Origin of the sequence: Nonomuraea turkmeniaca, assembly GCF_005889735.1 — a bacterium.
In the GTDB taxonomy this organism is placed as follows: domain Bacteria; phylum Actinomycetota; class Actinomycetes; order Streptosporangiales; family Streptosporangiaceae; genus Nonomuraea; species Nonomuraea turkmeniaca.
In genome coordinates, this window is the sequence record NZ_VCKY01000083.1 from 1 (window position 1) to 40,478 (window position 40,478).

Annotated in this window: 42 protein-coding genes and 1 tRNA gene; 13 read left to right on the forward strand and 30 right to left on the reverse strand. The window is 70.6% G+C overall.

Annotated features, from left to right (window positions below):
• Positions 1-34: 34 nt before the first annotated feature.
• The 9 genes from ETD86_RS23895 to ETD86_RS23935 all read right to left on the reverse strand — a co-directional run bounded on the left by ETD86_RS23895 (position 35) and on the right by ETD86_RS23935 (position 9,670).
• On the reverse strand, positions 35-1,387 hold the full coding sequence (locus ETD86_RS23895) for an MCE family protein (protein ID WP_138668396.1): 1,353 nt from the start codon (positions 1,385-1,387) through the stop codon (positions 35-37).
• Positions 1,384-2,382 carry an MCE family protein gene (locus ETD86_RS23900; protein WP_138668397.1) on the reverse strand — a complete coding sequence of 333 codons (999 nt, stop codon included), beginning with the start codon at positions 2,380-2,382 and terminating at the stop codon, positions 1,384-1,386. Before ETD86_RS23900 ends, ETD86_RS23895 begins: the two co-directional genes overlap by 4 nt.
• Positions 2,379-3,404 (reverse strand): MCE family protein, encoded by a 1,026-nt coding sequence (locus ETD86_RS23905; RefSeq protein WP_138668398.1) that lies wholly within the window; start codon positions 3,402-3,404, stop codon positions 2,379-2,381. The genes ETD86_RS23900 and ETD86_RS23905 overlap by 4 nt, the downstream gene beginning before the upstream one ends.
• Positions 3,401-4,426 (reverse strand): MlaD family protein, encoded by a 1,026-nt coding sequence (locus ETD86_RS23910; protein WP_138668399.1) that lies wholly within the window; start codon positions 4,424-4,426, stop codon positions 3,401-3,403. The genes ETD86_RS23905 and ETD86_RS23910 overlap by 4 nt, the downstream gene beginning before the upstream one ends.
• Entirely contained in the window at positions 4,426-5,466 is a 1,041-nt protein-coding gene (locus tag ETD86_RS23915) for an MCE family protein (protein ID WP_138668400.1), read from the reverse strand. The genes ETD86_RS23910 and ETD86_RS23915 overlap by 1 nt, the downstream gene beginning before the upstream one ends.
• Before the next feature lies 1 nt (position 5,467).
• Positions 5,468-6,487, reverse strand: coding sequence for an MCE family protein (locus ETD86_RS23920; RefSeq protein ID WP_138668401.1), 1,020 nt, complete (start codon positions 6,485-6,487; stop codon positions 5,468-5,470).
• A gap of 4 nt (positions 6,488-6,491) precedes the next feature.
• Positions 6,492-7,346 (reverse strand): ABC transporter permease, encoded by an 855-nt coding sequence (locus ETD86_RS23925; RefSeq protein WP_138668402.1) that lies wholly within the window; start codon positions 7,344-7,346, stop codon positions 6,492-6,494.
• Positions 7,346-8,137 (reverse strand): MlaE family ABC transporter permease, encoded by a 792-nt coding sequence (locus tag ETD86_RS23930; protein ID WP_138668403.1) that lies wholly within the window; start codon positions 8,135-8,137, stop codon positions 7,346-7,348. Before ETD86_RS23930 ends, ETD86_RS23925 begins: the two co-directional genes overlap by 1 nt.
• A gap of 141 nt (positions 8,138-8,278) precedes the next feature.
• The gene (locus ETD86_RS23935) at positions 8,279-9,670 is read right to left on the reverse strand and encodes an aminopeptidase P family protein (RefSeq protein ID WP_138668404.1); all 1,392 of its coding nucleotides are present in this window, start codon (positions 9,668-9,670) and stop codon (positions 8,279-8,281) included.
• A gap of 123 nt (positions 9,671-9,793) precedes the next feature.
• Between ETD86_RS23935 and ETD86_RS23940 the strand changes: the two genes are divergently transcribed.
• From ETD86_RS23940 to ETD86_RS23955, 4 genes are all read left to right on the forward strand, one after another.
• A complete protein-coding gene (locus ETD86_RS23940) occupies positions 9,794-10,222 on the forward strand; it encodes a CBS domain-containing protein (RefSeq protein ID WP_138668405.1) in 429 nt (142 codons plus the stop codon).
• A 25-nt stretch (positions 10,223-10,247) separates the two neighbouring features.
• Positions 10,248-10,865, forward strand: a complete 618-nt coding sequence (locus ETD86_RS23945) for an Rv1352/Rv1906c domain-containing protein (RefSeq protein ID WP_484213960.1) — start codon at positions 10,248-10,250, stop codon at positions 10,863-10,865.
• Between the two features lie 90 nt (positions 10,866-10,955).
• Positions 10,956-11,729 (forward strand): cyclase family protein, encoded by a 774-nt coding sequence (locus tag ETD86_RS23950; protein ID WP_138668407.1) that lies wholly within the window; start codon positions 10,956-10,958, stop codon positions 11,727-11,729.
• On the forward strand, positions 11,726-13,432 hold the full coding sequence (locus ETD86_RS23955) for a thiamine pyrophosphate-binding protein (RefSeq protein WP_138668408.1): 1,707 nt from the start codon (positions 11,726-11,728) through the stop codon (positions 13,430-13,432). Before ETD86_RS23950 ends, ETD86_RS23955 begins: the two co-directional genes overlap by 4 nt.
• A gap of 34 nt (positions 13,433-13,466) precedes the next feature.
• On the opposite strand, the gene dhaM is transcribed toward ETD86_RS23955, so the two are convergent.
• The 3 genes from dhaM to dhaK form a co-directional block, all read right to left on the reverse strand.
• Positions 13,467-13,841 (reverse strand): dihydroxyacetone kinase phosphoryl donor subunit DhaM, encoded by a 375-nt coding sequence (gene dhaM / locus ETD86_RS23960; protein WP_138668431.1) that lies wholly within the window; start codon positions 13,839-13,841, stop codon positions 13,467-13,469.
• Between the two features lie 171 nt (positions 13,842-14,012).
• Positions 14,013-14,648, reverse strand: a complete 636-nt coding sequence (gene dhaL / locus ETD86_RS23965; protein ID WP_246148103.1) for a dihydroxyacetone kinase subunit DhaL — start codon at positions 14,646-14,648, stop codon at positions 14,013-14,015.
• The gene (gene dhaK, locus ETD86_RS23970) at positions 14,648-15,628 is read right to left on the reverse strand and encodes a dihydroxyacetone kinase subunit DhaK (protein ID WP_138668409.1); all 981 of its coding nucleotides are present in this window, start codon (positions 15,626-15,628) and stop codon (positions 14,648-14,650) included. The genes dhaL and dhaK overlap by 1 nt, the downstream gene beginning before the upstream one ends.
• Positions 15,629-15,673: 45 nt before the next feature.
• Between dhaK and ETD86_RS23975 the strand changes: the two genes are divergently transcribed.
• Both ETD86_RS23975 and ETD86_RS23980 read left to right on the forward strand, forming a co-directional pair.
• Positions 15,674-16,849 (forward strand): cytochrome P450, encoded by a 1,176-nt coding sequence (locus ETD86_RS23975; protein ID WP_138668410.1) that lies wholly within the window; start codon positions 15,674-15,676, stop codon positions 16,847-16,849.
• Between the two features lie 21 nt (positions 16,850-16,870).
• Positions 16,871-17,617 (forward strand): lysophospholipid acyltransferase family protein, encoded by a 747-nt coding sequence (locus tag ETD86_RS23980; protein WP_138668411.1) that lies wholly within the window; start codon positions 16,871-16,873, stop codon positions 17,615-17,617.
• Positions 17,618-17,757: 140 nt separating this feature from the next.
• Here ETD86_RS23980 and ETD86_RS23985 read toward each other — a convergent pair whose 3' ends face one another.
• A complete protein-coding gene (locus tag ETD86_RS23985) occupies positions 17,758-18,564 on the reverse strand; it encodes a serine/threonine-protein kinase (protein ID WP_127932159.1) in 807 nt (268 codons plus the stop codon).
• A gap of 56 nt (positions 18,565-18,620) precedes the next feature.
• Complete coding sequence (locus ETD86_RS23990; protein ID WP_138668412.1) at positions 18,621-19,871, reverse strand: MFS transporter; 1,251 nt, start codon at positions 19,869-19,871, stop codon at positions 18,621-18,623.
• A gap of 100 nt (positions 19,872-19,971) precedes the next feature.
• Here ETD86_RS23990 and ETD86_RS23995 point away from each other — a divergent pair, with 100 nt between their 5' ends.
• A complete protein-coding gene (locus ETD86_RS23995) occupies positions 19,972-20,178 on the forward strand; it encodes a hypothetical protein (protein WP_138668413.1) in 207 nt (68 codons plus the stop codon).
• On the opposite strand, the gene ETD86_RS24000 is transcribed toward ETD86_RS23995, so the two are convergent.
• Positions 20,175-22,334 carry a WD40 repeat domain-containing serine/threonine protein kinase gene (locus ETD86_RS24000; RefSeq protein WP_138668414.1) on the reverse strand — a complete coding sequence of 720 codons (2,160 nt, stop codon included), beginning with the start codon at positions 22,332-22,334 and terminating at the stop codon, positions 20,175-20,177. The two genes, ETD86_RS23995 and ETD86_RS24000, sit on opposite strands and share 4 nt — an antisense overlap.
• 200 nt (positions 22,335-22,534) lie before the next feature.
• Here ETD86_RS24000 and ETD86_RS24005 point away from each other — a divergent pair, with 200 nt between their 5' ends.
• Positions 22,535-23,143, forward strand: a complete 609-nt coding sequence (locus ETD86_RS24005; protein WP_138668415.1) for an ArsR/SmtB family transcription factor — start codon at positions 22,535-22,537, stop codon at positions 23,141-23,143.
• 96 nt (positions 23,144-23,239) lie between these two features.
• Here ETD86_RS24005 and ETD86_RS24010 read toward each other — a convergent pair whose 3' ends face one another.
• The 4 genes from ETD86_RS24010 to ETD86_RS24025 all read right to left on the reverse strand — a co-directional run bounded on the left by ETD86_RS24010 (position 23,240) and on the right by ETD86_RS24025 (position 27,626).
• Positions 23,240-23,866, reverse strand: a complete 627-nt coding sequence (locus tag ETD86_RS24010; protein WP_138668433.1) for a DJ-1/PfpI family protein — start codon at positions 23,864-23,866, stop codon at positions 23,240-23,242.
• A gap of 5 nt (positions 23,867-23,871) precedes the next feature.
• Positions 23,872-24,834, reverse strand: coding sequence for a GlxA family transcriptional regulator (locus tag ETD86_RS24015; protein WP_138668416.1), 963 nt, complete (start codon positions 24,832-24,834; stop codon positions 23,872-23,874).
• A 249-nt stretch (positions 24,835-25,083) separates the two neighbouring features.
• The gene (gene pruA / locus ETD86_RS24020) at positions 25,084-26,709 is read right to left on the reverse strand and encodes an L-glutamate gamma-semialdehyde dehydrogenase (RefSeq protein WP_138668417.1); all 1,626 of its coding nucleotides are present in this window, start codon (positions 26,707-26,709) and stop codon (positions 25,084-25,086) included.
• Positions 26,709-27,626 carry a proline dehydrogenase family protein gene (locus ETD86_RS24025; RefSeq protein ID WP_138668418.1) on the reverse strand — a complete coding sequence of 306 codons (918 nt, stop codon included), beginning with the start codon at positions 27,624-27,626 and terminating at the stop codon, positions 26,709-26,711. Before ETD86_RS24025 ends, pruA begins: the two co-directional genes overlap by 1 nt.
• 75 nt (positions 27,627-27,701) lie before the next feature.
• Here ETD86_RS24025 and ETD86_RS24030 point away from each other — a divergent pair, with 75 nt between their 5' ends.
• Positions 27,702-28,769 carry a PucR family transcriptional regulator gene (locus ETD86_RS24030; protein WP_138668419.1) on the forward strand — a complete coding sequence of 356 codons (1,068 nt, stop codon included), beginning with the start codon at positions 27,702-27,704 and terminating at the stop codon, positions 28,767-28,769.
• Here the strand turns inward: ETD86_RS24030 and ETD86_RS24035 are convergent.
• The 3 genes from ETD86_RS24035 to ETD86_RS24045 form a co-directional block, all read right to left on the reverse strand.
• Positions 28,754-29,467 (reverse strand): glycoside hydrolase family 16 protein, encoded by a 714-nt coding sequence (locus tag ETD86_RS24035; protein ID WP_170223236.1) that lies wholly within the window; start codon positions 29,465-29,467, stop codon positions 28,754-28,756. The two genes, ETD86_RS24030 and ETD86_RS24035, sit on opposite strands and share 16 nt — an antisense overlap.
• A gap of 99 nt (positions 29,468-29,566) precedes the next feature.
• Complete coding sequence (locus ETD86_RS24040) at positions 29,567-30,670, reverse strand: glycosyltransferase (RefSeq protein ID WP_138668421.1); 1,104 nt, start codon at positions 30,668-30,670, stop codon at positions 29,567-29,569.
• Positions 30,671-30,779: 109 nt separating this feature from the next.
• Complete coding sequence (locus ETD86_RS24045) at positions 30,780-32,612, reverse strand: SpoIIE family protein phosphatase (RefSeq protein ID WP_246148104.1); 1,833 nt, start codon at positions 32,610-32,612, stop codon at positions 30,780-30,782.
• A 58-nt stretch (positions 32,613-32,670) separates the two neighbouring features.
• Between ETD86_RS24045 and ETD86_RS24050 the strand changes: the two genes are divergently transcribed.
• Complete coding sequence (locus ETD86_RS24050) at positions 32,671-33,390, forward strand: ANTAR domain-containing response regulator (RefSeq protein WP_138668422.1); 720 nt, start codon at positions 32,671-32,673, stop codon at positions 33,388-33,390.
• Between the two features lie 74 nt (positions 33,391-33,464).
• On the opposite strand, the gene ETD86_RS24055 is transcribed toward ETD86_RS24050, so the two are convergent.
• A complete protein-coding gene (locus ETD86_RS24055) occupies positions 33,465-33,821 on the reverse strand; it encodes an STAS domain-containing protein (protein WP_138668435.1) in 357 nt (118 codons plus the stop codon).
• A 174-nt stretch (positions 33,822-33,995) separates the two neighbouring features.
• On the opposite strand from ETD86_RS24055, the gene ETD86_RS24060 reads away from it, so the two are divergent.
• Positions 33,996-34,766: a SigB/SigF/SigG family RNA polymerase sigma factor gene (locus tag ETD86_RS24060; protein ID WP_138668423.1), complete on the forward strand. Its 771-nt coding sequence runs from the start codon at positions 33,996-33,998 to the stop codon at positions 34,764-34,766.
• A 16-nt stretch (positions 34,767-34,782) separates the two neighbouring features.
• Positions 34,783-35,199: an ATP-binding protein gene (locus ETD86_RS24065; RefSeq protein ID WP_138668424.1), complete on the forward strand. Its 417-nt coding sequence runs from the start codon at positions 34,783-34,785 to the stop codon at positions 35,197-35,199.
• Between the two features lie 52 nt (positions 35,200-35,251).
• On the opposite strand, the gene ETD86_RS24070 is transcribed toward ETD86_RS24065, so the two are convergent.
• The 4 genes from ETD86_RS24070 to ETD86_RS24085 all read right to left on the reverse strand — a co-directional run bounded on the left by ETD86_RS24070 (position 35,252) and on the right by ETD86_RS24085 (position 37,461).
• Complete coding sequence (locus tag ETD86_RS24070; protein WP_138668425.1) at positions 35,252-35,449, reverse strand: hypothetical protein; 198 nt, start codon at positions 35,447-35,449, stop codon at positions 35,252-35,254.
• Between the two features lie 6 nt (positions 35,450-35,455).
• Positions 35,456-36,292, reverse strand: a complete 837-nt coding sequence (locus ETD86_RS24075; RefSeq protein WP_138668426.1) for a hypothetical protein — start codon at positions 36,290-36,292, stop codon at positions 35,456-35,458.
• Positions 36,293-36,397: 105 nt separating this feature from the next.
• Entirely contained in the window at positions 36,398-36,946 is a 549-nt protein-coding gene (locus ETD86_RS24080) for a hypothetical protein (protein WP_138668427.1), read from the reverse strand.
• A gap of 89 nt (positions 36,947-37,035) precedes the next feature.
• Positions 37,036-37,461: a helix-turn-helix domain-containing protein gene (locus ETD86_RS24085; RefSeq protein ID WP_138668428.1), complete on the reverse strand. Its 426-nt coding sequence runs from the start codon at positions 37,459-37,461 to the stop codon at positions 37,036-37,038.
• 95 nt (positions 37,462-37,556) lie between these two features.
• Here ETD86_RS24085 and ETD86_RS24090 point away from each other — a divergent pair.
• A tRNA-Pro gene (locus ETD86_RS24090) sits at positions 37,557-37,633 on the forward strand.
• A gap of 75 nt (positions 37,634-37,708) precedes the next feature.
• Here the strand turns inward: ETD86_RS24090 and ETD86_RS24095 are convergent.
• Genes ETD86_RS24095 through ETD86_RS24105 form a run of 3 tightly spaced genes read right to left on the reverse strand, consistent with a single transcriptional unit; the run spans position 37,709 to position 40,382 of the window.
• Positions 37,709-38,854: a tyrosine-type recombinase/integrase gene (locus ETD86_RS24095; protein ID WP_138668429.1), complete on the reverse strand. Its 1,146-nt coding sequence runs from the start codon at positions 38,852-38,854 to the stop codon at positions 37,709-37,711.
• On the reverse strand, positions 38,851-39,051 hold the full coding sequence (locus ETD86_RS24100) for a helix-turn-helix domain-containing protein (RefSeq protein WP_138668430.1): 201 nt from the start codon (positions 39,049-39,051) through the stop codon (positions 38,851-38,853). Before ETD86_RS24100 ends, ETD86_RS24095 begins: the two co-directional genes overlap by 4 nt.
• Positions 39,048-40,382, reverse strand: coding sequence for a replication initiator (locus tag ETD86_RS24105; RefSeq protein ID WP_246148105.1), 1,335 nt, complete (start codon positions 40,380-40,382; stop codon positions 39,048-39,050). Before ETD86_RS24105 ends, ETD86_RS24100 begins: the two co-directional genes overlap by 4 nt.
• Positions 40,383-40,478: the final 96 nt, after the last annotated feature.

Here is a 40,478-nt window from a genome sequence, read left to right on the forward strand (position 1 = left end):
GTGCGGGGCGCGTCGGCGAGGTCCTGCTCGGGGGTCAAGGCGACTCCTCACGGCGGCGGGCGGCCCGGCCCGCCGCGATCCAGCCCACGATGCCACCACATGCCACAACGGCGAGGAATATCGCGACAATCAGCGGGACGGGGTTCGGTGTGGTGCGGGACGACGCGGCACCGGTGGCGGCCACGCCGCTGGGCGACGTCTTGGCGACGTGCTTGCTCTCCTTCGGCTCCTGGGTCTTCGGCTCCTCGGTCTTCTTCAGCGCCGGCTGCGGGGAGGCGGCGGCGTTCTGGCGGCGGTCGGTCCCGCGATCGTCGGCGGAGCCGGCGGGATCGGGGACGGGCGCACGATCGGGACAGGCACGCAGGCGGGGCACCGTAGGCGGCCCCACCGGGCCCGCGTACTCCTCGGCAGGCGTCGGCCCGCCCGGCACACTGAACACGAACGCCGCCTTCGCGTAGACGGTGTCGGCGCGCCGGTCACTGACGTCGTCGGTCAGGCTCAGCGCGGTGGGGACGATGCTGAGCAGATGGTGCACGTTACGCCCGGTCTCGGCCGAGAACGCCGGCCGGTGCGGCAGCCCGGCCGCCGTCAGCAGGCACGAGAACCCCGGCCTGGACGTCCTGATCGCCGCGTCGAGCTGCCCGAACACCCCGGGCCCGTGGTCGAGGAAGGCGTTCAGGTCGGTACGTGACGCGCGCAGCGCCGCCGTCACCGTGCTCAGGTCCGTGATCCCGGAGGCCAGCTGGTCCTTCCTCCCCGCCAGCGTGTGCGTGAGCCGGGTGAGCTGCACGGACAGGTCGTCGAGCACGTCGGCGTTGTCGGCGAGGGTGTCGGTCAGCGAGTGGGCGTCGTCGATGAGGTTCCTGATCGCCGGCGCCCGGCCGTCCAGCGCGACCGCCAGCTCATGGGTGATCGTCTTGGCGTCCCGCGGCGGCACGGCGTTCAGGAGCTTGCCGACGCCCTCGAACAACTTCTTGTAGTCGAGCGGGACGGAGGTCTTGGCGAGCGGGATCGTGTCCCCGGCCGCGAGCGTCGGTCCCTTGACGCCGGTGGCGGGCGGCGAGAGCTCCACGTACGGCTCCCCGATGGCGGACTTGCGCCGGACCTCGGCGCTCACGCCCTTCGGCAGGCTGATCTCCTTGTCGATGTCCAGGCCTACCACGATCTTGCCGGGCGCCAGCCCCACGTCGCCGATCTTGCCGACCCGTACCCCCAGATAGGCCACGTCGAAGCCGCGTACGAGACCGGGGGAGGAGATGAACTCGGCCGACACCCGGTACGGCCGCTCGATCGCGTCGAGCCGGATGATCGTGCTGAACGCCCAGACCGTCATCACGATCCCCAGCACCACGAAGAACCCCAGGTTCAGATAGATCCGGTTTCTCATCGCGGCGGCTCCAGCAGCAGGCGGAAGTCCTCGAGCCGGTTCGGCTTCGGCCCGCTGTCCGACCTCTGGGGCAGCAGCACACCCTTCAGCCACACGTAGATCAGCACCTGGCCGTTGGCCGTGATCGGCGGCGCGTCGAGGAACGTCTGGACCTTGGCCACCAGCGCCTTCAGATCCTCCTTGCCCCGCTGGATCGACGACGAGATGGCCTGCAGCTCGCGCAGCAGCGTACGCAGCCGCGCCGCGTGCCGCGGGTACACGGTCAGGTTGGCCTCCCTGGCCAGATCCGTCAGCGCGACGATGGTCTTCTTGATGTGCTTGCGCCCGTGCGCGACCCGCGAGGTGGCCGCGGCGAGCGTGCCCGGCAGCCGGTCCAGCTCGGCGCTGCCCTTGGCGAGGTCGTCGCCCAGCCTCGCCAGCGCGTCGATGCTGGTGGCCAGGTCGGCGCGGGCCGCGGAGTAGGCGTCGGTGACCTCGGCCGTCTGCTTGATCAGCTTGTTGACGTCGTCGCCCTGCCCGGCGAACGCGGTCGACGCGGCGTCCAGGATGGCGTTGACGTCCTGCGCGCCGAGCGCCTCGATGAGCGGTCCCGCCTTGGCCGTGACCTGCTCGATGTCCGGCTCGACCGAGGTGTCGGCGATGGTGGCCCCGCTCGCCAGGTACGGCCCCGTGGACAGGTCCTTGCCCTTCGGCGGGGTGAGCAGCACGTAGTTCTCGCCCAGGACCGACGTCTTGGCCACGGTCGCCGTGCTGCCCTGGGGCACCCGGTGCTCGGATCGGATCGACATCGTCACTCTGGCCCGGTAGCCCTGCAGCCGGATCCCGGTGACCGTGCCCACCCGCACGTCCGCGATCTGCACGCTGTGCCCGGCCACCAGGCTCTGCACGTCGTCGAAGACCGCGTGCAACGTGAGGTCGCCGGTGGTCGCGCCGAGCGTCTGCAGCGAGCACGACGCGGTGACGGCCAGCGCGAGCGCCGCGGCCACGGCCCTCATGGCCGCCTCCCCTGCCGTTCGAAAGGACAGTTGCTCAGCCCGCCGGGCAGGCACGGCACCCGCCCCAGGTTCAGCGCGTCGAACAGCGGCGTCAGCCACGCCCTCGTCATCGCGTTCAGTACGACCCGGATCTTCAGCACGTGCTGCTTCTTGTCCCACGCGTCGATGATCACGTCGGCGAAGTCGGCCGCGCCCTTGACGGCCTGTGCCATGGACGCGCTGTTGGCCCGGACCGTCAGCACCACCTCGGCCAGCGTGCCCGCGGCCTGGGGCAGCCGTTCCGCGTACTGCTCGATGATGACATCGCCGCGCTGCACGAACGTGGCCATGCTGGACAGGAAGCCGCGCAATCGCCGCCGCTCCTCGGCCAGGATCGCGCTGGCCTCGGAGAAGGCGTCGATCGCGCCGGTCACCTGGGTCTCGCGCTCGTTGAGCGTGGTGGCCAGCCGGTTCAGCCCTTTGGCGAGGTCGATGAGCTGCTGGTCCTGCTTGGCGAGGGTGCCGGTGAGCTCGGCGGTGTCGGCGATCGCGTTGTTGATCGTCTTGCCGCGGCCCCTGACCCCGTCGGCCAGGTCCCCGGCCACGTCGCCCAGCTTGTCGTCGTCGAGCGCGTCGGTCAGCTTGGTGAACGCGTCGAGCGCGTCGTCGATCTCCACCGGCAGGTCGGTGCGCTCCAGCGGGATGGTGGCGCCGGGCGCGATCTTCGCGTCGCCGGGCTTCCACGGGGGGTAGAGGACGACGTTGCGCTCGCCGAGGGTGTTCTGCGGCGCGACGACGGCCTTCACATCGGCCGGCAGCGGCACGTCGCGGTCCAGCCGCAGCCCGACCCGCACCTTGTCGCCGTCGATGCGGATGCTGTCCACGTATCCGGCATCGAGGCCCATCACCTTGATCCGCGCCTCCTCGTACAGGGATGGCGCCTTGCTGAAGATCGCCACCAGCCGGTACGGCTCCGCCCCCAGAACGGAACACCCGGACGTCAGGAACACCCCGGCGACCAGCACCGCCACGAACCGCCTCATCGGTCGTTCCTCCTGTCCTTGGCGATGGCGGCGAGCACCTCCGGGTTGATGGGGCCGAGGCCCGTGGCTATGGCCTCGAGCCACGGGCCTTGACCGCCCATCGTGGACAGGCCGGTGAACGTCGGGCCCGCCCAGGCCAGGAGCGAATTGAGCTGCTGGTTGCCGTCGCTGAGCCGGGTGGTGATGGCCGCGTTGTCGTCGAGGACCTGGATCAGCGAGCGCTCGTGCTCGTTGATCAGCCGGGTGGTGCTCTGCACCAGGTCGCTGCCGTCCCCGAGCAGGACCCGCAGCTCGTTCCTGCGCTTGCGCAGCTCGCTCAGCATGACCTCGATGCCGTCGATGAGCCGGACGAGCTGCTTGTCCTTCTTCTCCAGCACATCCATGATCTTGGTGCCGTGGTCGAGGAGCCGCTGCAGCTGCGGCTCGCTCTTGCTGATGGTGTCCGACAGGTCGCCGATGTTCTTCATCAGCCGGGTGATCCGGCCGCGCTTGGCGAGGTCGACCTTGCCGAGCTCGGTGAGCAGGTCGTCCACCGCCTCGGTGTCCAGGCGCTCGACCAGGCGGGTCGCGTCCTTGATGGCGTCGTTGATCAGCGTGGGCACGCCGGTCCTGTCCATGGGGATGCGCCGCCGGGCCTCGGGCAGCTGGTCCATGTACGGGGACGACACGGCGCCGGTGAGCTTGACGTAGCGGCCGCCGAGCAGGTTCGACAGGGCGATGTCCGCGCGGGTGCCACGGCCGAGCCGCACGCCGTCGTCGACCCGCCAGGTGACGAGCACGTGCCCCTGCGCGTAGTCGGGCCGCACCTCGGTGACCTCGCCGACGCGTACCCCGGCGACCCTGACGTCGTTGCCGGTGCGCACGCCGCCGGAGTCGGCGAACACGCCCGACATCGTGTACCCGCCCTCCAGCAGGCCGAGGCTCCCGACCAGGAACGTGGCGGCGAGGATCATGGCGAGCGTGGCCATCGACACCAGGCCGACGGCGTACTTGTTGCGATCCCTGAAGGACTTGAGCGCCATCACCGGCCCCCCACCATGAGCTTCTGGAGGTCCTCGGTGCTCTGCACCCGGGTGTTGCGCAGCGGCGGCGGGGTCTGCATCCCGTACGGGCACGGCGCCGGGCCAAGGGCCAGGCACGGGACCGCCGTGATGAAGTAGTGGCCGCGGTTGACGGTGGTGTAGCCGCGGGCGAGCGACGGCTGCAGCGTGGTGACCGCCTTGTCGATCTTGCCGATGTTCCTGCGGATGCCGCCGGTCAGCCCGGTCAGGTTGTCGACCAGCGCGCCGAGCTCGTCGGCGTTCTTGCCGAGCACCTCGTTCTGGGTGTGGATCGTGGTGGACAGCTCCACCAGCGAGTCGTCGATCAGCTTGCGGTTGCGGGCGAAGGCGTCCGACAGCGTGACCAGGTTGTCGACGAGCTGCTCGATCTGCTTGTCCCGCCGCGCGACCACGCCGGTCACGGTGGCGTAGTCCTCCAGCAGCTGCTCGATCGTCTTCTTGCGCTCGTTGACGGTCGTGGTGATGGCGTTGACGTTGTCGAGCAGCCGCGGGATGTTCTGCTGGTTGCCCTTCAGCGACTTGGCGGCGGCGGTGAGCAGCTGGTTGATCTGCTCGGGGTCCAGGCTGCGGGTCAGCGGGCCGAGGTCGCTGACCAGCTCGCCGATGTCCACCACGGACGAGGTGCGGGCGATGCGGCCGCCGGGCGGCAGCCGGTCGGGGGCGGTGCCGGGCAGCAGGTAGACCACGCGCTGGCCGACGGCGTTGCGCCAGCGGATGGCGGCCTCGGTGTCGGCGGGCACCTTGACCGCGTCCTGCACCTCCATGGTCACCTCGGCCCGCCCGTCGACGACCCTGATGCCGGAGACCTGCCCGACGGGCGCCCCGGCGATCTTGACCTGGTCGCCCTCGGTCAGCCCCGACACGTCGTCGAACGTGGCGACCAGCCGGTAGCCGCCTCCCGTGCCGATCCGCTCGATCTGCACGCTGATCAGCACGATCAGCGTCACCGTCAGCCCGATGAAGAGCGCGAACCTGAGGAACAACCATCTCCGGCGGGCCACGTCAGCGCCTCCCGTCGGTGGGTCCGCAGGCGCCGACGATCAGCTCGCAGACGTCGGTCGCGATGAACGCCTCGACCTGGAGCTGGCGGGTGTTGCCCGGGCCCTGGGCCTCGATCAGCTCGTTGAGCAGGTCGAGGAGACGGTTGAGCCCGCGCGCGCCGTCGCCGGCCAGGCCGAGCTGGGCATAGATGAGCCCGGCCACCCGCTCGCCCGAGTGCACCCCGGCCCGCAGGTTCTGCCGGTGCTTGCGCAGGCCGTGCGCCGTCTGGCCGGAGATCGAGGTGATCTCGTCGAGCAGGACGCGGACCTTGTCGGCTCGCTTGAGCAGGTCAGGGGTGATGACGTTGACGTCGGAGGAGATGGAGACGAGCTCGTCGCCCTTGTCCGACAACGCCGTGCCGAGCGCGGCGGTGTCGCGCAGGAACTGCCTGGCCCGTCCGCGGTGCCGGTGCGCGACGTCGATCACGGTGCCGGCGTCGCCGATCAGCTCGCGCAGGTGCTTGCCCTTGCCGTCCAGCCCCTTGGCGATGGTGTGCACGATCACGGTGACCTCGCGCGGGTCGACCGCGTCCAGGCCGCGGTAGGCGGCGCCGAGGGTGTCCGACAGGTCCAGCGGGCCCTTGGTGTCGGTGATGACGGCGCCACTGGCGAGGAAGGGGCCGGTGGTCTCGCCCGTGCCGGGCGTGAGCGCGACGAACTTCGGGCCGAACACCGACGACGGTTCGATGGAGGCGACCGCCGTCCGGGGCACCTTGACGCCGGGCTCGACGTGCATGGTCACCACGGCCCGGCCCTTGGCGTCGAGCGACACGGCCGTCACGTCACCGACCGTGATGCCGCGGATCTTGACCGGCGAGTTCGTGTCCAGGCCCTGCCCGGACCGGACGAACACCGCGTCGATGCGGGTCCCGCTGATCTGGGTGGCGGTGCGGACGACGTACACCGTGGCCGCCGCCAGCACGGCGAGCATGGCGAAGGCGATGCCCACCCGGGCGGCGAGGGAGAGTTCGAATCGGGCCACCGGCTCACCCCGTCAGCGGTATGTTGCCGCCGCCGCCCCAGAACAGGTACGACAACAGCAGGTTGAGCAGCACGATCGTGACGATCGACTGGCGGATGGCGCGGCCCGCCGCCACCCCTACGCCCACCGGGCCGCCGGTGGCATAGAAGCCGTGGTAGCAGTGGATCACGACGACCGCGAAGGCGAACACGCCCACCTTGGCGACGCTGAACACGATGTCGCTGACCGGCAGGTACAGGTAGAAGTAGTAGTCGTAGACCCCGGGCGCCAGCCCGAACAACACCGTGCACATCAGCCGCGTGGCGAAGAAGCTGGCGAACAACGCGATCAGGTAGATCGGCATGAGCGCCAGCAGCGCCGCCACGACCCGGGTGCAGATCAGGTAGGTGAAGGCGTTGATGCCCATGACCTCCAGCGCGTCGATCTCCTCCGAGATCCGCATCGCGCCCAGTTCCGCCGTGAACGACGAGCCCACCTGCGCGGCCAGCGCCGTCGCCGCGATGATCGGGGTGATCTCGCGGACGTTGGCGAAGCTGCCCACCAGGCCCATGAACGACTCCGCGCCGATCGCCTGCAACCCCTGGTAACCCTGCAGGCCGACGGTCGCGCCCACGACGAACGCCATCGTGAACACCACGAAGATCATGCCGCCGCCGATGACGGTCGCGCCGACGCCCACCACGACGTCGCTGACCTGCCGTAAGACGACCTTGAAGTACCGCAGCCGCAGTACGACGTCGCGTACGGCGTAGAACAGGACCTTCCACACGAACAACGGCCAGTCGGCCAGCGTCGCGAACCGCTCGGCGAGATCCCGCCCCCGGAGGGCGAGCCTGAGACCGGCCGTCCGCGTCACCATCAGAGCGACCTCGGGGGGTAGGCCAGGAAGTACACCGCGGAGATCACGTAGTTGAACGTGAACACCAGCATGAACGTCACCACGGTCGCCTGGTTGACGGCCCGGCCCACGCCGACCGGGCTGGTCGCGCACGTCATGCCCTTGTAACAGGCGACCGCGGCCGCGATGAACCCGAAGATCCACGCCTTGAACAGCGTGACGTACAGGTCGGAGGCGACCACCAGGGACAGCGCGCCGTCGAAGTACGCGCCCGGGGTGACGCCCTGCACGACCACGTTGAAGAAGTAGCCGCCGCTCGCGCCGGCCAGGATGACCAGCGGGCACAGGCACACCGCGATCGTGCTGGCCGCCCACATGCGCGGGGTGACCAGGCGATGGATCGGGTTGACCGACATGACCTCCATCGCGGACAGTTCGTCGCGGATGTGGCGCGCGCCGATGTCGGAGGTCATCGCGCTGCCGCCGGCCCCGGAGATCAGCAGCGCGCTGGCCAGCGGCGCCACCTCACGGATCAGGCCGACGAAGACCGCGCTGCCGGTGGCCGAGCCGGCGCCGAGCTGCCAGGCCAGCTCGCCCACCTGTAATGCCACGGTGGCGCCCAGCGGCAGGGAGACGAGCAGGACGGGCACGCTGGTGACCCGGGCCAGGAACCAGCACTGGTCGACGAACTCCCACCACCAGCTCTTGACGTCCCAGCTGCGGCGCAGCCCCTCCAGGGCGATGACGAACAGGTCGCCGACCTGCCCGAGCACCGACCCGGCCTTTCGTCCGACATATCCGGACAAGGCCATGAGCTGACCACCTCCGCCGCCTACGGATCAGTCACCCTACTGACGGGTTGTCCAGTAGTCGACGCTTTCCGGCGAATTTGAAGAAAAGGTATGAGACCCAGCTCACACCTTGTCAGCCCAGCACGAAACGTGACCGCTTCGTTACGACAGGACACCCATCCAGGACTCGATCTCGTCCGCGCGCCGCGGCAGCCCCGACGACATCAGGGTCGCGCCGTCCGCGGTGACGACCAGGTCGTCCTCGATGCGGATGCCCATGCCGCGCAGCTCCTCGGGCAGCGTCAGATCGTCCGGCTGGAAGTACAGGCCGGGCTCCACGGTGAGCACGTGGCCCTCCTCCAGGACGCCGTCCAGGTAGACCTCCGCCCGCGACTTCGCGCAGTCGTGCACGTCCAGGCCCAGCATGTGGCCGCTGCTGCAGAGCGTGTAGCGCCGGTAGAGCCCGGTCTCCATGAGCTCGTCGGCCGAGCCCTTCAGCAGGCCCCAGTCCCGCAGGCCCTCGCAGATGACCCGCATGGCCGCCAGGTGGAAGTCACGGAAGCGGGCGCCGGGGCGCAGCGTGGCGATGGCCGCCGTCTGGGCCTCGTACACCAGCTCGTACGCCTGCCGCTGCACCGCGCTGAACCGCCCCGACAGCGGGAACGTGCGGGTGACGTCGGAGGTGTAGAGCGTGTCCGACTCGACGCCCGCGTCGAGCAGCAGGAGGTTCCCGGCGTCCAGCGCGCCGTCGTTGCGGATCCAGTGCAGCACGCACGCGTGCGCCCCGGAGGCCACGATGCTCTCGTAGCCGACCGCGTTGCCTTCGAGGCGTGCCCGCAGCCCGAACACACCCTCCAGGTACCGCTCGCCGCGCGGGTGCCCGAGCGCCTGGGGGAGTGCGCGCACCACGTCCTCGAAGCCGCGCACGGTGGCGTCCACGGCCGACTGCAACTCGCCGACCTCCCACTCGTCCTTGACCAGCCGCATCTCCGACAGGAACGCCTCGAACGCGCCGTCGCCCTCGCCACGCGGCGCCCGCGCGTCCACCGAGGCGTCCACGCCGCGCAGCACCCGGGCGGCCCTTCCGAGCTCCAGGTCGCGGATGTGCCGGCACTCCAGCTGGTACAACTCGGCCGCCTCCGCCAGGTCCGGCCGGCGGCCGGCCCAGAACTCGCCGTAGCGGCGGTCGCGGTAGAACTCCTGGCCCTCCTCGCGCGGCGAGCGCGGCCGCACGTACAGGACACTCTCCCCGGACGGCTCGATCACCAGCACGTCGTCCGGCTCGCTCGCGCCGGTCAGGTACGAGTACGCGCTGTGCGGCCGGAACCGGTAGTCGCTGTCGTTGCTGCGGACCTTGAGCGTGCCCGCCGGGACCACCAGCCGCTCACCGGGGAAACGCGCGGCCAGCGCGGCGCGGCGCTTGGCCGCCCACCGCGCGACCGGCAGCGCCGCCACATCGACCCGCCGGGTGTCCGCCCAGCCGGTGCGCATGAACGCGGCCAGTTCCTCGGTGATGGGTAGGTCATGGCTTCCGATGTTGAGCGGCTCGGTCATCTATGGTGTGTCCTTATATCGGATTTAGTACGGCAAGCAGCCTACGTGACGCCTTGACGCGGCACCCACGTCGTTGTTTGCCTGGACCCAGGATTTGGAACACTGAGGGCAGAGGTGGTGCACATGCTCATCGGGACGATCCTTCGCGGCAAGGGCAGCGACGTGACGACCGTGGCACCTGAGGCGTCCGTCCGTGACCTGCTCGCCAAGCTGGCCGAGCACAACATCGGCGCCGTCGTCGTCTCCACCGACGGCGTCACGATCCAGGGGATCGTCTCCGAGCGCGACGTCGTACGCCATCTGAACGACCGTGGCGCGGCGGTTCTCGGCGAGCCGGTCTCTGCGATCATGACGACCGACGTGCGCACGGTCGGGCCCGGCGACAACGTCGACGCGCTGCGGCGGATCATGACCACACATCGGTTCCGGCACATGCCCGTCGTCCAGAACGGCCGCCTGGTCGGCATCGTCAGCATCGGCGACGTGGTGAAGAGCGCCATCGAGGAGCTGGAGACGGAGAAGGCGTCGCTCGTCGATTATCTCCACCGTTGACAGGGGTGGCACGCTTAGGTCCGTGATGTACGGGCCTCCGGAGTACCCTCCTCCCTACCCGCGGGCGACGAGCAGTCCGACGATCATTCTGCTCGTTTCCGGGCTCGCCGCGCTCCTGGGCTTCCTCCTGGGGGTCTTCGTGGGGTTCGGCGCGGGGACGGTACCGGAAGGGGCCACGCCCACGATCACGATCACGGCGAAGGACACCGCCCCGCCCGCCGACCAGCCGACCACGGGACCGACCGAGAACGCGCCGCCGTCGAGCGCGCCCCAGCAGAGCGCACCGACCCAGCCCGGTGCCACGCAGCCCGGTGCCACGCAGCCCGGTGCGACCCAGCCCGGCGCTACCCAGCCCGGCGCTACCCAGAATGCGCCGCCCGGCGGGGGGACCACCGCTCCGGCGATCAACCCCGCCTCGTTGCGTACGCTCGTGGTCGGCAGGGACATCCAGGCGGGCACCTACCGCACGGCCGGGCCGACCACGGGTTTCTCCATGTGCTTCTGGGCCCGGATGAAGAGCACGTCCGCCAACCCGGCCGACGTCATCACCTCCGACATGCCGACCGGTCCAGCCACCGTCACCATCGAGCCCACCGACAAGGCGTTCCAGACCGGCGGCTGCGCTGAGTGGGCCCGCGCGTGATCCTTCCGGAGGGCGCGCCCGGCACGGCATGGCGCTTGAAGGGCTGAACGTGGCATAGGAGGATGCGCACAGCCCATCAAGGAGGATGCCATGTCGGTGTTGCAGAGCTTCGTGGACCATGTGCGTAGCGGTGCGATCGAGGTGATCGACCTGACGGCGCCGCTGTCGTCCGAGACGCCGATCCTCCAGTTGCCCGAGCCGTTCGGCAACACGATCCCGTTCCGGCTGGAGGAGATCAGCCGGTACGACGACCGCGGCCCCGCCTGGTACTGGAACGACATCCACACGGGCGAGCACGCCGGCACCCACTTCGACGCCCCCATCCATTGGATCACCGCCCGCGACGGCCAGGACGTCTCCCAGGTGCCGGCCGGCAAGCTGATCGCGCCCGCCGTCGTTCTCGACTTCTCCGCCGAGGCGTCCAAGGACCCCGACTTCCTCCTCCAGATCGACCACGTCAAGGAGTGGGAGCGCGCCAACGGACCGCTGCCCGAGGGCGGCTGGCTGCTCTACCGAACAGGCTGGGACACCCGCGCCGCCGACCAGGCCGCCTTCCTGAACGCCAACGAGACCGGCCCGCACACGCCCGGCGTCTCCGTCGAATGCGCCTCCTGGCTCGCGTCCGGCACGCCGATCATCGGGCTCGGCGTCGAGACCGTCGGCACCGACGCCGGCACCGCCCACTCCTTCGACCCCGCCTTCCCCTGCCACTCGTTCCTGCTCGGCGCCGGCAAATACGGCCTGACCCAGCTGCGCAACCTCGACCGCCTGCCCGCGACCGGCGCCGTCGTGGTCGCGCCACCCCTGCCCATCGTGGGCGGCTCGGGCAGCCCCGTCCGCGTGCTCGCCCTGGTGGAACGTTGATCGTCGCCGAAGCCGTGGGCCGCGCCCTGGCCGCCTGCGGCGCAGGCACCGTCTTCGGCGTGGTCGGCAGCGGCAATTTCCACGTCACGAACGCCCTCGTCGCCGCCGGCGCGCGCTTCGTCGCGGCCCGGCACGAGGGCGGGGCCGCCACGATGGCCGACGCGTACGCCCGGATGAGCGGCCGCGTCGGCATCGTGTCGGTGCACCAAGGGCCCGGCCTCACCAACGCCCTGACCGGCATCGCCGAGGCCGCCAAGAGCCGCACCCCGCTGATCGTTCTCGCCGGCGAGGCCACCGATCGCCGCTCCAACTTCCACATCGACCAGGACGCGCTCGTGGTCGCGGTGGAGGCGTACCGGGTGGCCGTGGAGGAACGGCGCACGGTCCTGCTGAACCTCCCGCTCGACGTCCAAGCCCGGCCCTGCGACCCGGCCCCTGGGACGCCTTCGCCGGTGAGCGGCAGCGAGCCCGGTGTGGTCGACGCGAGCGGCGGTTCGGTGGCGGAGCTGGCACGCCTGCTCGGCCGGTCCCGGCGGCCGGTGTTCATCGCCGGGCGCGGCGCCAGGCACGCTCGCCGGGAGCTGGAGACCCTGGCCGACCTGGTGGGCGCCCTGCTCGCCACCTCGGCCGTGGCCAAGGGGCTGTTCCGCGGCAGCCCGTGGGACCTGGACGTGAGTGGCGGCTTCGCGACGCCGCTGGCCGCCGAGCTGATCCAAGGAGCGGACCTGGTCGTGGGGTGGGGGTGCGCGCTCAACATGTGGACCACCCGCCACGGTTCCCTCGTCCCGTCGGAAGGGAAGGTGGCCCAGGTCGATCTCGACCGGTCGGCGCTCGGCGCACACGTGCCCGTGGACCTGGGCGTCGTCGGCGACGTGGCGGCCGTCGCCACCGCCCTGGCCGAGCATCTCACCAGTCCCGCCGCCGGGCCGGCCACGCCCGCCGCCGGGCCGGCCACGCCCGCGGCCGGCGCGGCCACGCCCGCCGCCGGGACCGGGGCCGGGACCGGGGCGCCCGGCAGTCGAGCGGCCGAGCCGCCCGACGCCCGGGGTTACCGCTCGCCCGAGATCGCGCGCCGCGTCCAGGCCGAGGGCCGTTGGCGGGACGTGCCGTACGAGGACGAGAGCGGCGGCGGCCGGATCGATCCGAGGACGCTCACCATCGGTCTGGACGACCTCCTGCCGAGCGAGCGCATCCTCTCCATCGATTCCGGAAATTTCATGGGATACCCGTCGATGTTCCTCGACGTCCCGGATGAGAACGGGTTCTGCTTTACGCAGGCGTTCCAGTCGATCGGACTGGGCCTGGCGACGGCGATCGGCGCCGCCCTGGCCCAGCCGGACCGTCTGCCGGTGGCCGCGCTCGGCGACGGCGGCGCACTCATGAGCGCCGCCGAGCTGGAGACGGTCGTCCGCCTGGGCCTGCCGATGGTGATCGTGGTCTACGACGACGAGGCGTATGGGGCCGAAGTACACCACTTCAGCCCGCACGGCCATCCGCTGGACACGGTCACGTTCCCGCCCGCCGACCTCGCCGCCATCGCCCGAGGCCACGGCTTCGCCGCCGTGACCGTCACGACACCGGCCGACCTGGCCGGCGTGGCCGACTGGCTCAAGGGCGGCCGCGACCGCCCGCTGCTGGTCCACGCCAAGGTCACGAGGGACCGCGGCTCGTGGTGGCTGGAGGAGGCGTTCAAGGGTCACTGATCCACGGGCGCCGGAGCCCGGCTGAGCGCGTTCCCTAGAGTTTGCGGAAGGCGCGGGCCTCCTCGGCGGCGGCCAGCACGTCGGCCAGCGAAGCGCCGGTGCCCGCGGTCACCGCCGCCGCGATCGCCCCCTCCACGAACGGCACGTCCGCCACCACGACCCGGCCCGGCTCCTCCACCAGGCGGCAGGTCAGCACCGAGCTGCCGAGATCGGGCACCAGGACCACCCCGTCGCCCTGATCGACCGCCCGCACCGCGGCCTCGATGAGATCCAGGCTCGTGCCCAGCCTGCCGTCGTCCGTCCCGCCGGCCGCCGCCACCGGCGGGTCCCTGCCGGCGATCCCCAGGACCAGCGCCACCGCCTCCGTGGCCAGCCCCGCGCTGTGCGACACCAGCACCAGGCCCACCATCACCCGGCCTCCGTCAGCACGCGAAACTGTCGCATGGCCATCACCCGGCCTCCGTCAGCACACGGAACTGTCGCATGGCCGTCACCCGGCCCCCGGCGGCACGCGGATACGCCCTCCCGCCGAGGCGCCCGCGGCGGGGCGATCGTTCCGGGCCCGTGCCGGGATCGGCCATCACACCGCCACGGTGGCCAAGGCCGCCATGAACAACGCCGCCGAGGCCGCGCCCGGGTCCTCATGCCCGATGCTGCGCTCACCCAGATAACTGGCCCGGCCTTTGCGGGCCTGCAGGGGGATCGTCGCCTGAGCGCCCTCCGCCGCCGCCCGCGCCGCCTGCTCGAACGCCTCCCGAACCCCCACCCCATCCCGTACGGCCAACGCCAGCGCACGAGAGGCGGGCGCCAGCGCGTCCACCATGGTCTTGTCACCCAGAGCCGCCTTGCCCAGCCGCTCCAGCGCCACGACCCCCTCCTCGAACGCCGCTGAGAAGCCCGCCAGCGTCACCGGCGCCCGCAACGCCTTGCCCATCTGCCGGAACACCGACCCGTACAGCGGCCCCGAAGCCCCGCCCACGCGCCGGATCAGCGTCGCGCCGGCCGACGTCAGCACCTGCACCGGCGTGTCCGGCGGCGACTCGGCCAGTGCCTTGATCACCTCGGTGAGCCCGCGGTCGAGGTTCGTGCCGTGGTCGGCGTCGCCGATCGCGGCGTCCAGCTCCGTCAGCCGGTCACGATCCCGGCGCACCAGCCTGGCCGCCTCCTCGAACCACGCCACGAAGCAGGCGGTGTCCAGCGTGTCCATGGTGTCCATCAACGCCCCCAGCGCAGCCCCGGCGTCTCGACCGGCGCGTCCCACAGGCGCGTCAGCGCGTCGTCCAGCAGACAGATCGTCACGGAGAAGCCCTGCATGTCCAGGCTCGTCACGTAGTTGCCGACCAGCGAGCGCGAGACCCGCGCCCCCTTGCCCTTGACGAACGCCGCCACCTCCGCGAACACCACGTACAACTCCATGAGCGGCGTCCCGCCCATGCCGTTCACCATGACCAGCAGATCACCGTGGAGCGGCATGTCGCCGTGGATCGCCTCCATCGCGATCCCGGCCAGCTCACGGGCCGAGACCATCGGCGCCCGCCTGCGCCCGGGCTCGCCGTGGATGCCGATGCCCAGCTCCACGTCGGTCTCCGGCAGGTCGAACGTCGGCTTGCCGGCGTGCGGCGTCGTACACGAGGTCAGCGCGATCCCGAACGACCGGCTGCGCTCGTCCACCTCGCCCGCCACCCTGGCCACCTCGCCCAGGGGCGCGCCCTCCTCTGCCAGCGCGCCCGCGATCTTCTCCACGAACAGCGTCGCGCCGGTGCCGCGGCGGCCCGCCGTGTAGAGCGAGTCCTGTACGGCCACGTCGTCGTCGACCAGCACGCTCGCCACCTCGACGTCCTCGACGAGCTCGGCGGCCATCTCGAAGTTGAGCACGTCGCCGGTGTAGTTCTTGACGATGTGCAGGACGCCCGCGCCGCCGTCCACCGCCTTCGTCGCGTCGATGATCTGATCGGGCACCGGCGAGGTGAAGATCTCGCCGGGGCAGGCCGCGTCGAGCATGCCGTATCCGACGAAACCGGCATGCAGCGGCTCGTGCCCCGAGCCGCCGCCCGAGACCAGACCGACCTTGCCGGGGCGCGGGCCCTCGGCCCGGTAGACCACCTGGTCGCGGATCCGCAGCGAGGGGTGGGCCGCGGCCATGCCGTTCAGCGCGTCTTCAACGACGGAGTCGGCCGTGTTGATGAGCTTCTTCATGGTCAAAACATCTGCCCGTTCTCACGAACGCGCAAGCGTCGTAGCGTGGGCGGAGTGGATGTCGTCTACACCCCTTACGATCCGTCGATCAACGACGACCCGTACCCCGTCTACGCGCGGCTACGCCAGGAAGCGCCGATCTATCACCATCCGGACCTCGACTTCTGGGCGCTGTCCCGGCATGCCGACGTCTCGGCGGCGTTGACCGACAGTGCCCGCTACTCCAGCGACCACGGCCCCATGCTCGATCGCGGCGCGTGGGGACCGCATGCGCGGACGTTCCTGTCGTTCGTGGCCATGGACCCGCCCGAGCACACCCGGATGCGGTCGATCGTGTCGCGCGCGTTCACGCCGCGCCGGGTCGCCGCGCTCGAACCCATGATCCGGGAGATCGCGCGAGGCTACATCCGGGAGGGCGTCGAGCGGGGCACGTTCGACTTCGCCCGTGACCTGTCCGCCAAGCTGCCGCTCGACGTGATCTCCGAGCTGATGGGCGTGCCGCCGTCCGACCGGGCCGAGGTCCGCCGCAACTCCGACCTCCTCGTCAGGTACGACCCGCAGGGCCAGATGGCCGACGCTGGGCTCAAGAGCATCATGTCGCTCGGCGACTACTACGCCTCGATCATCGCCGACCGCAAGAGCACGCCTCGCGACGACCTCGTCTCGGCGCTGGTGTCCGACGGCGGGCTGACCGACGAGGAGATCTCCGCGTTCGTCTTCCTGCTGATCGGAGCCGGCTCGGAGACCACGACGCACCTGCTCAGCGCCGCCTGGTACTGGGCGTGGCGCAACCCGGACCAGCGCGCCGCCGCCTTCGGAGGGGCTATCACGCCGTGGGTCGAGGAGTCGTTGCGGTACGACACCCCGGCGCACGGGCTGGCGCGTCGCCTCACCGAGCCCACCGAGCTGCACGGCACGCTCGTCCCCAAGGACGCCAAGATCTGGATCCTCATCGGCGCCGCGAACCGGGACGAGTCGGTCTTCCCCGACGCCGACGTCTACGACCTGACCCGCGACACCTCCCGGGCCATCAGCTTCGGCGCCGGCCGCCACTACTGCCTCGGCGGCCCGCTGGCGCGGTTGGAGGCGCGGGTGACGCTGGAAGAGCTGACGAAAGCCGTCTCGCCCGGCTACGAGGTTCACGAGGAAGGCATCAAGCGCACCGCGCACGGCAACGTGCGGGGCATGGTCCGTCTCCCCACCACCGTCAGAGCGGCTTGAAGAGACTGCTACCTTCTGGTCATGGCTGAGATCGTGTACCCGCCGGTTATCGCCGCCGCGCGGACCCTGTTCCGCGCGCTCGACATCCGTTTCCACCTGGAGGGAACCGAGCACGTCCCGCAGTCAGGGGGAGCCGTGCTGGTGAGCAATCACATCAGCTACCTCGACTTCATCTTCGCCGGCTTCGCCGCGTTGCCGGCGAAGCGGCTGGTGCGGTTCATGGCCAAGCAGGACGTGTTCGAGCACCGCATCTCGGGGCCGCTGATGCGCGGCATGCACCACATTCCCGTCGATCGGGGGGCGGGCGCGGGGTCGTACGCGACGGCGCTGCGGATGTTGAAGGCCGGTGAGGTGGTGGGCGTCTTCGCCGAGGCCACGATCAGCCGGTCGTTCACCGTCAAGGAGATCAAGAACGGCGCCATCCGGATGGCCCAGGCCACCAATACGCCGATCATCCCGGTGGCGCTGTGGGGCAGCCACCGGCTCTGGACCAAGGGCCGGCCGCGCAAGCTGCTGCAGCGGCACGTGCCCCTCACCATCCTGGTGGGGGAGCCGATGCACCCGAAGCGGGGCGAGGACGTGAACCAGCACACCACCGACCTGCACGCCCGCATGTCGGAGCTGGTGGACCGGGCGCAGCGCACCTATCCGGAGATTCCGCCGGGGGTGTGGTGGCAGCCCGCCCACCTGGGCGGCACCGCCCCGACCCCAGAAGAGGCGGCGGCCATGGACGCCGCCGAGGCCGAGGCCAGAGCCAAGAAGGCGTAACCCCGGTCCCGGCCCGTGCGTCGGCGGGTTCGGGAGCGGCCGCAGGTGGGAGGCCGGCGGTGCTGCGGGTGGGGACCGCGGCACGGGCGTGTGACGGAGTCCGGTGGCCTGGGGCCCCTGACGGGAAGCCCGCGGGTGGGTCAGATGGCGGCCTGGAAGCTGCTGGCGCGCATGCCGGCCAATAAGCCCGCCGTCTGCTCCGGCGTGAAGCGCCGCACCGGGTCGTGGTGGAGCAGACCTTCGATCAGCGGCCGCATCACCCCGGCCCGGCGGGGCGGCGGGTAGGGGCCGCTCCTGGCCATGCCGAGCACCGTGGCCGCGTCCTGCCCAGGGTAGGGGGGCTGGCCTTCCACGGCGCTGTAGAGCGTGGCGCCGAAGGACCACATGTCGGCCTCCTTGCTGGCGGGCCCGCCGTGGAGCCGCTCGGGCGCCATGAAGGCAGGCGTGCCGCGCAGCCGCCGCGACGTCGTCATGCGGATGTCGCCCTCGGCCGTGGCGATGCCGAAGTCGGTCAGCACCACCCGGTCGCCCGTCAGCATGACGTTGGCGGGCTTGACGTCACGATGCAGCACGCCGGCCTGGTGGGCGGTACGCAGCGCGGCGAGCAGATGTTGCCCGATCGCGGCCACCGACTGCGCCGGCAATGTGCCGACCTGGGAGAGCAACTGGTGCAAGGACAGCCCGTCGAGGTATTCCATCACGATCCAGAGCTTGCCGCCCTCTTCGATCAGGTCGTGCACCGTGACGATGTTGGGGTGCGTCAGGCCGGCTGCCATCCTGGCCTCACGCAGCACCCGGCGGCGCACCATCTCGACCTCACCGGCCAAGGTCAGCTCCTTAAGTGCCACCGTACGGTGGAGGAGCTGATCGAACGCACGCCAGACGACTCCCATACCCCCACGACCGGCCTCCTCGTTCAGGAGGTACCGTCCGCCGATCTTCCGCATACCATCCCCTCATGCTCGGGGATAATCATGTCACTTCAGCACAGTGTCTAGGGTGACTAACGTGATCCGGATATGTCGGAAAGTGTGGGCGCGCTGGTCACAGGCCTAGAAATTCGTCCCGACAACGCGCGCCACACCAGTCCGACGCCGACCAAACATACTCCTGTCGCGCCCGCCAGGACGGCCGCAATCCCCGCGAACTCGGCCACGACGCCCCCGAGCGCCGCTCCCAGCGGCATCCCGCCCATCCCGACGAGGCGGTATGCCGAATTGACCCTCCCGAGCAACTCAGCCGGGATCAGCCGCTGCCTGATCGAGATCACCAGCACGTTGCCCCCCGCCCCCACCAGCCCCCACAGGACGGCGGTCGGGTAGAGCGTCCAGGGGGAGGGCACGATCAGGGGCGCCAGGAGCAGGAGGCTGCTGACCAGCCACGCGCCCACCACCGTGCGGAAGTCTCCGAAGGCGCCCGCGACGCTCCCGGACAGCAGGGACCCGAACACCGCGCCGACGGCGAAGGCCGTGGTCATCAGGCCGTACTCGCCCGGCTCCAGCCCGATCATCGAGCCGTCGCCCACCGCCCACAACACGAAGACGGCGAAGTAGGCGGAGTTGGCGAGGTTGAGCAGGCCCGCCGTGATCGCCAGGCTCCGCAGCACCCGGTGGGACCAGAGGTGACGCAGCGCCTCGCCGATGTCGCGGCGCAGCGGACGGTGGGCCGAGCCGGGAACGGCCAACCGGTAAGTGCCGCGCATGCCCAGCAGCAGCAGTCCTGCGGCGGCGTACAGCAGCGCCGGGGCGCCGAAGACGGCGGCGGGGAGGATGCCGACCAGGAGCCCGGCAGCGGGGGCGCCGAGGAAGTCGTTGCCGATCATCTGGGCGCTGGAGACGCGGCCGTTCGCCTTCGTGATGCGGTCGTCGGGCACCGTCATGGGGAGGATCGACTGCGCGGAGAGGTCGGCGAAGACCTCGGTCACCCCGGCCGCCAGCACGGCCGCGAGCAGCACCCATAGATCGAGCAGCCCGAGCGCCGCCAGGAGCGCGACGGCGGTGAGGATCGCGGCGCGCGCGGCGTTGGCCACCACCATGACGCGGCGGCGGTCGGCCCGGTCGGCGACCGCGCCCGCGTGCAGCGCCAGCAGCAGCCACGGCGCCGTGGCGGCCGCTCCCACGAGGGAGACCAGGACAGGGGAGCGGGTCATCGACACGGCCAGCAGGGGCGCGCCGATCTTCAGCACGCCGTCCGCGAGGTTCGACAGCGCGGTGGACGACCAGAGGAAGGCGAAGGAGCGCCCCAGAGCCGGCACGGCTCAACTCCCTTGGATAGAAGCTTGCAAGGAAAAGTGTGCATGGTTTTCTTTGCAAAGATAGGCTTGCACGTGATGGAGCGCAAGAGCCAGGCACGGCATGGTCGGCAGCGCGCTGGAGTTCCGCTCGACGACCTGGTGCGCGCCGCGCGGCGAGGAGCCGGCCCGGTGGCGCGCGGAGGAGGCGAGCGGAGGAGGCGAGGGCACCCGAGGAGTGGATGCGGGCGAGCGGGCTCGGACGGCGGCCGCCCGGCTCGTGATCCGGCTGGAGCATGGCTGGGGCACGCTCGCGGCCCGGCTGCTCTAAGGGGAGGCCGGGCCGAGACTCCATCCGGTGACGTTGCCCTTGACGTCGCCCGCCGCCAGCCAGGACTCCCCGTCGTCCTCGGCGATCGCCACCGAGTAGACGCGCCCGCCGGGAGACTTCAGCGGGTCGCCGAGCTGCTTGCCGCTGCGCAGGTCCCAGACGCGGATGGTCCCGTCGAACCCGCCGGAGGCGACGACCGCGCGGCCCTTGACCCGGCCCACCGCCAGGCAGGCGACCTCGGCGGTGTGGCCGGAGAACGAGGTCAGCTCCCGGCCGTTGCGCAGGTCCCAGACGCGGACCTTGTGGTCGGAGCCGCCGCTGATCCCCAGGGGCGCGCCGTCCATCACCCCGGTCGCCACGGTGAAGACGTCACCGGTGTGACCGCGGAAGGTGGCCGCCACGGCGCCGGTCTCCAGGTTCCACACCTGCGCGGTGTCGTCGGCCGACCCGGTCACCGCGAACGGGTGCCCGTCCATCGTGCCGGTCGCGACGCCGAACACCGGATCGTCGCCCGCCGCCTTCGGCTGGGGCCCGGAGTCCTTGCCCGTCTTCGGGTCCCACACATGGACCTTGCCGGCCTCGTCACCGCTGACCAGGACCGTCTTGCCCGACACCTGCGCGGAGGCGATCGTGTAGACGATCTTCTGGTGGCCTCTATAGGTGGGGCCGAGCGGCTCGACGCTCTCCACGCCGGAGACGATGACCCCACCGTTCTGCAGTCGCTGGAACACGACCGCCTGCCCGTCCACCTCGCCCACGTCGATGGCGGCGTCCGTCTCCTCGCCGCCGGAGTTCTTCAGCTCGGCCAGCTCGCTGGGGCGCGTATCCAACGTCCACGCCTTGGCCACGCCCTTGGTGCTGCCGGCCAGCACCGCGCGCTGTCCGCTGTAGGTGCTCACAGCCAGGCTGTTCACCTCGCCGCCGAGGGCGGCCTTCGCCACCGGCTTGCCGTACGGCCGGGCGGCGACGCCGGCCGTCGCCGACGGTATGCCCGTCTTCGCCGAAGGCGTGGGCGTCACCGATGATGTGCCCGTCTTCGCCGAAGGCGTGGATGTCGCCGTGGAGTCGCTCCCTCGCCCTTGCAGAGCCACCACGATGACGCTCACCAGCACCGCCACGGCCGCGGCCGAACCCGCCACCAGGAGCCTGGACCGCTTGCGGCGGCGCGGGTCTGTGGTGAGGCCGGCGGGCGGAACGGGAGTGGGTGTCCCTGCGGGCCAGGCGGAGGTCGGCCCGGCCGGCGGCATGACGGCAGCAGGCGCCGCCCAAACGGGCGTCACTCCGGTCTGAGGAGCCCCCGCTGGGGGAACTCCGGCCGGGTGAGCGGCCGGGTCACCGCCGACGGGCTTGGTCAACGCGTGGCCGTGGCCGAGGAGGAGGTGGAGGATCTCGGCTGCCGTGGGACGTTCCTGCGGCGCCTTGGCCAGGCAGCGGGCGAGAAGGGTGCGCAGGGGCTCGGAAACGCCGTCCAGATGCGGCTGGGCGTTGAGGATGCGGTACATCACCGCGGGCAGCGTGTCCCGGCCGAAAGGCGGGCGCCCGGTCGCGGCAAAGCCCACGGTCACCGCCCAGCTGAACACGTCGGACGCGGGCTGTGCCGGCTCGCCGTGGATCAGCTCGGGAGCCATGTACGCCGGGGTGCCCACCGACCCGCCGGTGGCGGTGAGGTCGATCGCGCGCGCGATGCCGAAGTCGATCACCCGGGGGCCGTCGGAGCCCAGCAGCACGTTGGACGGCTTGAAGTCACGGTGGACGATCCCAGCCCGGTGGATCGCCGCCAGCGCGGTCGCCGTGCTGACCGCGATGCGGTCGAGCGCGCCGCCGGACCTGGGCCCGTGCTCCCGGACGGAGCTCTCCAGCGACAAGCCGTCGACGAACTCCGACACGATGTAGGGCCTGTCGCCGTCGACCGCCACGTCCAGCACGCGGGCCGTGCAGAACGCCGCCACCCGCATGGCCGCGTCCACCTCGCGTAAGAAACGCTCGCGCGCCTCGCTGCTCCCCGCCAGCCTGGCGTGCAGCACCTTGACCGCCACCCGCGCGCCCGAGGCGTCCTCGGCCAGGTAGACCACGCCCTGCCCGCCCTCACCGAGGCCCGCCACTATTCGGTAGTCACCCAGCCGGGTCGGCTCGCCGGCGTGCAGGGGGCGAAACATGGTTCACGACGATACACGTCCAGCACGATCAATGGTGATCCCGCACGTGACGGCGCCGTCGTCACGTCGGTGGCCTGGCTCAGCAGCGTCAGCGGAAGGCGAACGAGGCCCCAGGACGGCGCGGCTCGACTCCCTTAAAGGTGGAAACTTACAAGGGAAAGTGTGCACGGATTTCTTTGCAAGAGATAGGCTCGCCTGCGATGGAACGCAAGAGCTTCTCCGCCCATGCGCTGGACGCGAACGCGCTGAAGTCATTCGCCCACCCTCTACGACTGCGGATCTACGAGCTGCTGGACGAGCGCGGGCCGTCCACGGCGACCGGGCTGGCCGGTCTGCTCGGGCAGAACACCGGGGCGACCAGCTACCACCTGAGGGAGCTCGCCAGGCACGGCATGATCGAGGTCGTGCCCGAGATGGGGCGGGGGAAGGAGAAGTACTGGCGCATCGTGCCGGGCGGCTTCACCTACGGCGAGACCCCGCCCGATCCCGAGGCGGCCGGCGCCCTGGAGCTCCTGCTCGACGAGATGGTGCGACAGCGTGGCGCGGAGCTGGCCAGGTGGCGCGAGGAGGAGTCGCGGGCGCCGGAGGAGTGGGTGCGGGCCGGCGGCTACGGGCGGCGGTCGTTGCGGCTGACGGCGGCGGAGACGGCCGAGCTGAGGGATGAGGTGTTCGAGGTGCTGGAGAGATACCGCACGGTGTCGGATCGCCGGCAACGCGAAGCACCGCAGACCCGGGACCGGTCCACCGGCCATGTGGTCATCCATTTCGATGTGCTGCCGCTGGGGGCGATCGCCGAGGAGCGCGGCTGAGGGCCGGACGGGTCAGGGCATCCCAGGAATGCCCTGGGTCCCGCCCTGACGACCCGGCCATGCCGCGGTTGCCGGGGGATGAGGGCGCTCGCTCGGCTATCCCGCCAGCAGCCCGAGCGCCCGCTCGGTGATCTTCTCCGTCGCCTTGTGCGGTGAGCCGGTGTCGAACGGCGGTTGCGGGTCGTACTCGATCGTGAGCTGCACCGCCTGCGCCGTCTCCACATCGCTCAGCTGCGCCAGCAACGTCAGGGCCATGTCGATGCCCGACGACACCCCGGCCGCGGTCACGATCTTGCCCTGGGTGACCACGCGCTCGCTCACCGGCTCCGCGTCGTAGCGCCGGAGCAGGTCCATGACGGCCCAATGGGTGGTCGCCTTGAGGCCGCCTAGCAGGCCGGCCGCGCCGAGCAGGAGCGACCCCGTGCACACGGAGGTCGTCCACCGGCTGCGCTGGTGAGCCTGCCGGATCCAGCCCACCAGGGCCTCGTCGGACAGGGCGTCCAGGGTGCCGAGCCCGCCGGGTACGACGATCACGTCGGGATCGGGGAGATCCGCGTACGAGGCCGTGGCGGTCAGCGTGAGCGTGCCCTGGTCGTCGGTCACCGGCCCGCGCTCGGCCGCGACGAACGTGACCGTGCAGCCCGGGGCGAAGGCCAGCACCGTGTACGGCCCGACCGCGTCCAGCGCGGTGTAACGAGAGTAGAGCGGGATGGCCACATGCATGGCACTCACTTCTCCTTGGATTGGAAGCGCCGGCGATGATCGCCGGGTGAGATCCGCCAGTGGCGGCGGAAGACGCGGTAGAGCGTCTCTGCTGTGCCGAGCCCCGACTCCCTGGCCACCGTGTCCAGCGGATGGTCGGTGACCTCCAAGAGCCGCCTGGCGGCGTCGGCGCGGCTGCGTTCGACGTACCGGCCGGGGGACAGGCCCGTCTGCCGCGTGAAGACGCGGGAGAAGTGGCGCTCGCTCATCCTCGCCCGCCGCGCGAGCGCGGGCACGCTGAGGTCCGTGTCCGGATGGGCGTCGATGTACGACAGCAGCTCCCTCAGCGGCTCGCTGCGCGGCGTCAGCGTCCGCATCGGCATGCTGAACTGGCTCTGCCCGCCGGGACGGTGCAGGTACACCACGAGCCCCCGGGCGACGTCGCGGGCCAGCGCGTGGCCGTGGTCCCTGGCCACGAACGCCAGCGCGAGATCCACGCCGGACAGCACGCCCGCCGAGGTCCACACGTCGCCGTCCTCGATGTAGAGGGGATCGGGATCCACATCGACGCACGCGTACCGGGACTGCAGGTCATGCGCGGCCAGCCAGTGCGTGGTGGCCCGCCGATGGTCCAGCAGCCCGGCCTCGGCCAGAAGGAACGCGCCGTTGCACACCGAGGCCGTGCGCCGCGCCGTGCCCGCCAGCCTGGCGATGTCCCGGACCAGCGCCTCGTCCTTCACCTGCGCCGGCATGGTCATGCCGCCCGCCACGAGCAGCGTGTCGATCGGGCCCTCGACCTCGCCGAGCGCTGCCGCCATGACGACGACGCCGTTCCCGGCCGGCACGGCGCCCGCGCGCGGAGCCGCCACCTCGAGCCGGTATCCGCCCTCGGGCATGATCAGGTCCGCCGTCGCGAACACGTCGGCAGGACCAGCCATGTCCAGCAGCTGGAAACCGGGGAAGACGACGATCAGGACCCGCCGGTGCATGCCCTCATGCTGGTTGCCGGACGGACATGGCGTCAACGACACAGATATTGCACATTACGCCCTAAGCGCGTGGTTCAGGCGTTGCCGAGGATGATGACGGGAGCGTCCTCCACATCCACGCAGTCGCTCTGGAGTCCCAAGCCGGTCGCCGCCTCGATGAAGGCGAACGCCGCGGCGAGCTTAGGCCGATACGCCGAGAGCCCCCGGGGGCAGGACCCAGGGGCTCTCGGGCTTGGCAGGGCTGAGAAATCAGCCCATGTGCGGGTAACGGTGGTCGGTGGGCGGGACGAACGTCTCCTTGATCGTGCGGGCGTTCACCCACCGGATCAGGTTGAAGATCGAGCCCGCCTTGTCGTTGGTGCCCGAAGCGCGGGCGCCGCCGAACGGCTGCTGCCCCACGACCGCCCCCGTCGGCTTGTCGTTGACGTAGAAGTTGCCCGCCGCGAAGCGCAGCCGGTCCGAGGCCGCGGCGATGGCGTAGCGGTCCTGCGCGATGATCGACCCGGTGAGCGCGTACGGGGCGATGCCCTCCATCTGGTCGAGCACCTGGTCGAAGTCGCGGTCCTCGTAGACGTGCACGCCGAGGATCGGGCCGAAGTACTCCTTGACGAAGATCTCGTCCGCGGGGTCGGCACACTCCAGGATGGTCGGCTTCACGAAATAGCCGACACTGTCGTCGTACGAGCCGGTGAGCACGTCGATGTTCGAGGCCGCCCGCGCCCGGTCGATGGCCGCCTTGTGCTTGGCGAACGCCCGGCCGTCGATGACCGCGCCCATGAACGTCGACAGGTCACCGGAGACGTCGCCCACGGTCAGCGACTCGGTGGCGGCGACGAAGTCGTCGCGCATCCGGCTCCAGACCGAGCGCGGCACGTACGCCCGCGAGGCCGCCGAGCACTTCTGCCCCTGGTACTCGAACGCGCCCCTGACCAGCGCCGTCGCGAGCACACCCGGGTCGGCGGACGGGTGGGCCACCACGAAGTCCTTGCCGCCGGTCTCGCCCACGAGGCGCGGGTAGCCGTGGTAGGAGGCGATGTTCGTGCCGATCGTGCTCCACAGGTGCTGGAACGTGGCGGTCGAGCCGGTGAAGTGGATGCCGGCCAGCGCGGGGTGCGTCAGCGCGACCTCGGAGACGGCCTGCCCGTTGCCGGTGACCATGTTGATCACGCCGGGCGGCAGGCCGGCCGCCTCCAGCAGTCGCATCGTGAAGTGCGCGGCGAACTGCTGGGTCGGCGACGGCTTCCAGACGACGACGTTCCCCATCAAAGCAGCAGATGTCGGCAAATTTCCGGCGATGGCGGTGAAGTTGAACGGCGTGATCGCGAGCACGAACCCCTCGAGCGGCCGGTACTCCATCCTGTTCCACACGCCGGGCGACGAGATCGGCTGGTCGGCGTAGAGCTGCCGGGCATAGGCCACGTTGAAGCGCAGGAAGTCGATCAGCTCACAGGCCGAGTCGATCTCCGCCTGCTGCACCGACTTCGACTGGCCCAGCATGGTGGCCGCGTTCAGCGTCGCCCGCCACGGCCCGGCCAGCAGGTCCGCGGCCTTGAGGAAGATCGCCGCCCGCTCGTCGAACGACAGCGCCCGCCACGCGGGCGCCGCCTGGAGCGCCGTGGAGATGGCGTCCCGCACGTCCTGGGCCGTAGCGTCGTTGGTACGGCCCAGGACGGAGGCATGGTTGTGCGGCTGCACCACGTCGATGGGCGCGCCGCCGCCGAGCCGCTGCTCGCCGCCGATCGTCATGGTCAGGTCGACCGACGCCCCGGCCAGCTCCTTGACGCGGTCCTCCAGCGCGGTGCGCTCGGCGCTGCCCGGCGCGTAGCCGTAGATCCGCTCGTTGGCGGGAACGGGGACGTTGCTGATGGCATCCATTACTTACCCCCAAGGGCACGAAGGAAGAAGGCGACGTTGGCGGGGCGCTCCGCGAGACGGCGCATGAAGTAGCCGTACCAGTCGTCGCCGTACGGGACGTAGACGCGGACCGTGTGACCGGCCCCGGCGAGAGCCTCCTGCCGGTCGGTCCGGATTCCATAAAGCATCTGGAACTCGTGGTCGCCGATCGTCCGCCCGTACCGGTCGGCGAGCAGCTCCGTGATCGCGATCATGCGATCGTCGTGCGTCGCCACCATGGGGTAACCCTTCCCCGCCATGAGGATCCGCAGGCATCGCACGTACGCCTTGTCGACCGCGGTCTTCCCCTGGTGCGCGACCGAGGAGGGCTCACGGTAGGCGCCCTTGACCAGCCGCACCCTGGAGCCCTCCGCCGCCAGGTCGCGGCAGTCCTCCTCGCTGCGGAACAGGTACGCCTGGATCGCCACGCCCGTCGACGGGTAGTCGTCGCGCAGCTTGCGCAGGATGCCGAGCGTGGAGTCGACCGTGGTGTGGTCCTCCATGTCGAGCGTGACGGGCGAGCCGTTCGCCGCGGCGGCGGCGCAGATCTCGCGGGCGTGCTCCAGCGCCATCGTCTCGTCGAGGCGCTGGCCGACGGCCGACAACTTCACCGACACCTCGCCCGTGGAGCCCAGCTCCAGCGGACGCAGCGCCTCCAGCAGCCTGATGTAGGCGTCCGCGGTGGCCTCGGCGGCACGCGCGTCGCGCGTCTCCTCGCCGAGGTGGTCGATGGTGACGGCGAGGCCGGCGTCACGCAGCCGCTCGACGGCGGCGCGGGCCTCGCCGGCGGTCTCGCCCGCGACGAACCGCTCCACCACTTTCCTGGTGAGCGGGAAGCCGGAGACGGCACGACGTACGAGCCCGCTCCCCGAAGCGGCGAGCAGCAGTTGACCGAGCATGCCCCCAGTCTAAAAACGCAGCTCAGAGGGGGCCATCGACGCGCGTAACGCGGCGTGTGGCAGGCTGTTGTACAAATGCACAACTCGGCCGACCTACAAGAGCTCGTCGACGAGATCGCCGCCCGGCTGGGCGCGTCCGCGACGCTGGAGGACCGCTCGTTCCGGCTGCTGGCCTACGGCGCGCAGCACGGCGACATCGACACGGTCCGCCAGGAGTCCATCCTGCGCCGGCGTGCCACCGGCGAGGTCCGCGACTACTTCGAACGCTACGGCATCACCAAGGCGGAAGGCCCGGTCAGGATCCCCGGCGACGCCGCGCTCAAGGTCCTGGCCCGGGTGTGCTGGCCGCTGCGGCACGGCGACGTCGTCTACGGGTATCTGTGGCTGCTCGACTCGGGCGTCCTCACCGACGACCGGCTGCGCCTGGCCGCGCCGCTCGTGGGCAGGGCCGCCGCCGCGCTCGCCCAGGAGGCCAGGAGCCGCACCGACCTCGGGCGGGGACTGCTCGCGCTGTTCTCATCCGACCCCGAGGAACGCGCCGGCGCCTCCATCGAGGTGCCCGGGCCGGTCGCGGCCATCGCCGTACGCGAGTCGCAGGAGCGCCTCGCCGCCCTCTGGACGCTCCCGCGCGGCGTTCTGGCCCGCCCCGGATCGCCCGTCGCCCTGCTCGCCCCCGCCCACCTGGCCGGCGAGGTGGCGCAGACCGTGCAGAGCGCGTACGGCACCGCGGCCGGCGTCGGCGCGCCCAGGACCGACCCGGCCGACGCCTGGCTGAGCTGGCGCGAGGCCTGCCAGGCGCTGCGCATCGCCGAGCACTTCCCCCGGTACGCCCCGGTCGCCCGCTGGGAGGACCTGGGCGTGCACCGCCTGCTGGCCCGGCTCGGGCGGCCGGACCTGCGCGAGCTGGCCGCCGAGACCTCGGCGCTGGACGCGGAGCTGGCCCAGACCGTGGAGGTCTACCTCGACCGCGGCGGCCACGCCCAGAAGACGGCCGCCGAGCTCGGCATCCACCGCCAGACGCTCTACTACCGGCTGGGCAAGGCGGAGCGCCTGACGCACAGGGACCTGTCGGACGGCGACGACCGCCTGGCCGTGCACCTGGGGCTCAAGGCCGCCAGGCTGCTCGGTCAGGACGCCTTGTAGACCTTCACCCAGTCGACGTACATCGACACGGTGGCCGGCGTCGAGGCGTCACGGCAGCGCGGCTCGCACACCACGTCGTTCTGCAGCGCGAGCCCCATCCGGCCGCCGTCCGGCACGTACGCGCCGCGGTAGTCCCACACCTTCCTGCCGTCCAGCCAGAACGTCAGCCGCCCCGGCAGCCAGTCCACGGCCACCGTGTGCCAGCGGGTGAAATCGGCCCGCAGCTGCCGCTGCGCCCGGCCCTGGCCGCCGTGCACGAAGATGCCGCCGCCGCGCCGCTTCGGGTCCACGATCTCGGCGAAGTTGACCTCGGCGTAGCCGCCGCCCTGGCCCTGCGTCGTCGGCCACAGCAGCGCCACCGGCGTGTAACCGGCGCCCGCCTCGGCCCGGAACCTGACCTCCCACCGGCCGTACTTCTGCGCGTGCCTGGTGGCCACGCCGCCCGACAGGTCCTTGCCGCCGTACCTGCCGCCCTTGAGGCGCAGCACACCGTTCGAGACGGTGGCCGCCCGGCCGGTGCGGGGGTTCCGCTCGGCGTTGGGGGAGTGGTAGATCATCCACTTGCCCGTGTTGACCGAGGTGCCGTTGAAGTTCTCCACGAGGACGGGCGGGCCCCACGTGTGTGCCTGCGCGGTCTGGGGGAGCGCGGCGACGCTCAGGAGGGCCGCCGCCGCCGTGATCGAACTGCGTCTGAGCATGCGCCCCATAGAAGCAAAGATTTCACACGGGTAACACCCCATTCGTCCCCGGCCACGAGAAACGGCTCCGGCAGAGCCGGAGCCGTTCCGCGGCAAGGGTCAGGCGCAGGCCTGCTCGTAGACCCGTACCAGCTCCTGGCTCACTCGCTCCCAGGAGTAACGCGAGCGCGCCCGGTCAGCGCCCGCGTAGCCGAGCGCGGTCCGCAGGGTCGGGTCCCACAGCAGCTCGCGGGCCAGCCGCGCGGTACGCGCGGGCCGGTCGGGCGGCACCAGCAGGCCGGTGACGCCGTCGATGACCGAGTCCAGGTGCGCGCCGACGGCCGAGGCGATCACCGGCACGCCGCAGGCCATGGCCTCCAGCGCGACGATCCCGGTGACGGCCTCGCGCGGCACCGACACGACGGCGTCCGCGCTGCGCATCAGCTTCGGCACCATCGCCCGCTTGACCTGGCCCAGCAGCGTCACCCGGTCGTCGACCCCGAGCTGCTCGGCCAGGGAGCGCAGCCGGCGCACGTCCCTGTCGTCGTCCAGGTCCTCCGGCTCGGGTCCGCCGGCGATGACCAGCTCCACGTCGGAGAGCCCCTGCAGCGCCCGGATGATGGTGGGGGCGCCACGTTCCGGCGTGAGCGGGCCGACGTGCAGCAGCCGCTTGCGTGAGCCGCGTGTGGCCATCGGGCCGCGTCGCTGGAAACGTTCGGTGTCGACGCCGTAGGGGACGATCGCGATGTTGCCGCGCGGCACGCCGAGCCGGATCAGCGCCGACTCCTCGTCGCCGGAGCCCGCGATGACCGCGTTGGCCCTGCGGCCGAGCGCCCGCTCCACGTCCTTGTGCAGCTCGTCGACGGTGTGGAACGTCTGCGTGACCGGCACCGACAGCCCCTTGACGCCCGCGACGGCGGCCAGGCCCCACGTCCAGGTGTGGGCGTGGATCACGTCGGGACGGTCCTGGCTCCACCGACGCATGAGGCTGTCGCCGAGGTCGTTGAGGTACGGCAACACGTCGTCGGCCGGCAGGTCCTTGGGCGGGCCCACCTCGAGCTGCTCCAGCGTGACTCCCGGAGCCACCCGCGTCTTGGGCTTGCCCTCGGCGTTGTCACGGCGGGAGTAGATGGTGACGTGGTGCTCGCGCCCCAGCTCGCGTGCGACAGCGAGGAGGCGGTGGCGCTGGTTTCCCCCGGCGGATGCGACGATCGCGATATTCATGGCACACCTCAGCAGCGTGGAAAGCGTTTAAGGTGTGCCTGCGTCTTAGGCACGTTCGTCTACGTCTACGACGATACCCAGGTTTACGCGGTTCGCAAACCCCTACAGATCAGACACCTCGTAGGGCGAACACCACGATCTCATCCCAGACCTGGCCGCCGGAGAACGCGTTCCGGTCCGACTCCACCGCCTTGACCACGGTGGACGGCGCCTGGCCCGCGCACCGGCCGAGCACGTCGGCCAGGCGCTCCTCGCCGTACGGCTCGCCGCGGTCGTTCCTGGAGGAGATCAGCCCCTCCGAATACAGCACCAGCGTCTCGCCGGAGCTGACCGTCAGCGTCTCCACGCAGGTCTCCGCCTCGGGCGCGATGCCCAGCGGCACGCCGCCGCCCGCCGCGTACCGCACACTGCCGTCAGGCTGCAGCAGCACGGCGGGATGGTGGCCGGCCGACGACATCCGGATCTCGCGACCGCGTACGAACCCCGCCACCGCCATCACGAACATGCCGGTGCCCTGCGCGACCAGGGCCTCGTTGACCTTGCGCATCACCAGGTCGGGATCGGACTCCCAGACGCTCAGCACCCGCAGGCCGCCGCGGACCATGGCGCTGACCGAGGCCGCCTCCTCGCCCTTGCCGGCCGCGCCGCCCAGCGCGAACCCGCACCCCTTCGAGACCGGGAACACGTCGTAGAACTCCGCGCCCACCGATGAGCCGGGGTGGTAGACGGCCGCCGCCTCGTAGCCGGGCACGTCGGGCAGGTTGCGCGGCGCGACGCTCGCCGACAGCGCGTCCGCCGCCCGCGAACGGCTCTGGTAGCTGCTCTGCGCGCGGACGGCCAGCCCGAGCTGCAGCCCCACCTCCTGCAGCACGGCCAGGTCCGCCAGCGTGAACGGCTGCTTGTCGTGCGCACGCACCAGCGTCAGCGCGCCGTCGCCGGCCCCGATCGGCACACACACCAGCGAGCCCGCGCCCATCGCCGTCAGCACCGGGCCCTCGCTGCAGAAGCCCAGCATGGTCTCGTCGTCCACCATCTCCTGCACCACGCCGGAGCCCCGCTCCAGCACCTGCAGCACCACCTGGCTGGCGCCCGGATCGGCCGCCTCGACCTGGCGTACGAGCTCGCCGACCGGATGATCCTTCGGCCCCACCACCACCGAGCGGCGCGGCAGCCCGCCGCGCACCAGGTCCGCGATCACCCAATCCGCCCACTCGGCCGCCAGCAGCCGCGTCGCCCGCGCCATCGCGACGGGACGCAGCAACGCCTGCTCGTCCAGCAGCAGCGTGCCCATCTTGACCAGGAGGTCCTGCCGCTTGGCCGCCGCGATCAGCAGCGCCCCGTCGGACTGCTCCGGCCGCCGCGCGCCCGGCTCGGGCAGCTGCACCTCGGTCGGCAGCGCCACGGCCGCCACCATCTGCTGCGGCTCGCCCGGCATGGTCAGCCGCGTCAGCGCCACCTGCACCGTGTGGGTGCGCCCCTGGTGCGCCAGCCGGGTCTCGAACGCCGACGGCTGCCCGGTCTGCAGCACCGACGTCAGATGCGACCGGAACGCCGCCCGCCGCGACACGTCCACGAGCAGCGGGAACGAGCGGCCCACCAGGTAGCCGTCGGGGCTGCCGAGCATCCGGGAGGTCTCCGGGTTGATCCGCCTGACCACCCCGCCCCCGTCCAGCACGATCACCGGCACCGGGAACGCGCGGAACACCTGGCGCAGCAGCTTCAGCTCCCGCTGCGTGCCGTCCTTCTTGCCTGCGGCCCGCTTGCCGCCCTTGCGCAGCTGCTCGCGGGCCTCGGCCAGCAACTCGACGGCCGTGTCGAGCTCGGCGAGCGCGGCGTCCAGGGTTTGCGCCAGGTCGGCGGGGTAGGCGGTCCTCGCCTCACGCAGCGACGAGACGCGCCCGGTCAGCGCGTCCAGCGCGTGTTCGAGGTCCGGCATGGTCATCCTCCGACGCTACGCCACTCGGGATATTGACTGCTATATCGGGTAGAGCCTTATCGCTATGGAATCAACCGCGATGATCACCCCCGGTCTCGCCCGCGACCTGGCCACGCTCGGCCGGCTCGGCGAGGACACGTCGACGGAGAGCGTGCTGCGTGGGCTGACCACGGCGCTGGCGGCCGGCGTACCGGGCTGTTCCGGGGCTTCCGCCGAGCACTGGCGGGACCACCGGGTCCTGGTCTCCGGCTCGCACAGCGAGCTGATCATGCTCGTCGAGGGCGAGCGCGAGGTCGGCGAGGGCCCGTCCATCGAGGCCAGGAAGAGCGGCGCCCGCGCCTCCGTGGCGGACGTGCTGACCGACAGCCGCTGGCCCCGCTACGACGCGATGGCCACCCGGTGCGGCGTACGGTCGGCGCTGGTCGTGCCCATCGACGTGGCGCCCGTCGAGCTGGTCGTCGGCCTCTACTCCGTACGGCCCGGGGCGTTCTCGGCGCAGGGCGCCCACTCGCTCACCGACATGCTGACCGAGCAGCTCGGCGTGGCCATGGCCAACATGTCGGAGTTCGAAGAGGTGCGTACCGACGCCGCCCAGCTGCAGGAGGCCCTCGCCGGCCGGTCCGTCATCGACCAGGCCAAGGGCATCATCATGCAGACCAGCGGATGCACCGCCGAGGCCGCCTTCGAGGAGCTGCGCAGAATCTCCCAGCACCACCAGGTCAAGGTGGCCGACCTGGCCAGGCTCCTGGTGGACGAGCACCAGCGAAAGTCGCGCCGATCGTGAATGTGCGGCTTTGACCTGGCTAGATTGGCCCGGCTTGCTTGGCCCGGTTTGCTTGGCCTGGTCCGGCCGCGGTGTCAGCCAATGGCCGCCAGAGCGTCGTCGAGCGTGTCGTAGAGCGGCAGCCGCTGCGCCAGCCCCGTGATCCACATCACCTTGGACTTGGAGTATTCCACTCCGATGAGGGCGAACCTGGCACCCGAAGCGAGACTCTTCTGCCAGTGGTGCACGATCAGGCCGAGGGCACGCGAGTCCATGAACGTCACCCCAGCCAGGTCGAGGATCACCTCGGAACCCGCCATCGACAGGTAATCGGCGAACTGCTCGCGCGTGGTCGCGTCGAGCACGCCGTCGACTCGGATCACGGTGATCCCATCGACGGCCGACGACGTCAGGCTCAGGGCGGCCGCGGGCCCGTCACCGTTCTCCGGCATTGTCACGCAGCAACCCTACTGTCACCACACGAGGGAGGAATACTTCTGACGACACGGGGGACACTGGATCCGAAGTCCAGCAGCGGGCTTTCGTCTCGAGAGTAGAGCGAGGCGCGCCTCTGCATGGGCTTTTCTGCTCGGTGGAGGCCGCCTGCGTCCATATGAGGAGCAGCGATGGCTGTGCAGGAATACGTCCTCGAGGAGATGACAGCAGAAGAGCTCCTGGCCGAGATGGCCAAGGAAGAGACACCCGACAGCAGCAAGGAGCGGCTGCGCGAGCGCATCGTCGAGATGCACCGGCCGCTCGCCATGGAGATCGCCAGACGATACCGGTATCGGGGCGAACCATTGGAGGATCTCCTCCAAGCCGCGTATGTTGGCCTGATGAAGGCCGTCAACGGCTTCGACCCGAGCCTCGGGCACGCCTTCAGAGGCTACGCGGTCGTCACGATGACCGGCGAGGTCAAACGTCACTTCCGTGACCGCACCTGGGCCATCCGGGTGCCCCGCCTCTACCAAGAGCGCCGCTCGGAGCTCAACAGGCTCGTCGCCGACCTCAGCCAGGATCTCGGCAGGTCACCGACCGTGGCCGAGCTGGCCGCCAAGATGAACATCACCGAGGAGGACGTCCTGCTGACGCTCGACGCCTCCGCCGCCTACAGCACGCTGTCGCTCGACGCGCCGCTCGGCACCGACGACGACGCCGCCTCCCTCGGCGACGTCATCCCGGAGGACGACGACACGTTGAGCACGATGGTCGACAGGGAAGCCGTCAAACCCCTCATCGACGCGCTTCCGTCGCGCGAGAAGCACATCCTGCTGCTACGTTTCTTCGGCAACATGACGCAGGCCGAGATCGCCGCCGAGTTCGGGATCTCCCAGATGCACGTCTCGCGCATCCTCCGCAAAGTCCTCGACCAGCTGCGCACCGAGCTGGTCGGCTGAGAAGAAGGTTTGCCGGGTGAACGAGGACGTAGAGCCTCAGTCGGCGGGCTACACGAGCCCGCCACCCGGCGCGCCCGTACGACGGCTGCTTTTCCGGCTGCCGGATCTGCCCCGGGTCAGGCAGTTCGCCGAGGACGAGGCACGCGACGCCGGCATGGCCGAGGAGGCCGTCGGCGACTTCGTCATCGCCGTCAACGAGGTCGCCACGAACGCCGTCACCCACGGAGCCGACCACGCCACCCTGCGCACCTGGACGATGAGCGGAGACCTCGTCGTCGAGGTGCACGACGAGGGCTCGTGGAAGCCGGGGCCGATGCCGGGCGCCGTCGGCGGCATGGGCCTGTGGGTGGCCCGCCTGCTGTCGTCCGACCTGACCCTGCGCGTGGGCAACGGCGGCAGCACGGTCATCATGCGCTTCCCCGGCAAGGACTGAACACGAGTCCGCCGCCGGTCGCTCACCGGCGGCGGACATCGCTGTTCGTCCGTCAACGGCGGGCTCGGCCCCGCCAGTTGCTGTATCCGGTGCGGATGCCGGCCGTGCCGACCCCTGCCTGATGCAGGGCCAGCAGGCACAGCCCCAGCAACGCGAACGTCATCCCGGAGAACCCTCCGGGGATCCGCACGCCGACCAGGTCGAGCAGGAAGCCCAGCCCGAAGATGATCGCTGCCACTATCGCGAGCATGTCATGTCACCTCGATCCCTCGCTCTGGTGGCCTGACGCCTGGTACGTCTGCGTGCCCTGCGTTCCTGACAGGGCCAGCAGGCGTTCCAGGACGTTCCTGTAGTCGCGCAGCGCCAGACGCAGCTGCTCCGTGTCGGGGGACCCGACGTCCTTCCAACGGTCGCGCAGGGCGTTCGTACGGGTGGTGAGACTGCTGGTGAGCGACTCCACCACCTCGCCCACCAGGCCGTCGGCACGTTGCACGGCCTCGCCCGGGTCGTCCACGAAGGACGCCTGCAGGTCGCGCCAGCGGGCCTGCACCTGGGCGGGATCCTGATCGAACAGGACGACGTCCTCGGGGGCCGCGTGCCCCGGCGCATGGGCCGGATCGGGACCGGCGACCGGCTCGGACCCTGTCATCGGCTCGGCCGGCATGTCACCGCCGGTCCTGGCGTACGGATCCCGATAGGGAGCGTCGTCCTCCCCGGCCACGGAGCCGGGCACAGGAGCCACGGCCCCGGGAAGGGGAGTCGCCACGGCGCCGGGAACGGCCGCCGCGTACTCGTCGTCGGCCCTGGGGCTCCGAGTCCTCAGCTCGTCATCGTCCTCGGCGTCCACCTGCCCATGAACAGGCGTGGTGGTCTGCTCGCTCCGAGCGAACTCCTTGTCATCGGCAACTTTGTCGGCGTCGTCATCGGCGTCGGCGTCGTCATCGGCGTCGGCGAGATCACCGCGAGGCCGCTCGCCGGTCTCGTCGTCCCGTGCGAACCCGCCCGGCTCGTCATCCCGAGCGGAGCCTGGGGACACATCGTCGTCGCGGGGGAATTCAGCGGACTCGCCGCCCTGGGAACGCTCATCCGTCACATCGGCACGCTCATCGGATCGCCCATCGGCGTACTGATCAGTCTTATCAGTACGCTCGTCGGCGCGTTGCGACGGCACTTTCAGCTCGTCGCTGCCCATATCGTGTCACCGTCCTCCTCGGGTGGTTTCCTGAAGCAGCTCCTCGAACAGCGCGCGGTAATGCACCATGGCCTGCCGGAGTTCCTCCGTGGAGGCCTCCTTCCTGGCCGCCCGCCCGCTGATCTCGTGAGCCGTCCTGTAGTGATCGAGAGTCGCCGCATGCCCCACCGACAGGTCGGACAGCCGCTGCTCGAAGTCCTCCGTCGGGTAACCCCGTTCCGCCATGACGGCCGTGACCAGCTGGTCTGCCTCGGTCACCGCGAACCCCGGCGCGTCCACGAAGCGCTCCTGCACCTCGGTCCACCGGTTGGCGTAGGTATCGCGGGCCTCTTCGGGGAGAGGGCGGATGTCGAGCTTGGCATGGCGTTGTTCGCGAGCGAGCAGCTCCTGCTCGGCTTCCCGCCGGTTCTCACGCTCGGCGACCATGCGTTCGTACTCCGGGCCGAAACGTTCGCGGAGGTGGTTGCGGCGTTTTTGCTGCTGCATGACGTACACGACTGCGGCGACCGCCACCACCGCGACCACGACGACGGCCACCCAAGCGTAGGTGGACATGATGTTCGCCTCCGGTCTCTTGTTGAGACCAGCGACTGCCCTCGAACAGGTATGTCGAAACTTACCCACCTATACCGGACAGGACGTCCTCAGCCCTCTTCCAGCCCCTTTCGCGCCGCCGAGAGCACGGCTGCGACATGTGAGCCCGATGGGGGAGCAGGGACCTCACTGAACCCCTCGTCGACGTCATACCGAACATCCAGCCCGGCGTCGACGAGCCGCTGCGCCCACCGCAGCGCCGTGTTCAACCGCTCCGCCGCCGGCGGCCTCCCCTGCGCCGCCGCCGACAGATTCCGCAGATTGGTCGCCGGCCCCGACTGGGCATGGGCCCGCGCGAGCTTCCACGGCACGGCACCGCTGTGGTCCATCATCGGCTTTGCCAGCCCGGCGGCCCGCTTCGCCTGCAACACCCCGGACTCACTGACCCCGAAATGAGCCGCCAGCTCCTGAACGCTCATCCCCTGGGCGACCAGCTCGGCCAGTTGCCTCCGATCGATGGTCGGCTTGCGCCCCACCGGCCACCTCCGCTCCCGCTCTCCGTGTGCGCGTGCACCTCCGATGTGCGCTAAGGTTATGACGTCCCGCCCCGCTAGGGAGCGGCCGACACAACCGGGACGTAGCGCAGCTTGGTAGCGCACTTGACTGGGGGTCAAGGGGTCGCAGGTTCAAATCCTGTCGTCCCGACCACGCTTCGGCTGGTCGAGCAGGGTGTCACTCGTCAGGGTGACACCCTTTCGCATTGGTGAGTGACTAACTGAGTGACTAGCGGGCGAAGAGATCGTCCATCGCCGCAGCTCCTTGCAGGAGTACGGAGCGGATCTGCTTGCGGTAGACGGCTTCGGTGACGGCCGTGCCGCTGTGGCCGACCAGGCGGGCGATGTCCTCCAGGGGAACGCCGGAGTCGGAGAGCAGCGAGACGAAGCTGTGGCGCATCTCGCGAGGGGTCCAGTAGTAGGCGGGCATCCCGGCGTCCTTGACGATCTTCCGGAACGCTCTGCGGACGTTGTGGGCGTCGAGGGGTGTGCCGACGAGGGAGGCGAAGACGAGGCCGTGGTCCTTCCACCCGTCGCCTGCCTTCTTCTTGTCCTGGCGTTGTTGCAGTCGATGCGCCTTGAGCGCTTCCACGCATCGCTTGGGGAGTGCCAGGGATCGCCGTGAGCGCTTGGTCTTGGTGTCGCCTCCTTCGCGTACGGAACGCCACACGGCGATCCACGGCGGGATGTCCTTGTCCGGGTCGCCGACCAGATCGACCTCCTTCCAGATGAGCGCCCGCAGCTCTTCCGTGCGGGCACCGATCAGCAGCGAGAGGACCACGTAGGCGTAGAAGCGCGTGTTCTCGGCCGCGTCAAGGAGAGCCGTCGCCTGGTCGAGCGTGAGGGACTTGGATGGACGGCCCTCCTTGCCCTCGGGGATCTCGCAGAGACCCACGACATTGCGCTTCACCTTGTCGCGGGCCTGGGCGAACTTCACCGCGCGGTTCAGGCACGAGTGGAGCAGTCGCACCGTTCGTGCGGCGAGCACCTTGGCCTTGCCGACGAGCCACCGGTCCACGTCCTCGGCGCTCAGCTCCCGCAGCTTGCGTGCGCCCAGGTCGGGGATGATGTGCTTCTCACAGAGGGTTCGGTAGTTGGTGACCGTGTTCGGGTTGCGACCGTGCAGGCCATAGGCGAGCCAGCTCGTCACGGCTTCGGCCACCGTGTAGTTCGCCGGGCCGCTGGCCAGCCCGTCGTCATGGTCGCGGATGATCTCCTTGAGCTTGGCCTTGGCTTCGGTCTTGGTCTTGCCGCTCGCCTTCCTGACGATGCGCTTGCCGGCCGGGGTGTAGCCGACCGTGACCGAGGCGATCCAGCGTTGCCGGTTCTCGTCCCAGTGCAGGCCGCCGTCTCCTCGGCTGCGTCGTTCGGTCATGAAGCCTCCTGTTCGAGTAGGGAGATGTAGTCCTCTATGGCTGAGGCGGGGATGAGCCGCGTACGCCCCTGGGTGACGGAGCGGAGCCGTCCCGAGCGGATGAGTTCGTAGATCACGCTGCGGCTGAGGCTGAGCAGGCGCATGGCGTCGCAGACGCGGTAGAGCCGCCGGTCATGGGCGGAAAAGGGTGGGGTCATTCATCCGCCTGCTGGGCCGCGATCTGGCGGGCGGTCTGGACGCGCTGGCGGATATGTTCGGCCATGATCGCTTCTCCCGGGGTGTAGCCGATCCCGGCGAAACGCCAATGGCCCAGGACGAGCGTGGTGGCGTCGCCGAGGGCGGGCAGGCCGTGGCGTTCGCGGGCTTCGGCGGCGCGGTGGGCGGCGCGGGCGTTGCGCAGGTCGGTGAGGTTGAGCGAGTAGGCGCGGCTCTTGCTGGAGAAGTGGCCACGGAAGCCGAGCATGTGCGCCCACGGGCGGAGGCGGAGAGCTCGGAACTCGGGACGTGCGCCGAGGTCCCAGCAGGTACGGATCATGCGTCGGGCGTGGTCGGTGACCGGGATGGCGTCGAGGCTGAGGCCGGGTTTGAGGCCGGTGCCGTGGCAGAGGCCGCAGGTGGCCATCAGGCTCAGCCGTCCGCGTCCGGCGCAGGCCCGGCAGGACAGGCGGTGATCGACGGTGCCGGAGGCTTCGGCGCCCTTGGTGGCGTACTTGGCGATGTAGGAGGCGACGGCGCGTTCGCTGAGCCCGTCGGCGCTGGCATCGAGCAGGATGGGGCGGATGTCGAGCTGTTGGCCCCAGACGAGGGTCCACCGGCCGAGATCGCTCGGTGGTGTGGTGACGGTGACCCGCTGCACGGCGGGTGGGATTGCGCGGGTGAGTAGGTGGTGGTCGGCCCAGTCGGGTGGCGGCTGGCTGGGTCCGGCGGGGCCGTCGAGGCGGATGATGGCGTGGAAGTGGATCAGGCCACGCCGCTGGTACTCGGCGACCTTGGCGAAGGACACCTTGACCTGCTCGGCGAAGGCACGGCGGCTCATCCCGCTCTGGGCGGCCAACTCCCGGCGGATGGCCAGGGTAAAACGGTGCCACAGCGCGCCCGCGTGAGCCTGCCACAGCACCGCGCCCGTGTAGTCGTAGCAGTCGAGGCAGATCGGCTGGCCGAGCCGTTCGTCGTGGGATTCGTGCCAAAGGTGGCAGCCGACCGGCTGCCCGTGCTCGCATTGGGTGTCGCGCTTACGGGGGCGGCAGGCGCGGCCGTCGCGGTGGGAGTGGACGGGACCGAAGGAGGGGGCGGTCAGGGTGACGAACGCCCGGGGGTGCGCGCTGACCATTTCGGGTACGCCCTTGCCGCCGGACAGGCCCGCCCGGATCAGGTGGAAGGTGTCGGCCTGGTAGGTCTGCGAGCAGGCCGGGCAGACCGAGGCCCGCCGGTTGCCGCAGGCCACCAGGAGACGTCCTGAGGGCTCGCTTTCGGTGGTGTAGGCGTCCGGTGCGTTGACTAGACGAATGAGTCCAAGGGGTGTGGTCACGTTTAGTGGTCGTAGGCGGTCAGCGATCGCTTGATTGGCTGGCCGGTCTTGTCGTTGTGCCAGATGGCCGCGGTCAGCGCGAGCACTCGCGCCAGT

Coding starts and splice junctions, on each gene's coding strand:
- ETD86_RS23895 (WP_138668396.1), bottom strand. CDS start 1,387: ATGAGAAACCGGATCTATCTGAACCTGGGGTTCTTCGTGGTGCTGGGG.
- ETD86_RS23900 (WP_138668397.1), bottom strand. CDS start 2,382: ATGAGGGCCGTGGCCGCGGCGCTCGCGCTGGCCGTCACCGCGTCGTGC.
- ETD86_RS23905 (WP_138668398.1), bottom strand. CDS start 3,404: ATGAGGCGGTTCGTGGCGGTGCTGGTCGCCGGGGTGTTCCTGACGTCC.
- ETD86_RS23910 (WP_138668399.1), bottom strand. CDS start 4,426: ATGGCGCTCAAGTCCTTCAGGGATCGCAACAAGTACGCCGTCGGCCTG.
- ETD86_RS23925 (WP_138668402.1), bottom strand. CDS start 7,346: ATGGTGACGCGGACGGCCGGTCTCAGGCTCGCCCTCCGGGGGCGGGAT.
- ETD86_RS23930 (WP_138668403.1), bottom strand. CDS start 8,137: ATGGCCTTGTCCGGATATGTCGGACGAAAGGCCGGGTCGGTGCTCGGG.
- ETD86_RS23935 (WP_138668404.1), bottom strand. CDS start 9,670: ATGACCGAGCCGCTCAACATCGGAAGCCATGACCTACCCATCACCGAG.
- ETD86_RS23940 (WP_138668405.1), top strand. CDS start 9,794: ATGCTCATCGGGACGATCCTTCGCGGCAAGGGCAGCGACGTGACGACC.
- ETD86_RS23945 (WP_484213960.1), top strand. CDS start 10,248: ATGTACGGGCCTCCGGAGTACCCTCCTCCCTACCCGCGGGCGACGAGC.
- ETD86_RS23950 (WP_138668407.1), top strand. CDS start 10,956: ATGTCGGTGTTGCAGAGCTTCGTGGACCATGTGCGTAGCGGTGCGATC.
- dhaM (WP_138668431.1), bottom strand. CDS start 13,841: ATGGTGGGCCTGGTGCTGGTGTCGCACAGCGCGGGGCTGGCCACGGAG.
- dhaL (WP_246148103.1), bottom strand. CDS start 14,648: ATGGACACCATGGACACGCTGGACACCGCCTGCTTCGTGGCGTGGTTC.
- dhaK (WP_138668409.1), bottom strand. CDS start 15,628: ATGAAGAAGCTCATCAACACGGCCGACTCCGTCGTTGAAGACGCGCTG.
- ETD86_RS23980 (WP_138668411.1), top strand. CDS start 16,871: ATGGCTGAGATCGTGTACCCGCCGGTTATCGCCGCCGCGCGGACCCTG.
- ETD86_RS23985 (WP_127932159.1), bottom strand. CDS start 18,564: ATGCGGAAGATCGGCGGACGGTACCTCCTGAACGAGGAGGCCGGTCGT.
- ETD86_RS23995 (WP_138668413.1), top strand. CDS start 19,972: ATGGTCGGCAGCGCGCTGGAGTTCCGCTCGACGACCTGGTGCGCGCCG.
- ETD86_RS24000 (WP_138668414.1), bottom strand. CDS start 22,334: ATGTTTCGCCCCCTGCACGCCGGCGAGCCGACCCGGCTGGGTGACTAC.
- ETD86_RS24005 (WP_138668415.1), top strand. CDS start 22,535: ATGGAACGCAAGAGCTTCTCCGCCCATGCGCTGGACGCGAACGCGCTG.
- ETD86_RS24010 (WP_138668433.1), bottom strand. CDS start 23,866: ATGCATGTGGCCATCCCGCTCTACTCTCGTTACACCGCGCTGGACGCG.
- ETD86_RS24015 (WP_138668416.1), bottom strand. CDS start 24,834: ATGCACCGGCGGGTCCTGATCGTCGTCTTCCCCGGTTTCCAGCTGCTG.
- pruA (WP_138668417.1), bottom strand. CDS start 26,709: ATGGATGCCATCAGCAACGTCCCCGTTCCCGCCAACGAGCGGATCTAC.
- ETD86_RS24025 (WP_138668418.1), bottom strand. CDS start 27,626: ATGCTCGGTCAACTGCTGCTCGCCGCTTCGGGGAGCGGGCTCGTACGT.
- ETD86_RS24030 (WP_138668419.1), top strand. CDS start 27,702: ATGCACAACTCGGCCGACCTACAAGAGCTCGTCGACGAGATCGCCGCC.
- ETD86_RS24035 (WP_170223236.1), bottom strand. CDS start 29,467: ATGCTCAGACGCAGTTCGATCACGGCGGCGGCGGCCCTCCTGAGCGTC.
- ETD86_RS24040 (WP_138668421.1), bottom strand. CDS start 30,670: ATGAATATCGCGATCGTCGCATCCGCCGGGGGAAACCAGCGCCACCGC.
- ETD86_RS24045 (WP_246148104.1), bottom strand. CDS start 32,612: ATGACCATGCCGGACCTCGAACACGCGCTGGACGCGCTGACCGGGCGC.
- ETD86_RS24050 (WP_138668422.1), top strand. CDS start 32,671: ATGGAATCAACCGCGATGATCACCCCCGGTCTCGCCCGCGACCTGGCC.
- ETD86_RS24055 (WP_138668435.1), bottom strand. CDS start 33,821: ATGCCGGAGAACGGTGACGGGCCCGCGGCCGCCCTGAGCCTGACGTCG.
- ETD86_RS24060 (WP_138668423.1), top strand. CDS start 33,996: ATGGCTGTGCAGGAATACGTCCTCGAGGAGATGACAGCAGAAGAGCTC.
- ETD86_RS24070 (WP_138668425.1), bottom strand. CDS start 35,449: ATGCTCGCGATAGTGGCAGCGATCATCTTCGGGCTGGGCTTCCTGCTC.
- ETD86_RS24080 (WP_138668427.1), bottom strand. CDS start 36,946: ATGTCCACCTACGCTTGGGTGGCCGTCGTCGTGGTCGCGGTGGTGGCG.
- ETD86_RS24095 (WP_138668429.1), bottom strand. CDS start 38,854: ATGACCGAACGACGCAGCCGAGGAGACGGCGGCCTGCACTGGGACGAG.
- ETD86_RS24100 (WP_138668430.1), bottom strand. CDS start 39,051: ATGACCCCACCCTTTTCCGCCCATGACCGGCGGCTCTACCGCGTCTGC.